Source organism: Kitasatospora sp. NPDC059795, from assembly GCF_042732175.1.
GTDB lineage: Bacteria > Actinomycetota > Actinomycetes > Streptomycetales > Streptomycetaceae > Kitasatospora.
Map to the genome: position 1 here is coordinate 113,797 of NZ_JBHWID010000002.1, position 57,214 is coordinate 171,010.

Here is a 57,214-nt window from a genome sequence, read left to right on the forward strand (position 1 = left end):
GTCGACGAGCCGGAGGTCGACGAGCCGGAGGTCGAGGACGAGCTCAGCGAGCTGCTGGAGCTGGAGCGGCTGTCGGTGCGGTAGAAACCGGAGCCCTTGAAGACCACGCCCACGGCCGAGAAGACCTTACGGAGCTTCCCCTGGCAGTCGGGGCACGTGGTCAGCGCGTCGTCGCTGAACTTCTGCACCGCCTCGAGGCCGTTGCCGCACTCGGTGCACTGGTACTGGTACGTGGGCACTTTCCGCTTCCTCCTGCACTCCCCCTGGCACTCTCACGCTATGAGTGCTAACGACGGTCCATGATGCGGCATTCCGCTGGTGGAGTCCAGCGGCTCAGCCGTGGAGACCCGCTCCGGCCGGCTCCTGCCGGACGGCGGCGGCGCCCCCGGCCACGGTACGGCCGTGGGGTGCCGGGGCGAGCAGCAGACCGCGCATCGTGACGAGCGCCACCAGGCCGAGGCCGGAGCCGATCAGCGGGACGGTGAAGCCCAGGGTGGGCCCGGAGTGGTCGATCAGCTGCCCGGCGGCGGTCGAGCCGATCGCCAGGCCGAGGCCGATCGCGCCGGTCAGCCAGGTGAACGCCTCGGTCTTGGCGCCGTCCGCGACCAGGGTCTCCACCAGCGTGTAGCCGGTGATCAGGGTGGGGGCGATGGCCAGGCCGCAGAACAGGCCGGCGACGGCCAGCGCGACCAGGTTCGGCATCGCCCACAGCGTGGAGCAGCCGAGCACCAGCAGCGCGTAGCAGCCGAGCATCCGCTGCCGGGCCGAGCTGCGCCAGGGGATCAGGCCGTAGAGCACGCCGGCGACCATCGACCCGGCCGCGAACAGGCCGTAGACCGCGCCGCTGAGGCCGGGGGTGCCGGCGTCCTCGGCGAAGGCGGTGATGGAGACCTGGAGTGCGCCGAAGACGGTGCCGAGGCCGAGGAACCCGCCGGCCAGCAGTCGCACGCCGGGGGAGGCCAGCGCCGAGGCTCGGCGGTGGCCGGGTTCGGCGGGGCCGCTGGGGGAGGGGGCGGTGGAGCGGCGGGCGGCGAAGGCCAGGCCGCCGAGCACGGTGAGGGTGGCCTCGACGATCAGGCCGGTGGCCGGGCTGACGGCGGTGGCGACGCCGGTGGCCAGCACCGGGCCGATGACGAAGGTGAACTCGTCGGTGACGGACTCGAAGGCGAAGGCGGTGTTGAGCAGCGCGGGCTGCTCGTTCAGCCGGTGCACCCAGCGGGCCCGGACCATCGCGCCGACCTGCGGCACGGACGCGCCGGCCGGGGCGGCGGCGAGGAACAGCGTCCACTCGGGGGCGCCGCCGTGGGCGAGCGCGATCAGCACACCCACCGCGGCGGCGTGCACCAGGACGGCGGGGACCAGCACCGCGGCCTGTCCGTGGCGGTCGGCGAGCCGGCCGGTCTGCGGGCCGACCAGGGCCTGCGCGACGGCGGCGGTGGCGGCGACCGCGCCGGCCAGGCCGTAGGAGCCGGTGGCGTCCCGCACCAGCAGCACGATGCCGAGGCCGAGCATGGCGTACGGCAGGCGGGCGACCAGGGCGGGAAGCAGGAACGTCCAGGCGCGGGGGGTGCGCAGCAGGGCCCCGTAGCCGGTGGGGGCGGTGGTGTCGTCGACCGGTCGGCGAGCCGTCACGGTCGGTCCTCTCTGCTGCCTGGTAGCGCGGGACCGGGCGTGCAGATGTGGACCGGGACCGGCGCCGAGAGTCGTCCTCTCGCGCGTCGACCGGGGTTGTTACCGGGCCCGGGCGGTGCGCCTCGGGGCCCGGCCGCCGAGCGGTCGCGCCGACTCTGCATCAGGCAGATGCGGGGGAATCGGGGTTTCTGCCTTCAGCTTAGCGGTTCAGACCGCTTTCTTTCTGGGAACGGAAGGTGAAGCTTCCGCATTGTGCAGCCAGCCGGCCAGCTTGCCGCCCTGGTCGACGGCGCGCAGCCGGTGTTCGGCGGCCTCCGAGACCTCGTCGGTGGTGACGACCAGCAGTTCGTCGCCCTCGCGCAGCACCGTCATCCGGTCCGGCACGAAGCTGGAGCCCTCGCGGACCACCAGGGTGACGGCGGCGCCCTTGGGCAGGCGCAGTTCGGAGACCTCGACGCCGGACATCCGGGAGCCGGTGGCCAGCTGCACGGACAGCAGGTGGCCGTGCAGCTTCTCCAGCGGGGCGGACTCGATGCCCAGGTCCTGGCCCATGTCGCCCTCGCCGATCTTCAGCCAGCGGGCGACCATCGGCAGGGTCGGGCCCTGGAGCAGGGTGAAGACCACGACCAGGATGAACACCATGTTGAACAGCTGCTGGGCGTCGGCCGCGCCGGCCACCAGCGGGATGGTGGCGAGCACGATGGGCACCGCGCCGCGCAGGCCGGCCCAGGACAGCAGGGCCTGTTCCTGCCACGGGACCCGGAACGGCGTCATGCTGACCAGCACCGACAGCGGCCGGGCGACGAACACCAGGACGGCGCCGGCCACCAGGCCGGGGATGATCGCGGAGCCCATGGTCGCGGGGGTGACCAGCAGGCCGAGCAGCACGAACATGCCGATCTGGCCGATCCAGGCGAGTCCGTCGGCGAAGCCGCGCACTGCGGGGCCGTGCGGCAGCTTGGAGTTCCCGAGGATCACCGAGGCGAGGTACGCGGCCAGGAAGCCGGAGGCGTGCAGCAGCGCGCCGCCCGCGTAGGCGAGCACGATCAGACCCAGTACCGCGATCGGGTACAGGCCGGAGGAGGGCAGTGCGATCCGGCGCATCGCGTACGCGCCGAGCTTGCCGACCGCGAGGCCGACGGCCGCGCCGATCGCCAGCTCCATGGCGATGGTGCCGAGCAGCACGTACCAGGAGTCGAGTTCGCCGGTCGTGGCGAAGGCCACCACCAGGATCACGACGGGCGCGTCGTTGAAGCCGGACTCCGCCTCCAGCAGACCGGTCAGGCGCTTGGGCAGCGGGACCGTCCGCAGCACCGAGAACACCGCGGCGGCGTCGGTGGAGGAGACGATCGCGCCGAGCAGCAGCGCGGTGCGCCACTCCAGGCCGACCAGCCAGTGCGCGCCGGCCGCGGTGACGAACACCGAGACGGCGACGCCCACGGTGGCGAGCACGGCCGCGGCCGGCACGACCGGTTTGATCGCCTTCCAACTGGTTTTGAGCCCGCCCTCGGCGAGGATGACCACCAGGGCCGCGTAGCCGAGGACCTGGGTGAGTTCGGCGTTGTTGAAACTTATGCCGATGCCGTTCTGACCCAGCAGAACGCCGATGCCGAGGTACAGCAGCAGTGACGGCAGTCCCGTACGGGTGGAGAGCCTGACCGCGCCGACGGCGACGAGCAGGATGACGGCGGACTCGAGAAGCAGCTCGTTCAGGTGGTCAACGGTCACGCAGGGGCACCTCTGGCAGGGAAGGGGCGGCTGACGGATCGTTACTCAGTCTAACATTTTACTTGATCTTTACGCTAGTCCCCGCTTTCCTCCCGGCCCGGTAGGGTCCGAACCACGCCGCCGCAGCCCTGCCGGTGTCCCCCGTGCACGACCGCCGCTGCCGTCGCCCTAATGTGGTGACCTGTCACCGCCGCACGCTCCCTCATACAAGGACTCGGATGCCCCGCTCGAAGAAGTTCCGGCGCGCACGTCTGATCGTGATCCTGCTGGCCGTGCTGCTGGTGGCGGGTCTGGCAGGCGGCGGCTGGTGGGCGGTCGACACCGTTCGATCGTCGTACCCACAGCTCAGCGGCACCGTCAAGGTGCCCGGCATGTCCGCCCCGGTGGACGTGGTGCGCGACGACAAGGGCATCCCGCAGCTGTACGCCGACACCGACGCCGACCTGTTCCGCGCCCAGGGCTACGTCCAGGCCCAGGACCGGTTCTGGGAGATGGACGTCCGGCGGCACATCACCTCCGGGCGGCTCGCCGAGATGTTCGGCTCCAGCGCGGTGGAGAACGACAGCTTCCTGCGCACCATGGGCTGGCGCCAGGTGGCCCAGAAGGAGTGGGACACCGTCCTGTCCGAGGACACCAAGCGCAACCTCACCGCGTACACCGAGGGCGTCAACGCCTGGCTGGCCGAGCACCCCGGCGGGGCCGGCGCCTCGGTCGAGTACGCGCTGCTCGGGGCGGTCAACTCCGGCTACACGCCCGAGAAGTGGGACCCGGTCGACTCGGTGGCCTGGCTGAAGGCGATGGCCTGGAGCCTGTCCGGCAACCTGCAGGAGGAGATCGACCGCTCGCTGCTGACCCAGAACTTCAGCACCGAGCAGATCGCCCAGCTCTACCCGGACTACCCGGTCGACCGCAACGGCACCATCGTCAAGACCGGCAAGGTCAACGCCGACGGCACCTACGTCCCCGGCGAGGGCTCGATACTGCCCACCCAGCCCGGCGGCGCCGCCCCGGTGAACACCTCCCAGGCCCGGGCCGTCACCCAGCAGCTGCTCGGCGACCTGTCCGGCAAGACCGGCGCGCTGCCGCAGCTGCTCGGCCCCAACGGGCAGGGCATCGGCTCCAACTCCTGGGTGGTCTCCGGCGCCAACACCACCACCGGCAAGCCGATGCTGGCCAACGACCCGCACCTCGGCCCCGGCCTGCCGTCGATCTGGTACCAGATGGGCCTGCACTGCCGCGCCGCCTCCGCCACCTGCGGCTACGACGTGGCCGGCTACACCTTCGCCGGCATGCCCGGCGTCGTCATCGGCCACAACAAGGACATCGCCTGGGGCTTCACCAACCTCGGCGCCGACGTCACCGACCTGTACCTGGAGAAGGTCACCGGCCCCGACACCTACCTGCTCGACGGCAAGGACGTGAAGTTCAACGTCCGCAAGGAGACCATCAAGGTCGCCGGCGGCTCCGACCGCACCATCACCGTCCGCACCACGCAGGACGGCATGCCGCTGATCTCCGACCAGTCCTCCGAGCAGCAGAAGGTCGGCAGCAACGCGCCCGCCGGCAGCAACGCCGCCCCCGACCGGGCGGCCGGCTACGGCATCGCGATGCGCTGGACCGCGCTCGTCCCCGGCAAGACCATGGACGCCGTCTTCAAGCTCGACCGCGCCACCGACTTCGCCTCCTTCCGGTCCGCCGCGCAGGACTTCGCCGTCCCCGCGCAGAACCTGATCTACGCCGACACCAAGGGCAACATCGGCTACCAGGCCCCCGGCATGATCCCCGTCCGCGGCAAGGGCGACGGCCGCTACCCCGCCCCCGGCTGGGACTCCGCCTACGCCTGGAACGCGAACTACCTGCCGTTCAAGTCGCTGCCCTACGCGTACAACCCGCCCGAGGGCTACATCGTCACGGCCAACCAGGCCGTCGTCGACGACAGCGTCTACAAGCCGATGCTCACCAAGGACTGGGAGTACGGCACCCGCGCCAAGGAGATCACCGACCAGATCCAGGCCAAGCTGAAGAACGGCGGCAAGATCTCCCTCAACGACATGCAGTCCATGCAGCTGGACAACACCAGCGTGCTCGCCAAGGACCTCGTCCCGCTGCTGCTCAAGGTCAAGATCGACGACCCGTACGTGCGCGAGGCCCAGGACCTGCTCAAGGACTGGAACTACCACCAGGACGCCGACTCCGCCGCCGCCGCGTACTACAACGGCGTCTGGCGGGCCCTGCTCACGCTCTCCTTCGGCCAGAAGTTCCCCGCCGACCTGCGCGTCGAGGGCGACTGCCTGCTGGTCCGCCAGAAGCGCGACAACACGCTGCCCGACGACGCGCTCGGCGGTGCCGCGCAGGCCGTCACCGAGTGCGGCACCCGCAAGCCCTCGCTGGCCCAGCCCGACGGCGGCGACCGCTGGATGGAGGTCGTCCGCCAGCAGCTCGCCAACCCGAAGTCGACGTGGTGGGACTACATCGACTCCAACCACCAGCAGCAGCACGGCCTCGACAACCTGCTCGCCGAAGCGCTCAAGGACGCCCGCCAGGACCTCACCTCGCGCCTCGGCAAGGACATCTCCACCTGGAGCTGGGGCCGCCTCCACCAGCTGACCCTGCAGGAGCAGACCCTCGGCTCCGACGACTCGTCGATCGCCTCCCCGGCCATCCGCAAGCTGCTCAACCGGGGCCCCTACAAGCTCTCCGGCGGCAGCGCCGCGGTCGACGCCACCGGCTGGAACGCCGCGGCCGGCTACGACGTCGACTGGATCCCCTCCATGCGGATGGTCGTCGACCTCAGCAACTTCGACGCCTCCCAGTGGATCAACGTCGGCGGCGCCTCCGGCCACGCCTTCCACCCCAACTACAACGACCAGACCGACCTCTGGGCCAAGGGCGAACTGCTCCCCTGGGCCTACACCAAGGACGCCGTCACCAAGTCCGGCCAGAACACCCTGACCCTCAGCGCCGGCTGACGACCCCTGCCCCGAACCATGCCGGAGGCGGACCCCCACAACGGGAGTCCGCCTCCGGCGCTTTCCGTCGCACGAGGCTCGGAAGACGCCGGAGAACGCCGACCGCACGCCGACCGTCGCGGGGCCCCTGGGATGCGCGGAAGCATGCCGCCTGCGGCGTCCCGGGGCCGCCTCCCGGGCTTCGCGCGGCGTCGACGAGGTCCCGCCCGGGTGGCTTGCCGTCAGGAAGCGAAGCGGGTGATGCCGGCGGGGGTGACGACGGCGTGGACGGGGAGGTCGTGGGGTTCGGCGGGGACGGCGGGGAGGAGTTCGTGGGAGTAGAGGAGGGTGGCGAGCAGGGGGCGGGCGCCGGCGCGGGTGAGGCGGGCGAGGACGCGGTCGTAGGAGCCGCCGCCGCGGCCCAGGCGGGTGCCGCGGAGGTCGACGGCCAGGCCGGGGAGGAGGACGACGTCGGCGGTGCAGACGGCGTCGGGGCCGAGCGGCGCGGCGAGGGGTTCGAGCAGGCCGCGGCCGGCGGGTGCGAGCCGGGCCTCGCTCTCGTAGGGGGCCCAGTCGAGGTCGTTGTCCGGGAGCAGTACGGGCAGCAGGACGCGGGTGCCGGCGGCGGCGAGCGCGGCGAGGAGCGGGCGGGTGCCGGGTTCGCCGCCGACCGAGACGTACGCGGCGACGGTGCTGCCCGGCGGGACGAGGCCCGTCGCGTGGGCGGCGATCGCCCGGGCCGCCGAGGCCCGTTGTTCGAGGGTGAGGGCCCGTCGTTCGGCAAGCAGCCGTGACCTCAGTGCCGCCTTGTCGTTGGACAACCCATCCGCAGACATCATTCGCATCCCTTCAGCTCCGTCATTCGCAGTGACACGAGCCTGACACGTCGAGGCCGCCGCATGTCCACCCCGCTCCTGCTCCAGGCCCTGGCCGTGCTCGGCGCGGCCGCCCCGGTCGCCGTCGGCGCCACCGTGCTGCGCCGCCGCAGGGCCGGGGGCGCGGGAGGCGGCAAGGAGGCGGAACTTCTGGCGAAGATCGCGGAACTCACGGCGGAACGGGACGAGCTGCGCCGCACCGCATCCTGCGACCCGCTCACCGGGGTGTGGAACTACCGGCACCTCCAGCTCACCCTGGACCAGGAGATCGAACGGGCCCGCCGGGCCGAGGCCGCCGCCGTCGAGCCGCGTCCGCTGGGAGTGCTGATGGTCGAGCTGGTCGGCTTCGACGCACTGGTCGCCGAGCACGGCCGCCCCCGCGCCAACGGCATGCTGCGCGACCTCGCCCAGCGGCTGTCCGTGGAGATCCGCAGCTGCGACACGCTGGGCCGATACGGCGGCGAGGAGTTCCTGGTGCTGCTGCCCGACACCGCGCCCGAGGGCGTCGAACAGGTCGCCGAGCGGCTGTGCTGGTCGGTGCGCCGCCACCGACTGACGGACCGTCACCCCGGCGAGCAGGCCGACCCGGAGGCGCGCAGCGGACTGACCGCCGCGATCGGCCTGGCGGTGCTGCCCCGGGACGGCGCGCACGCCGCCGTCCTGCTGCGGGCCGCCGACCGCGCACTCGCCGTCGCCAGGGCCGCCGGCGGCGACTGCTGGCGTCCCGCACCGCCCGCTTCGCCCTCGTCGATCGGTCCGGACGCTTCACCGCTGCCCGGTAGGGTGTCTCCCGGCCCCGGCGAGGACCCCCTCACCCCGCACGCGACCACCGTCGGCCCCCGCGCGACCGGTGACAGGCCTTGAGAACCGATTCACCTGCCTCTCATCGGGCTGGATTCCCCGCCTTAGTAAGGTCGACGCATGACGAACAAGCACGCCCGCACGCCGGTCACCAAGGCAGTCGTCCCCGCTGCCGGTCTCGGCACCAGGTTCCTCCCCGCCACCAAGGCCACGCCGAAGGAGATGCTCCCGGTCGTCGACAAGCCGGCCATCCAGTACGTCGTGGAGGAAGCCTCCTCGGCCGGCCTCTCCGACATACTGATGGTGACCGGTCGCAACAAGCGTGCTCTGGAAGACCACTTCGACCGCGCCTACGAGCTGGAGGAGCTGCTCACCCGCAAGGGCGACCACGACCGGCTGCGGCGCGTCCAGGAGTCCGTGCAGCTGGCGAACATGCACTACGTCCGCCAGGGCGACCCGAAGGGCCTCGGCCACGCCGTCTCGGTCGCCGAACAGCACGTCGCGGGCCAGCCGTTCGCCGTCCTGCTCGGTGACGACCTGATCGACCCCCGGGACCCGCTGCTGGCCCGCATGATCGAGGTGCAGCAGGAACTCGGCGGCTCCGTGGTCGCGCTGATGGAGGTCGACCCCGCGCAGATCCACCTCTACGGCTGCGCCGCCGTCAAGCCCAACGGCTTCGGCGAGGACGTCTTCCAGGTGACCGACCTGGTCGAGAAGCCCGACACCGCCGACGCCCCGTCCAACTACGCGGTCATCGGCCGCTACGTGCTCGACCCGGCCGTGTTCGACGTGCTGCGCGAGACCCCGCCCGGCCGCGGCGGCGAGATCCAGCTGACCGACGCGCTGCGCGAGCTCGCCACCCGCGACGAGAGCGCCGGCGGCCCGGTCTACGGTGTGCTGTTCAAGGGCCGCCGCTACGACACCGGCGACCGCGCCGACTACCTGCGGGCGATCGTCCGCCTGGCCGCCGAGCGCGACGACCTCGGCCCCGAATTCCGTACCTGGCTGCGGCAGTTCGTCGCCGTCGAGATGCAGGGCTGACCCACCACGAAGGCGAGTGAGGCGATGACCGGGAAGCACGACCCCTGCGGAGAGGGTGCCGGCTCCCCGGCCTCGCCGCGCCTGTGGAGCGTCGACGAGCACCTCGCCGACGTGCTGTTCGCCGCGACGCCGCTGCCGCCCATCGAGCTCCAACTGCTCGACGCGCAGGGCTGCCGGCTCGCCGAGGACGTCCGGGCCGGCGCCGACCTGCCGCCGTTCGACAACAGCTCGATGGACGGCTACGCGCTGCGCACCGCCGACACCGTGCGGGCCACCGAGCAGTACCCGTCGGTGCTCGGCGTGGTCGGCGACATCGCCGCCGGCGCCGGCGACCTGCCCAAGGTCGGCCCCGGCCAGGCCGCCCGGATCATGACCGGCGCCCCCGTCCCGCCCGGCGCCGAGGCCGTCGCCCCGGTCGAGTGGACCGACGGCGGCACCGGCACCGGACAGGCCGCCGACGCGATGGGCGGCGGCGACCAGGGCGACTTCGGCGACGAGGTGCGGGTCCTGCGCCCGGTCGCCGAGGGCGCGTTCATCCGCCGCCGGGGCAGCGACGTCACCGCCGGGGACACCGTGCTGGACGCCGGCACCGTGCTCGGCCCCACCCAGATCGGCCTGCTGGCCGCGATCGGCCGGGCCACCGTCCGGGTCCGCCCCCGGCCCCGCGTGGTGGTGCTCTCCACCGGCAGCGAACTCGTCCAGCCCGGCGAACAGGTCGGCCCCGGCCGGATCCACGACTCCAACTCCTTCACCCTGACCGCCGCCGCGATCGCCGCCGGCGCCGTCGCCTACCGGGTCGGCGGCGTTCCCGACGAGGCGTCAACTCTCCGTGCCGTCCTGGAGGACCAACTCGGCCGGGCCGACCTGATCGTCACCAGCGGCGGCGTCTCGGTCGGCGCGTACGACGTGGTCAAGGAAGTGTTCGCGGACTACGCCGGCGTGGACTTCCGCCGACTGAAGATGCAGCCCGGCAAGCCGCAGGGCTACGGCCGGATCGGCGGCGACCGGGGCGTGCCGCTGCTCGCGCTGCCCGGCAACCCGGTGAGCGCGTACATCTCCTTCGAGTTGTTCGTCCGCCCCGTCATCCGCACCATGCTCGGCGCCCCCGACGTGCACCGACCCGTGGTGCGCGCCGCCACCACCGCCTCGCTGCGCTCCCCGGCCGGACGACGGCAGTACCTGCGCGGGCGGTACCGTCCGGCGGACGGCACCGTGAGCCCGGTCGGTGGCGAAGGATCGCACCTGGTCGGGGCGTTGGCGCAGGCCGACTGCCTGATCGCGGTGCCCGAGGACACCACCGCGCTGCCCGCCGGCAGCACCGTCGATGTGGTCCTTCTCACGGACTGACCCGGACGGGGCGGTACCGTAGCGCGAGATTCGCACCGTGTTACTGGAGCCCATTCGTGACCGACACACCCCCCGGCGACCGCCTCACGCACGTCGACCACACCGGCGCCGCCCGGATGGTCGACGTCTCCGAGAAGGCCGCCACCACCCGGGTCGCGGTGGCGGCCGGCCGTGTCCGGGTCGCCCCCCGGGTGGTGGAACTGCTGCGCGGCGAGGGCGTCCCCAAGGGCGACGCGCTGGCCGTCGCCCGGATCGCCGGCATCATGGGCGCCAAGCGGACGCCCGACCTGATCCCGCTCTGCCACCCCATCGCGCTCACCGGCACCAAGGTCGACCTGACGGTCACCGACACCGCCGTCGAGATCACCGCCACCGTCCGCACCGCCGACCGCACCGGCGTCGAGATGGAGGCGCTCACCGCCGTCGCCACCGCCGCGCTCACCGTCATCGACATGGTCAAGGCGGTCGACAAGGCCGCCGCCATCGAGGACGTCCGGGTGCTCAGCAAGACCGGCGGCAAGAGCGGCGACTGGGTGCGGGAGGGCGAGCAGTGAAGGCGCTCGCCGTCACCGTCTCCAACCGGGCCGCGGCCGGCGTGTACGAGGACAAGGGCGGGCCGCTGCTGGTCGCCGGGCTGCGGGAGCTGGGCTTCGCGGTGGACGGCCCCACCGTCGTCCCCGACGGCGACCCCGTCGAGGCCGTGCTGCGCGAAGCCGTCGCCGCCGGGTACGACGTGGTGCTCACCACCGGCGGCACCGGCATCTCCCCGCAGGACCTCACCCCCGAGATGACCGCCCGGGTCGTCGACCGGCAGATCCCCGGCATCCCCGAGGCGATCCGCGCGTACGGCCGCGAGAAGGTGCCCACCTCGGCGCTCTCCCGCGGCCTGGCGGGCTGCGCCGGACGCACCCTGATCGTCAACCTGCCCGGCTCCACCGGCGGCGTCCGCGACGGCCTCGCCGTGCTCGCCCCACTGCTGCCGCACGCCGTCGACCAACTGGCCGGCGGCGACCACCCGCGACCCGCAGGCGGTGCGCACTGAACGCGGGGCGGCCGGCCGAGCTGGCCGAGGGGGACGTCGTGCTGCGGCCCATCCGCCGCCGCGACCAGGCCGAATGGCAGGAGGTCAGCCGGCGCAACCGGGACTGGCTGCGCCGCTGGGAGGCCACCGTCCCGCCCGGCCCGCCCGGCCGCGCGCCGCTGCCCCGGCCCACCTTCCGGCAGATGGTCCGCTACCTGCGCGGGGAGGCCGCCGCCGGCCGGATGCTGCCCTTCGTGGTCCTCCACCAGGGCCGCCTGGTCGGCCAGTTGACCGTCGGCGGGATCACCTGGGGCTCGATGTGCTCCGCCAACGTCGGCTACTGGGTGGACGAGGCGGTGGCCGGCCGCGGCATCATGCCCACCGCCGTCGCGCTCGCCGTCGACCACTGCTTCCGCGACCTCGGGCTGCACCGGGTCGAGGTGTGCATCCGCCCCGAGAACCGGCCCAGCCGCCGGGTGGTGGAGAAACTCGGCTTCCGCTCGGAGGGAATGCGCCCCCGCTATCTGCACATCGACGGCGACTGGCGCGACCACCTGGTGTACGCGCTCACCGCCGACGAGGCCGCCGACGGGCTGTTGCGTCGCTGGCGTTCGATCAGGAGTGGGCCGACGCAGGGAAATTGAATATGTGTTCGATAAATAGATATCGATATGGCATCGGTGGGTCGCCGAGGCCGGGGCGAGCCGTCACAAATACCGGCAAAATAGTCTGAGAATCAGCTTGATCGGACGACACGCCGTCCCAAATTGCTGCAGCGCCTTACCCCGCGCCCGTACCGTGTGAAACGTGAGCAGCAGCGGCCTTATCTACGCGGTCATCGTAGGGGCCTGGGCCGCCTATCTGGTGCCGATGTGGCTCCGCAGGCAGGACGAGCTCAACGAGTCGCGTCCGACGGAACGCTTCAGTACCGCGATCCGCCTGCTGGCCGGCCGATCGGCCATGGAACGGCGCGCGGCCCGAGCCCTCGGCGAACAGACCGCCGAGCAGCAACACCCCGCCGGGGAGCCGGACGGGGGCTCTGCCGACCCCGCGGACGCTTCCGGGGCGGTGCCGGTGGCGGTGGTGCCCGAGCGTTCGACCGGGCGTTCGCCCGAGCGTTCGCCCGAGCCTGAGGCTGAGCCCGGGCCCGGGCCTGTTCCGGTGGTCGAGGCGGCGGAGACGGACCGGGGCGGGAAGCGCGACCGGGGCCGGGACGAGCAGGACGAGCGGCGCTCCGCCGAGCGGCGGGCCCGACTGCTCGCACGGAGGCGGCGGATGGTGACGCTGCTCTTCCTGGCCTTCGCGCTCGGCGCGGTCGTCGCCGCGGTGGCCGGGTTCGCGTTCCTCTGGGTGCCGGCCGTGCCCGGCGTCCTGCTCACCCTGTACATCGGGCACCTGCGGCGGCTCGAACGGCAGCGCTACGAGGTCAAGTTCGACCGGGTCCGGGCCGCGCAGGCCGCCGAGCGGCTGCGCGAACGCGAGCGGGCCCGGGTGGCCGAGCCCGCGACCGCCCCCCACGCCACCGACGTGCCGACCGAACCCGCGGCCCGGGCCAGCGCCCTCGCCGACGCCACCGAGCACGAGGAGTGGGTCGACGGCGTCCGCGCGCGCGCGGCGGCCGGGCCGGACTCCTGGGAGCCCGTCCCCGTCCCGCTGCCCACCTACGTCACCGCGCCGGTGGCCCCCCGGACCACCCGCGGCCTCGACCTCTCCGCCCCCGGGACCTGGGACTCCGGGCGACCCGCGACGCCGCTCTTCGACCAGTACGGCGAGGCGGGGCAGCAGGCGGCGCAGGAGTACCGGCCGCCCAGGGCTGCGAACGAGTAGGCCGCACCGCCGGACGTCCCTCCGCGTGCCTGCCCACCCACCCACCCCACCCGTGCACCCCGCCGCCGTCAGGAACACCTCCGGACGGCGGCGGGGTGCTCTGCGTGCGGGGCGTCGGCGGTTCTGCCCGCCCGCCGGCCGGTGCACCTGCCTGCGGCGGTGCTGGGGTGGTGGCGGTTGTTGGCTGCCCGGCTTTGGTTGCTGTGCAGGTGGGGGTTCGGACGGGGTGTCATTGGGGTGGTGCGGGGGTGGTCATGAGTGGCCCTTCAGGGGTGATAGAGTTCTTCTTGTTGGGGCTGTGGCGCAGTCCGGTAGCGCACCTCGTTCGCATCGAGGGGGTCAGGGGTTCGAATCCCCTCAGCTCCACCAACAGAAGTCCCGCCCGGGTATCCGGGCGGGACTTCTTGCGTTGTAGGGGCGATTCGGGAGGGCGGCATGGCGGGCGGGGTCGAACGGGCGGCGGCCGTGGTCGAGTTCTGGCGGGCGGTGGAGCTGTTCGGGGCTCAGGCGGTGCCGGGGGTGGACGAGCAGCAGCGGGTGTTCGAGGTGGACGGGGGCGGGCTGCTTCCGTGGGAGGACGGGCACCGGTTGCGTCGGGGCGAGCCGGCGCCGGGGTTCGTGTGGCAGCACGTGGTGTACGGCGGGCTGTTCCCGTTGGCGAAGGTGCGCGGGGTGCTGATGGAGGTGTTCGGTCGGGACCCGGAGAGTCATGACGGGCGGCTGGACAGTCGGGCCGCGCTGTTCGCGTTGACGGTGGACGACCGCGGGTCGGTGCTGGCGGATTCGCCGGTGGTGTCGACGTGCGGCTGGGCGGTGGGCCGGGCGCTGGGGCGGGACGTGAACCGGCCGGGGTGGTTGGACGGGTTCGCGGCGGACGAGGCGGAGTGGGTGGCCCGGGCCTCCCGGCTGGGGCACCGGGTGGCGGACGACCGTTCGGTGGTGGACGCGGCGGACCTGCTGGCGTTCGTCGGGGAGCTCGCCCGGGCGTGGGGGGTGGAGAGCGGTCTCGGGCCGGCCGGTCTGCGGGTGCGGAGCGTGCAGGTGCGCAAGGACCGGGCGCAGGACGCGGATCAGCAGGACTTCCTGAACAGCTTCGTCGCGGCGGACCTGGAGCGGGTCGCGAAGGCGCTCGCGGGCAGGCCGCCGGGCCGGGCGCTGGCCGAGTACCTGACGCCGGGGGCGTCGCGGGACCGGGCCGCCCGGATCGATCTGCGGGAGCACCCGGGCGTCGCGCTCGGGAGGGTCGAGCCGGGGCTGTCGCCGGCGGGGCGGTGGCCGGCGGCGGCGAAGTATCCGCTGGCGCTCAGCCAGCAGTTCGCGGTGAACACGATCCGGGCCGAACTGACGTCCGCGGGCGGGGTGTTCGCGGTGAACGGCCCGCCCGGCACCGGCAAGACCACGATGCTGCGGGACGCGATCGCGGACCGGGTGGTGGAGCGGGCGCGGGCGCTGGCCGCGTTGCGGCTGCCGTCGGACGGGTTCGTGGGCGCCCCGCTGGTGTGGAAGAGCGGCGACTACACCCGCAAGGTGGTGCCGCTGCGGCCGGAGCTGACCGGGTTCGAGATGGTGGTCGCCTCGGCCAACAACGGCGCGGTGGAGAACATCTCGAAGGAGATCCCGGCCCGGGACGCGCTGGCCGCGCAGTGGCGCGAGGACGCCGACTACTTCGCCGAGCAGGGCACCCGGCTGCTCCAGGGGACGCCGGCCTGGGGCACGATCGCCGCGCACCTGGGCAACAAGGCCAACCGGGTCGCGTTCGTCAACCGGCTCTGGCACGGCAAGTACCTGCCGAGCGACCCGACGCTGCCGCAGTCCCCGGACCTGCCGCCGGTCAGGGGATCGGGTTGGCAGGACACCGGGCAGGGCCTGTCGCACGTGCTGTCGGCGTACAAGGGCGAGTCGCAGAAGGGCGTCTGGAAGGACGCCAAGGACCGGTTCCTGCGCGCACTGGCCGCCGTGGACCGGCTGGTCGCGGAGCGGGCCGCCTGTGCCGAGGCGCTCCGGGAGGGCCCGGCCGCGCTCGCGCGGGTCGCGCGGGCCGAGCAGGAGGAGGCCGCGGCCGCCGGGCTGCGGGACCGCTGCCGGCGGGAGGCGGGCGAGGCCGACGGCGCGGCCCGCGAGGCGCAGGCGCACCTGGACCGGGTGTCGGAGCTGCGGCAGGCCCACCATGCGCGCCGTCCGGGCCTGATGGACACCCTCGTCACCGTGGGCCGGGCCGCGCGGGACTGGAACGGCCTGGACCAGCAGCACGCCGAGCGCGAGGGCCTGGCGCTCGGCGGGGCGGACGCCGCGCACGCCCGGCAGCGGGAGGCCGCGGCCGGGGCGGCGCGGGCCGAGGACGCGTACGAGCGGCTGACGGCCGGTCTGGCGGCGGCCCGGGCGGACGCGGAGGCGGCGCAGCAGGCGGCCGAGCGGGGGCGCGGGCGCTGGGGCGCGCACGTGCCCGACCCGGCCGCGGTGGACGACGAGGAGGCCCGCGAACTGTCCTCGCCGTGGGCCGACGAGGAGATCTCCGCGGCCCGCACCGAGGTCTTCCTCGCCGCGCTGGAACTCCACAAGGCGTTCCTGAAGTGCACGGCCCGGACGATGGCGGAGAACCTGCGGGCCGCGATGGACGTGGTGCGCGGCGCCGCCCCCGGCTCGGTGCCGGAGGATGCGCGGCTGGCGGCCTGGCAGAGCCTGTTCCTGGTGGTGCCGGTGCTGTCCACCACCTTCGCCTCGCTGGACCGGGTGTTCACCGGCCTCGGCGCGGAGGCACTGGGCTGGCTGTTCATCGACGAGGCGGGCCAGGCGAGTCCGCAGCTGGCCGTCGGCGGCCTGTGGCGGGCCCGCCGGGCCGTGGTGGTCGGCGACCCGCTGCAGCTGGAGCCGGTGGTGACCGTCCCGTTCACCGCGCAGCAGGCGCTGCGCCGGCAGTACGGCGTGGCCGAGGAGTGGCTGCCCGGCTGGACGTCCGTCCAGCAGGTCGCCGACCGGGCCACCCGGTACGGCACCACGCTGCCTGCCGAACTGCCCGACGGCTCCACGGAGGTGTGGGTCGGTGCGCCGCTGCGGGTGCACCGGCGGTGCGAGAACCCGATGTTCGCGGTCAGCAACGTGATCGCCTACGACGGACTGATGGTCAACGGCACCCACTACCCCGAGCCGTACGCGTACGGCCCCGGCAGTTCCTGGGTGCACGTCGGCTCCGCGCAGAACGAGGGGCACTGGGTCCCGGACGAGGGGCTGGCGCTGCGTCAGATCCTGGAGCGGCTGCGGCGGGACGGGATCGACCTGGACCGCGAGGCGTACGTCATCAGCCCGTTCCGGGCGGTGGTGGCCGGGGCCCGGCGGGCGAGTCGGGGGCTGCTGGCGGGGGACCGGGTCGGCACCGTCCACACCACCCAGGGCAAGGAGGCCAACGTGGTCGTGCTGATGCTCGGCACAGACCCGCGTTCGCCCGGCGCGCGGGAGTGGGCGGCGCAGCGGCCGAACCTGCTGAACGTGGCCGTCAGCCGCGCCAAGCGGCGGCTGTTCGTCGTCGGCAACCACGAACTCTGGACCCCGCAACGGTTCTTCACCGACCTCGGCACCCGGCTGCCCCGGCACGACTGGCCCGGTCCCGCGGCCGTTCCCCGGGAGCCCGCGGGCTGACGCGGCGTGTGCTGACGGAGGGTGGCGTGCAGGCTACCGTTGGGCGCGTCAGGTGGTGTGCGCGGAAGGCTCGGGCACGGTTCTGAGGGGTGGGCATGATCGATCCGCTGTCGGTCTCGGCGGTCGCGGGGGTGCTGGGTGCGGTCGGGTCGGCGATGGCCGGAGAGGCCGGGAAGTGGGCGTGGGAGTCGATCGGCAACCTCGCCCAGCGGGTGACCGGACGCCAACTCGCCCTGCCCGACGGGCCGGAGGAGCGCGAGGAGCTCGCCCGGCTGCTGGTCGAGGGCGGCCACCGCGACCCGGCGCAGGCCCGGGCGCTGGCCGCCTGGCTGAACGGCCTGGCGGAAGGGGAGACGAAGGCCCCGGACGAGGCGCCGCGGCTGCTGCCCGCCTCGACCCGGTACTTCACCGACCGCAAGGGGCCGCTGGCGGCGCTCGACAGGGAAGCCGGGCGGAAGGCCGACGGGCGGCCCCGGCAGGTGCTGCTGCACGGTCCGGACGGCATCGGCACCAGCGCCGTCGCGATCCACTGGGGCGGCCGGGAGGCCCACCGCTTCCCCGACGGGCAGCTGTACGCCGACCTGCGCGCCGCCGGGCCGCAGGGCGCCGCCGACCCGGCCACCGTGCTGCGCCGCTTCCTGCAGAAGCTCGGCGTGCCCGCCGACCGGATGCCCGCCACCGTCGAGGACCGCGCCGAACGCTACGCCCAACTGCTCGCCGGGCGGCGGCTGTTGGTCGTCCTCGACCACGCCCGCTCGGCCGCCCAGGTGCGGCCGCTGCTCACCGCCGCGCCCGGCGTGGTCACGGTGGTCACCGCGCGCCGTCCGCTGGCCGGGCTGGACGCGCTGAACGTCCCCGTCGGGCCGCTCGCCGACAAGGACGCCCGGCGGCTGCTCACCGACCTGGCCGGCAAGCACGCCGTCGGCGCGGCCAAGGCCGCGCTGCCCGGGGTGCTGGAGCGCTGCGCCGGCTCGCCGTTCGCGCTGCGGGCCGCCGCACCCGTGCTCGGCGACAGTGCGCCGAGGGCGGTCGCCGGGCCGTTCCCCGTCGATCCGGTGCAGGCCGCCAACGCCGACCGGTACGCCAGGCTGGCGGTCAACACCGCGTTGGTGTACCGGAGTTGTTCGCTGCGGCGGTGGCCCGCGATCGGGTCGGCCGCGGCGGCGGCCGCCAGCGGGCTGACCGAGGCGGAGGCCGTCGAGGCGCTGGCCGAACTCGCCGACGCCGGGCTGCTGGAGACCGCCCTCGACGGCCGCCACCGCTACCGGCCGGCCGTCCGGCGGCATGCCGAGGCGCTGGCGGTCCAGGAGGACGGGCTGGCGGCCTGCGCGGGGGCCGTGCGGCGCACCGTCGAGCACTACCTGCGGCTGGCCGTCGGCGCCGATCACGCGGCGCTGCCGCAGCGCTGGCACCTCGGACCGCTGTACGCGGAGATCGGGCCGGACCGCTACCCCGGGGAGGCCGAGGCGCTGGCCGTGCTCGGGGCGGAACTGCCCAACCTGGTCGAGGCGGTGGCCGCCGCCGAGGAGTTCGCCGCACCCGAGCTGGTGTGCCAGCTGGTCGAGGCGCTGTGGGCGGTGCAGCTGAAGGCCGGGCGGCACGACGAGCTGCTGCCCGCCCTGCGGGCCGGTGCGCGGGCCGCCGCCGACGCCCGGACGGCGGCCCGGATGCACGTCCAACTCGCGCTGGCGCTCACCGAGTTGCAGGAGTACGGGGAGGCCGAGCAGCAGCTCGAACTGGCCGCCGACGCCGAGCGGGCGGTCGGCCACCTGCGCGGGCAGGCCACCGCCGTGGAGACCCTCGGGCTGCTGCGGCTGCGGCAGTGGCGCTACACCGAGGCGCTGGCGTGCTTCGAGCAGGCCGCCGCACTGCTGGACGGGATCGGGGCCGACGGCGTCGGGCAGGCCGACCTGCCGCGGGCCCGGGCGCTGCTCGACCGGCACCGCGGCCGGGCGCTGCGCGGGGCGGGCCGGTTCGAGGAGGCCCGGGCGGCGATCGAGCGGGCGGTCGGGTACTTCCGCGGCACCGGCGAGGCGTACAACACCGCCCGGGCGCTGACCGACCTGGCGCAGACCCTCGTCGACCAGGGCCACGGGCCGCAGGCGCTGCCGCTGCTGGACGAGGCCGGGGTGCTGCTGGAGCGCGGCGGAGCGGTGTTCCACCTGATGCCGATCGCGGTGCTGCGCTCGCTGTGCGTCAACGAGGACGAGTGACCGCCACCCGGTGAACCGCCCCGCCGGTGCGGACCGTCAGCACCCCCGGGGCGGGCCCGGCCGCCAGCAGCGCGGAGGCCGCCGCGAGCGGGTCGACGCCCTCGAACTCGGCGGACAACTCCAGCTCGACGCCCGAACGGTGACGGGCCGTGGCGGTGGTCGGGCCGGTGACCTGGACGGCCAACGCACAGCCCGGGTGCCGGGCCAGGGCGCGCTTCGCCCAGGCCAGCGGCGGGCCGAGCCGGGGGTCGGCCGTGCCGCCGTGCCGGACGATCACGTCGGCGAGGGCCAGGGCGGACGGGTCCAGGGTGTCCTCGTGCACGACCAGCTGCCCGGCGCCGGGGCCCTCCGGCTCGTACCGGGCCCCGGCGAACCGCCGCACGTCGACCGTACCGTCCGCGCGGACGTCGGCCAGCACCCGGACCGGCGCCGTCACCTCGGACGGCTGGTGGTCGGGCAGCGGCAGCGGGTCCAACAGGGCGGGCGCGGGCGGCTCGGGCAGGCCCAGCGAACGGTAGAACAGGGCGCGGAGCAGCCCGGCCGACTCGCCCGGGCAGGACGTGGTCGACCCGGCCGGGCCGCTGGGCACCTGACCCCGGTCGAGCAGCTCCGCCAGCTGCGGGGCGAGCGCCGCGTACGGGTCCAGCCTCGGGGCCTCCCGGACGAACTCGGCGACCTGCGAGCCGTCGGCGAGCACCGAGGACCCGGCCGCCGCCAGCACCACCGGGGTGCCGAGCGCCGCCGCGTAGTAGCTCACCGAACCGAAGTCGCCGATCACGGCGTCGGCGGCGATCAGCGCCTGCCGCCAGTCCGCGACCGGATCCACCAGCGTCACCCCCGCCCGGCGCGCACCGTCCAGCCACAGCCGGACCTGGCCCGGGCCGTGGCCGTGCCACACGTTGGGGTGCAGCACCACGGCGACCCGGTACTCGTCCAACGGCAGCTCCGGCAGGCGGGACAGCAGCAGCGGCAGGACGTCGTCCGGGCCGCCGTCGCCGAACAGCGAGGTCGGGTTCCAGGTCGAGTTCAGCACCACCAGCCGCTGGCCCGAGCGGACCCCGAACGCGCGGCGGAACGCGTCCCGGCGCGGGCGGGCCGCGAGGATCCGGTCGAAGCACGGGTCACCGGCGAGCACCGCCGTGCCGAGCGCCTCCGGGCAGGCCGCGGCGAGACGGTCGAGCTGACCGGGGTGGGACAGCACCAGGGCATCGGCGACCGGGACGCCGTCGTGCAGCAGCCACTCGCGGGACATCCCGAACACCGGCGGGTCTGCGGGTCTGCGGGTCTGCGGGTCTGCGGGTCTGCGGGTCTGCGGGTCTGCGGCCAGCTTCTTATTGTAGCCAACGCCGTGCGAGAGGACCGTCAACTGGCCTTTGAGTTCATGGAGTTGGCCGCCGAAGCTGGCCGATATCGCCAACTCGGGGCTGAGCGACAGGGCCTGCTCCCAGGGGACGACCGGGACGCCCAGGGCCGCGAGGAGTTCGGCGAGGCCGGAGCGGAACGGCGAGCTGCCCGGGCAGGTGGCGAGCAGCTGCACCCGCAGGTCGTCGCGGAACAGGCCGACCACGTCGAGCAGCCGGGTCGCCGCGGTGACGTTGTGCACCACCAGCAGGACCCGCCGGCATTCGCCCCGGGTGGTCCACCGGGCGGAGTCGTCGCCGACCGGCACCCTGATCCACTCGCCGTGCAAGCCGTTCCTCCGTGATCGCTCCACCACCGCCCCGCAGCTTAGCGATCACTCGTGCGGCGGCGGTCGGGTTCCGTCAATACCCGGGCGCGGGTGCTCAGTTGCGCAGCAGCCAACCCAGACGCGGGGCGAGCAGCGGGCGCAGCAGGCGGGCGACCGGGGGAGCGGACAGCAGCAGGGCGAGGGCGGCGGCCCCGGCGGTGAGGGCGAGTTGGCCGGCGGCGGAGGTGAGGAACGCCCCGGTGTAGGCGCCCCGGTGGACCAGGGCGAGCTGGACGAACGGGTGCAGCAGGAAGGCCGACATGCCGGCCGCGCCGAGTGCGGTGAACCAGCCGCGCCGGGTCGGCGTGAGCGCGAGGAAGGCCGTGCCGAGCAGCGCCCCGGCGAGGTTGACGGCCAGCGACAGGGCCGCCCAGCGCAGGTAGCCGCTGTGCAGGCCGGCGGCGCTCGCGCTGCGGTACAGCCAGACCGCGTCCAGGCGCGGCGCCGCCCAGTACGCGGCGACGGCGGCGAGCGCGAACAGCGGGACGGCGACCGCCCGCAGGGTGCGGTTGCCGCGCAGGGCGAGCACCCGGTCGCGGTCCAGGGTGAGGCCGGCGACGAAGAACGGCAGGAACTGCAGGGTCCGGCCGATCGACAGCTGCGGGGTCAGCGGCAGCGCGCCGGCGAGCAGCGAGACCGCGACGGCGACGGTGACGGGCGCGCGCAGCTGCCGCCACAGCGGCGCGCTCAGCCGCCACAGGAACAGCGACAGCAGGAACCAGGTGACCCAGGCGGGCGTGAGCAGGTCCAGCGCGAACGGACGCCCGTCCAGCCGGGCCGTGTACCCGCCGAGCAGCGTCGTCCACAGCAGGTACGGCACCAGCACGCCGCCGATCAGCCGGTTCAGCTGCTGCGGGCGGCCGGTGAAGGACCGGGAGAACCAGCCGGAGACGAACACGAACACCGGCATGTGGAAGGCGTACACCAGCAGGTAGGCCGCGTGCACCGCGCGGTGGCCGGACTGGCGGGCGAGCGGCTCCCAGAAGTGCCCGCAGACCACCAGGACCAGGGCCAGCAGCTTGGCGTTGTCGAAGAACGCCTCGCGACCCCCGTCGGTTCGGCGTCCGTCGGCGGCGGGCGGCGGCGACGGCACGGACGAGGGTTCGGCGAGCAAGGGGGACTCCGGGGGCGGCGGGCGGCGGACCCTCAGGACTCTACGAGCCCGGTCGGCCCGGGCCGGGCACCGGGGCGTCAGCGCCCCTGCCGACGCCTCCGCCACCGCTTCCGCAGGCGCTTCCGTCAGCGCTTCAGGTAGGCGAGCACGGCCAGCACCCGGCGGTTCGCGTCCGGAGTGTTGTCGATCCGGAGCTTGCCGAAGATCGCGGCGGTGTGTTTGGCCACCGCGCTCTCGCTGATGTGGAGTTCGGCCATCACGGCGGCGTTGGAGCGGCCCTCGGCCATCAGCCGCAGCACGTCGAGTTCGCGCGGCGACAGCTCGGCGGTGGTGCCGCGGGCGGTGGAACGGGCCATCAGGCGGGCGATCACCTGGGGGTCCATCACGGTGCCGCCGGAGGCGACGGTGCGGACGGCGTCGACGAACTGCGCGGTGTGGGTGACCCGGTCCTTCAGCAGGTAGCCGACCGCGCCCTGCCCGTCGGCGAGCAGCTCCTGCGCGTACAGCTGCTCCACGTACTGGGAGAGCACCAGCACCGGCAGCGCGGGGCGTTCGCGGCGGACGGTGAGTGCGGCCTGCAGGCCCTCGTCGGTGTGGGTGGGCGGCAGGCGGATGTCGACCACCGCGATGTCCGGGCGCAACTCGCGCAGGGCGCGCAGCAGTTCGGGGCCGGTCTCGACGGCGGCGGCGACCTCGAAGCCGTGCTCGGCGAGGGTGCGGCTCAGGCCGTCGCGGAGGAGGAAGAGGTCTTCGGCGAGGACGACGCGCACGGGAGCTCCAGGGTCGCGGTGGTCGGTCCGCCCGGCGGGCTGACCAGGGCGAGGGTGCCGTCGAAGGCGGCCAGTCGGCGGCGGACCCCGGCCAGGCCGGAGCCGCGGTCCGGGTCGGCGCCGCCCCGGCCGTCGTCGGTGACGGTGGCCCGCAGCAGGTCGCCGGTGCGGCGCAGCCGGATCAGGACGGTGCGGCCGCCGGAGTGCTTGCCGGCGTTGGCGAGCAGCTCGGCGATGGCGAAGTAGGCGGCGCCCTCGACGGCGGCGGGCAGCCGGCCGGGCAGCTCCGCGTCCACCTCGACGTCCAGGAAGGCGTCCAGTGCGAGCGAGCGGACGGCGTCGGGCAGGCCGCGGTCCGCGAGCACCGGCGGCAGGATGCCGTGGACCAGGTCGCGCAGCTCCTGGAGGGCCCGCTGGGAGCCGGCCCGGACCTCGCCGAGCAGCAGGCGGGCCGCCTCCGGGTCGCTGTCGACCAGCCGCTCGGCGCGGTCGATGCTCAGGCCGAGGGCGACCAGCCGGGCCTGCGCGCCGTCGTGCAGGTCGCGTTCGATCCGGCGCAGCTCGGCGGCCTGGGTGTCCAGCGCGTCGGCCCGGCTGTCCGTCAACTGGCCGATCCGGCGCTCCAGTCGGGCCGCGTACGGGTCGCCCAGCAGTCGCCCCGTCCAGGTGCCGTAGCGGACCAGCACCGGGACGGACAGCCACAGCGCCAGCGCGAAGAAGGCCACGCCGAGTGCGGCGGCGGCGAGCGCGGTGCCGGTGGAGTCGACCGGCACGAAGGCGTACCAGTTGTCCGGGCCGAGGAGGGGCCACAGGAACGGCTGCACCAGCGCGCCGAACGCGCCGTAGCCGGCCAGCGTCGGCGGGACGGCGACCAGCAGGCCGGCGCTCCACGGGCCGAGGCCGGCCCAGGCGAGGTCGCGCCAGAACGCCGTCGAGCCGAGCACCGCCACCGCCCGGCCGTTGGCGGTCGGGGCGGTGGGCAGCGGCTCCGGGTCGTCGATCACGGTGCCCGTCCAGCGGGCGGTGCGGTCGCGTTCGAGATCGCTGCCACGGCGCAGCATCCGGGCGGTGGACGGCATCAGCAGCAGGCCCAGACCGACCGGCAGCAGCATCAGCGCGCCCAGCGCCGCGAGCCCGCGCACCGCCGTGACCAGGGTGGCCAACGACAGCACGTGGCAGCGGCCGAGGGCGACCAGCGGGCCCGCGAAGCGCTTCTGTCGATCCGTCATGTCGTCGCGAGCCTATCCGTGCGGGCCGGGCGACGGGCAGCCAGTACCCAGGGCAGCGCGACCAGCGCGCTCGCCACGCCGAACAGCACCATCGGCTCCACCGCGCCGGACTCCTCGTCCAGGAACAGCAGCATGCCCAGGTTCATCAGCGTGTGGAAGCCGCCCGCGACCAGCAGCCGGTGCGCGCCGATCCGCTCCCAGGCCAGGCCCAGCAGCACCGACATGGCGACCGTCGCCGCCAGGAAGCCCGCCGCGTACGCCGGGGCCTGGGCGAAGACCTGCACGTGCCAGGCGCCCCACAGCAGGCCGACCGCCACGGACGAGCCGAGCGCGCCGAAACGGGTCCGCAGCAGCGGCTGCAGCAGGCAGCGCCAGCCGATCTCCTCGCCGCACGCGCCCACGAACTGGGCCACCGCCACCACCCCGAACGGGGCGGCCAGCGAACCCGGGCTGCGCATCGGCACGCTGCCGTGCAGCAGCAGCGTGCCCGCCACCGCCAGCGCGGCGATCGCCAACGGGCTCAGCAGCACCGCCGCCCGCGGGCCGCGCGCCCCGCCGCCCGCCAGCAGTCCGCGCACCAGCGACGGCCGCACCAGGGCGACGGCGGCCACGCCCACCGCCGGGCCGAACTGCACCAGTTCGAGCACCTCGCCGGGCAGGCCGGTGAACGGCTGGACCACGAGCAGCAGGCCGGAGGCCACGAAGCTCACGGTGAGGAAGAGTCCGGCGGGGCCGAGCCAGCTGGGTCGTTCTTCTTGCATGGGGGAGTTCGCCTCTCGGACGGGACCGTCGTTGTCACCCATGACGATCCCGGGCCGACGGCCCCCTGCCACTGCACCCACCTGTCCGGCCGGGGTGCACCCAGATACACCCCCGCCGGGGCTTCAGGCTGCGGCCTGCTCGGGCAGCCGGGAGGCCAGCAGGGCGAGCTGGACCTGCGAGCTGACACCGGACTTGGCGCGGATCCGGCGCAGATAGGTGTCGACGGTGTGCGGGCTGAGGCCCAGCCGGCGGGCGATCGTCGCGTAACTGGCGCCCTCGCCGACCAGGCGCAGGACCTGGAGCTCGCGGCGGCTGAACTCGCTTGCGGACATGACGTGTTGGGCGGTGGCGAGGGGCACGGGGACTCCCGGGTGCGAGGTGGTTGGGGCGGGGGTCGGAGCCAGGGGCGGGTCAGGGCCGGGGGTGGATCAGGGCCGGGGCGGATCACTGCCAGGGGGAGCAGTGCGGCGTCTCGCAGGCGCCGCCCCAGGAGGTGTCGCCGTTGAGCGGGGTGGCCGGCCGGTCGGCCGACAGCAGCTGCTGCGTGGCGGAGGTGTCGGCGGAGGCGGGCGCGGTGTCGGCGGAGGCCGGCGCAACGGCGACGAACAGGGCCGCGGCGGTGACGGCGACGAGGGCGAGGGCGCGCTTCATGAAGGCCTCCGAGGGCGGTTGCGGAACGAGGGGAGCCGGCCTGTCGGGCTGATCGGCCTGCACTCAGCATGTCCGGGCGGACCACCCCGGACCACGGTTCGCCCACCTCATCAACTGCGCTGGCAGCAAAGTGAACAGGGGGCAGAACCGGACGAACCGACCGAACTCCGTCCGGACGGCCGCCGCCCCGGCCGGGCGCGGTGTCACGTGATCCCGTGACTGGCGGGCCGCGGCCGCGGCTGCCCAGGATGATCCGGCGGCGTCAGGGATCGCTCGGCGCCCGGCCCGGAAGGACGGCAAGTCGTGCAGTGGTACGAAGGGGCGGACCGGTCCGCCCCTGAACGTGACAGCCAGATCGCCGAGTTGGCGGCATTCCTGCGACCCGGCACGGACCGGACCCGCCCGGCGCTGATGTGGAGCGAACAGGACCCCGCCCCCGACGCCTCCGCCGACGAGCTCGCCGCGGCCCTCGAACGCGCACTGGCCCGCCCCGTCCTCGCCGTCCCCGACCGCCCCGCCGGGCCCTGGCAGCGCAGCCGGGTGGCGGTCCTGCTGGTGCAGCGGAGCGGCGCCGCCGAGATCCAGCTGAGCCCGCCACCGGGCTCCGCCGCCCACCGCAGCACCCTCCGCCTGCGCACCGCCCAGTGCCTGCTGGTGCCCGCCGACTGGAGCTTCCGCCTCGACCCGCGCAGCTCCGCGCGACCACTCGCCCTCCTGCTGCCCTGACCCGGCCCTCGGCGGCGGAAGGTACCCTGCGCTCGGCGTTCGAAGATCAAGGCCTCGCCGCCCTCACCGCTGCCCGAGGCTGGCAACTCGAGTGGGGCAGCAGCAAGTACGGCCCGGTCGAGCTCACCGCCCAGCAACCCTGACCGACGTGGCGTCAGTCGTCCTCGAACGGCTCCTCGCTGAACCGGAACCACGCGTGCGGCGGCTCGATGTGCAGCAGGAACTCGGCGACCGGGCCCTCCGGGGCGTGCAGGGTGTAGTTCTTCTCCAGCGCGGTGTAGAACGGGTCCCAGTCCTCCCACTCCTCGGCCCGGGCCAGCCGCCGGCTCTCCGCGAACCCGGGTTCGGCCGCCGCCCAGCCCGGGCCGGGCAGGAAGTCGCCGTACAGCCAGGGGAAGTCGGCATCGGTGATGCGGATCTCGCCGACCACGTCCTCCCCGTGCGTCAGGCGCCAGGTCTCGTCGGTGAACGCCATGCGGAACTCCTCACGCGCGGGGGACGGGCGGCGCCAAGTCTGCCGGAGGGGTCGGACATCGCCGGCCGGTGTTGAACATGCGGCCCTGTCGGGTCCCGGCCGTCACAGCTCTTTGACGATGACGCGGTCTCCGCAGAGCTTCGACCAGTCGTCACGGTCGGAGGTCAGGACAACGACGGGGCCCGGAGCGCGGAGCGCGAGTGCCGAGACGAGGGCGTCGATGGCGTACTTGTGTCCGTGCAGTTCTCCTGCGTCCCGAAGCAGTGCCACTGCGGTCAGCGAGTCCTCCTGGCTGACCGGTTCCACCCGCAGCCGGGAGAGGAGCCAGTTCAACCGGGCCACGTCCGTCTTCCCCTGCACTGCCTCGACGATGGTCAGGACGGACACCAGGACGGGAACCCCCGACTGCCGGGAGGCTTCGATGCGGGCCGCCATCCGGCGGTCATTGCGGAGGAGCAGGGAGAACGCCTGGCAATCGAGCACCAGCGAGCGGACAGGCTGGTCCTTCACGCGGCGTCCCGTCCGGTTTCCCGGAAGCTGTCTTCCCCGAACAGTTCGCGGCGGGCTTCTTCCACCTCCTGCTCCGTCAGTGCGCCGTGTTCGGCCTCGTGCGCAGCGACGATGTCGGCAAGACCGTCCATGGCGAGCTGGTGCCTGACCGCCTCGGCGATGTAGCCGGACACGCCGCGGCGTCCGGCTCGCGAGCGGAGCTCCGTCAGGAGGTCGGTGGGCAAGGAGACGGAGATGTTCTCGGTGCCTCCGGCACGAGTGGGCTTCATGCCGCCAGTGTACGACTGGGACTATTACAAGCGGGCGCGCATGCGTCAGGCGGGCGGGGTTCACTCGTATGGGTGGATTGTGGCGGGTGGGCGGCGGATGTGGGTGGTGGTGACCGAGGGTCGGAGGGCTCGTTAGGCATCGCGCCGATCTCTGTCGTCGAAAAGGGGCGGGACCCAGTGGCTCAGCCGTTCGAACTGCCGGACTTCTACGTGCCGTATCCGGCGCGCATCAACCCGCACTACGAGAAGGCGCGGGTGCATACCAAGGAGTGGGCGCGCGACTTGGGCATGCTGGAGGGGTCGGGCATCTGGGAGGAGCACGATCTCGACTCGCACGACTACGCGCTGCTCTGTTCCTACACCCACCCCGACTGCGACAGCGAGGCACTGGACCTCGTCACCGACTGGTACACCTGGGTGTTCTTCTTCGACGACCACTTCCTGGAGATCTTCAAGCGCACCCTGGACCGCGAGGGCGGCAAGGCGTACCTGGACCGGCTGCCCGCCTTCATGCCGATGGACCTCGCGGACGGCTTCCCCGAACCCACCAACCCCGTCGAGGCAGGCCTCGCCGACCTCTGGCAGCGCACCGTCCCGCACATGTCGGCGGACTGGCGGGCCCGGTTCGCCGAGTCCACCCGGCACCTGCTGAACGAGTCGCTGTGGGAGCTCTCCAACATCAACGAGGGCCGGGTCTCCAACCCGGTCGAGTACATCGAGATGCGCCGCAAGGTCGGCGGCGCGCCCTGGTCGGCCGGTCTGATCGAGTACGCCGCGAACGCCGAGGTGCCCGAGCAGGTCGCGTACTCCCGGCCGCTACGGGTGCTGCGGGACGCCTTCTCCGACGGCGTCCACCTGCGCAACGACCTGTTCTCGTACGAACGCGAGATCGGCGAGGAGGGTGAACTCTCCAACGGAGTCCTGGTGTTGGAGACCTTCCTGGGCTGCTCCACCCAGCAGGCCGCGGACGCCGTCAACGACCTGCTGACGTCCCGCCTCCAGCAGTTCGAGAACACCGCGCTCACCGAACTCCCCGGCCTGTTCGCCGAGTACGCGCTGGACCCGGAGGCGATCGCCCGCGTCCTGGCCTACGTCAAGGGCATGCAGGACTGGCAGTCCGGCGGCCACGAATGGCACCTGCGCTCCAGCCGCTACATGAACGGCGGCGGCGCCGCGGCCCCCGTCCTCGGCCCCAAGGGCCTCGGCACCTCCGCTGCCAACATCCGCCTCGCGGCGGGCATCCGAGGCCTGCGCAGCTTCACCAACATCCCGCACCGCAAGGTCGGGCCCTCGCTGATGCCCGACTTCCCGATGCCGTACGCCCTCTCGATCAACCCGCACCTGGACGGCTCCCGCGAGTACGTCGTCCGCTGGGCCCGCGAGTTCGGCCTGCTCGACCCCGAACCCGGCGTCCCCGCCTCCGACATCTGGAACGAACAGAAGCTCCGCGACTACGACTTCGCGCTCTGCGCCGCCGGCATCGACCCCGACGGCACCCCCGCCGAACTCGACCTCAGCTCCGCCTGGCTCACCTGGGGCACCTACGCCGACGACTACTACCCGCCGGTCTTCGGCCGCCCCCGCGACCTGGCCGGCGCGAAGGCCGCCAACGAGCGGCTCTACGCGCTGATGACGCTCGACGGCAGCCTCCCGTTCGAACCGCGCAACGCCCTGGAAGCCGGCCTCGCCGACCTCTGGCAGCGCACCATCGTGCCGTTCTCCGCCGGCGCCCGGACCAAGTTCCGCAAGGCCGTCGGCGACATGATCGACAGCTGGCTGTGGGAACTCGCCAACGGCGCGCAGAACCGCATCCCCGACCCCGTCGACTACATCGAGATGCGACGCGCCACCTTCGGCTCCGACCTGACGATGAGCCTGTCCCGGCTCGGTCGCGGGGATACCATCCCCGACGAGGTGTACGAGAGCGGCACCATGCGGGCGATCGAGAACTCCGCGGCGGACTACGCCTGCCTGGTCAACGACCTGCACTCGTACCAGAAGGAGATCGAGTACGAGGGCGAGGTCCACAACCTGGTCCGGGTGGTGGAGAACTTCTTCTCCTGCGACTACCCCGTCGCGGTGGACATCGTCGCCGACCTGATGGGCTCCCGGCTGAGCCAGTTCCAGCACGTGGTGAACGGTGAACTCCCGCTGCTCAAGCACGACTTCGCGATCGAGGGGGAGACGTCGGAGGCGCTCGACGGGTACGTCCACGAGCTGGAGGACTGGATGGCCGCCGTCCTGAACTGGCACCGGAAGTGCCGGCGGTACACGGAGGACGTGCTCAAGCGCCACTTCGCTTCGGAGGTCCCGGTGACGGCGGAACTGGGGATGTCGGCGGTGCGGATCCTGGCGACGCTCAGGGGGTGAACGGACCGGGGCGTGGGGAACTGCGCGACAAGCGCAGTTCCCTACGCCCCTGTTTCACGCCCTACTGCTGAGGCCCGTGATAGTGCGGCCGGTGGCCGCGGGGGTGGCGGGTGAGGGTGTAGCCGAGGACGCCGGCGAGGGCGGCGAGGATGCCGCCGGCGATGGTCCACCACCAGCGGGTGTTCCAGCCGGAGAAGAGGTCCGAGTACCAGTGGGTCTCTTCCGTCACCGGGGTCGCCGCGTAGGTGGTGCCGGCGCTGGGCGCCGGCGTCGCGGCGCCGGTCGCGGTGGAGCCGGCGTTGACCGGCGGCACCAGCGGCGCCTTGAGCGAACCGCCTTCGGGCTGGGCGTCGTTGACGCCGCCCTTGGTGGCGACGTGCACGTGGACCTGGGAGGCGAGGCCGAGGTCCTGCTGCGGGATGTCGCTGGTGGAGAGCCGGACGTAGTAGGTGCCGGCCAGCGGGTCGCCGGACCAGGGTTCGGCCCAGGCGCGGATCTGCCGGAGGGTGCAGCTCAGGGCCAGGGTGGTGGCGGTCTGTTCGGCGGTGCCGTTCTGCGGTCCGGCGGTGCAGGCCTGGCGGCGGCGCAGGCCGTCGAAGAGCTCGACGGTCCAGGTCTGCGCGCCGTGCCGGTCGGCGGCTTCCGGCAGGGTGACCTTGACCTCGACGGTCGCGGTCTGGCCCTCGGAGGCCGGGAACGCCCAGTACAGGTAGTCGCCGGTGGAGACGGGCACGTCCGCGTCCTGCCCGGCGGCCAGCGTGGTCGCCGTCAGGAAGCTGGTGCCGACCGAGTTGACCACCGGCTTCGCGCTGCCGCTCGCCGAAGCGGACGGCGAGGGCGACGGCGAGGCCGCGGTGGCGGCGGGGGCCAGCAGGAGCAGCCCGGTGAGTGCGGCGGCCGGGGCCGCGAGGGTGAAGAGCTTGCGCATCGTCAGTTCTCCCGCCAGACGGCGATCCGCCAGCGTGCCAGCCAGCCGAAGATCAGACCGGCGAGCAGGCCGGCCAGGGTGAGGACGCCGAGCAGGATCCAGCCGCGGCCGAGGCCCATCGCGGGCCCGTCGGGCGCGGGAGAGGCGGCGGCGACGTCGACGGTCAGTTCCAGCGGCAGGCCGGCGTCGGCCTGGACGTTGCTCTGGCCCGCGAAGGAGTTGCTGACGATCAGGCAGACGGTGCGGTCGGTGCTCGCCGCGCCGGTCTTGGAACTCGGCGACGGGGAGGCCGATTCGGCGCCGGGCGCGGACCAGCGGAGGCCGGTGGACGCCACGTCGGTGCGGCCGGAGCCGGCGTCGTTGCCGCGGACCAGTTCCTGGCCGCTGGTGTCGGTGGCCTGCAGCATCACCCCGTAGTCGCGGGCGACGGCCCGGTCGGGGGTGACGCTGACGGAGGCGCGCAGTTCCTGGCCGGCCTTCACCGGCACCCGGTACACCCGGTGCTCGGAGAACTTCTCGCGGTCGCTGTACACGCCGGGCGTCAGGATCGGCGCGTTGGTGCACTGCTCGGCGCCGGCCACCTTGGCGGGCGTGATGGTGTGGGTGTCCTGGGCGCGGGTGACGATCTGCTTGACGCGCTGGGTCAGCTGCTCCTGGGAGCGGACGTCGGTGAAGGTGCCGCCGGTCGCGTTGGCGATGCACAGCAGCTGCTGGCGGGTCTTGTCGTCGTGCGCCAGGCCGAGGGTGTCGATCACCAGGTGGATGCCCTGGCTGGCGAGTTCGCGGGCCACGTCGCACGGGTCGGGCGGGGCGCAGGTGTCCTCGCCGTCGGTGATCAGCACGATCCGGCGGGTGGTCGGGCCGGTGCCGAGGTCCTGGGCGGCGGCCCGCAGCGCCACGCCGATCGGCGTCCAGCCGCTCGGGCGGACGGTGGCGACGGCGGTCTTGGCCTCGACCTTGTTGGTCTTGCCGACGGGGAAGAGCTGCTGGGTGTCCTTGCAGCCTTCCTTCTGGTCGTTGCCGGGGTAGGTGGCGCCAAGGGTGCGCAGACCGAACTCGGTCTCGGCGGGCAGCGCGTCGATGACCTCGTTGATGGACTGCTGGGCCACCGAGATCCGGCTCTTGCCCTGGATGTCGGCGGTCCGCATCGACCCCGACCCGTCCAGGACGAGGTCGACCTTGGGCGCTTCGGTCGCGGCGGGCGGGGCCCCGGGCTCGTCGGCGAACGCGGGCAGCGTGCTCAGCACGGTGCCGGCGACTATCGTCAGCGCCCCGAGCAGGGCGGCCCCGCGGGCCGTCCGTCGTTTCTTGGTAAGGGTGATCACCGTCCGCATCCTAGGGACCGTCAGTTGCAATCGCCCAATGCGGGTGGTGGGCGCGACGTACCCTGAACTGGTCGGCACAGCAGGCGGGGAGAGCGCATGACGGTGCGTCTGGCGGGGGTCGGGAAACGCTACGCACGCGGCGGTCCGTGGGTGCTGAGAGAGGTGGAACTGACGCTCCGTCCGGGCGGCCTGGTGCGGATCGAGGGCGCCAACGGCAGCGGCAAGTCGACGCTGCTGAAGCTGCTCGCCGGCATCGAGCGCGCCGAACGGGGAACGGTCGAGGCGCCGGAGAGCCGGGCGTACGTCCCGGAGCGGTTCCCGCCCGCGCTGCCGTTCGACGCCCGCGACTACCTGTGCCACCTGGGCCGGATCCGCGGCCTGGCCGCCGGGGAGGCGCGCCGGCGGGCCGACCACTGGCTGGAACGGTTCGGCATCGCCGGCTTCGCGAGCACCCCGATCGGCCGCCTCTCCAAGGGGACGTGCCAGAAGGTCGCCGTGGCCCAAGCCCTGCTCGCCGAAGCCGAGTTGCTGCTGCTGGACGAGGCATGGACCGGCCTCGACCAGGCCGCCCGCGCCGAACTCGACGCCGCCGTCGCCGAACGCGCCGCGGCCGGCGGCCTGGTGGTGTTCGTCGACCACGACCCGACCCGCCTCGCGGGCCTGACCACCGGCGGACACCGGGTCGGCGACGGCGTGCTGCACGAGGTCCCGGTGCAGGCCGCCGACCCGGACGGGCCGCGCACCGTGCTGGTGGTCGAGGCCGAGACGCTCCCGGAGTGGCTGCCGGGCCGCCCCGAACGCAAACCGCTGGCCGACGGCGCCACCCGGCTCGACGTGCCGGCCGCGCACTCCGACGCCCTGCTGCGCCGCCTGCTGGCCGCGCACCCGCCGGTGCACATCAGGTCCGTCCGGGGAGAGAACGCCCGATGACGCTGCGGATGCTGACGCGCTACCACCTGGAGCTGCTGCTGCGCTCGCAGCGCTGGCTGGCACCCGGGCTGGCGTACCTGGTGCTGATGGGCCTCGGGGTGTCCGGCGGCGACGACGCGCTGTCGGCGGCGGCGTTCTCGGCGGGCCTGCTGGTGCCGGTGACGGGCTGGCTGGTGCGGTCGGCGGTGACGGCGGAGCCCGCGCAGTCCCGGGCCTGCCTGGTGGCGGCCGCGGGCTGGCGGCGGGTGCACCTGTCGGCGCTGCTGGCCGCCGCGCTGGCCGGGCTGGCGCTGGGCGCGGCGGGCCTGGCCGCGGTGCTGCTGGTGGGCAGCGGCGGTGGCGGCGCGGCCGCGGCGGGCGGCGTGCTGGCCACCCTGGTGTGCGTGCTGACGGGCGCGGCGGTCGGCGCGGTGTGCAACCGTCCGGTGGTGGCGTCCGCGCAGTACGCGGTGCCGCTGGCGCTGGGCGCGATGGTGCTGGTGCTGCTGGTGCCGGGGTCGCCGGCGAACGCGGTGGTGCGGGCGCTGGTGCTGGGCGCGCGGCACGGCGGACTGTCCGCGCCGTGGTGGACGCTGCCGGGCGCGGTGCTGCTCGCGGCCGCCGCCTGGTGGGCGGCCGTGGCGGTGGCGGTGCGCCGGGGCGAGTGAGCGGCCGGGGAACCGGACACACCGCAGCGGATCGGATTAAATATGGCGAATCCTGGCTAGGGTGCTGGTGACGTGCCCGAATGCCCTGCCGGAAGGACCCCGCTGTGAGCAACCTGTTCGCGATCGCCTACCCCGACGTCGCCACCGCGCGGAGGGTCCGGGACGAGCTGATCGGCCTGCAGAAGCAGCGCCTGATCGACCTGGAGGACATCGTGGTGGTCGAGCGCCGCGAGGACGGGAAGATCAAGCTCCACCAGGCGGTCTCCAACGCCGGCGTCGGCGCGGCCTCCGGCGCCCTGTGGGGCGGCGTCATCGGCCTGCTGTTCCTGATGCCGTTCATCGGCGCGGCGATCGGCGGCGCGACCGGCGCGGCCGTCGGCTCCTCCACCGACACCGGCGTCGACGACAACTTCATGCGGCAGGTCGGCGAGAAGCTGGCCCCGGGCAGCGCCGCCGTGTTCGCGCTGGTCCGCACCGCCACCCAGGACAAGGTGATCCCGGCCGTCGCCCAGTTCGGCGGCGAGCTGATCCAGACCTCGCTCAGCCACGAGGAGGAGGAGCACCTGCGGGAGATCGCCAAGGCGGCGAACCCCGCGTCCACGCTCTGACGTTCCCCCAGGAAGTACCGGCGGGGTGCCGGGCGGCATCGCCCGGCGCCCCGCCGTCCCTGCCCTTACGAGTCGGCGAGGACGACTGGTGGCCACTGACTCCGCGACCTGGGCGCCCGGCGGGCGGCGGCCCCGGCGGTGGACCGAACTGGTGCTGGTGGTGGCCGCGGTGGGGCTGGCGGTGTTCGGCTACGTCGAGGTCGGCGTCAACATCGACGGCAAGGCCCCGCCGGACGCCGCCCAGTACGGCGCCGCGTTAGGGGTGCTGGCCCTGCTCGCGCACGGCGCGGTCCGCTGGCGGGCGAAGTGGGCGGACCCGCTGCTGCTGCCGATCGCGCTGCTGCTGAACGGCATCGGACTGGTCGTCATCTACCGGCTCGACCGCAACACCCCGCAGCACGAGGCCGCCCCCACCCAACTGCTCTGGTCCACCCTCGGCGTGGGCCTGTTCATCGCGGTGCTGCTCCTGCTGCGCGACCACCGCCGGCTCCAGCGCTACGCGTACATCGGCGCGTTCGTCGCCCTCGTCCTGCTGGTGCTGCCGGTGTTCTTCCCGCCGGTGTACGGCTCGCGGATCTGGATCACGCTCGGCCCGCTGTCCTTCCAGCCCGGCGAGTTCGCGAAGATCCTGCTGGCGATCTTCTTCGCCGCGTACCTGGCCGCGCACCGCGACGCGCTCGCCCTGACCGGACGCCGGGTGCTGTGGTTCCAACTGCCGCTCGGCCGGGTGCTCGGGCCGGTGCTGCTGATCTGGGCGGCATTCGTCGGCGTGCTGGTCCTGGAGACCGACCTCGGCACCTCGCTGCTGTTCTTCGGCCTGTTCGTGGTGATGCTGTACGTGGCCACCGCCCGCACCGGATGGATCGTCATCGGCCTGCTGCTGTCGGCCGTCGCCGCGGTCGGGGTGGGCTGGCTGTCGCCGCACGTGCACAGCCGGGTCACCGACTGGCTGCACCCGCTGGCGTCGATCGAGGCCGGGCAGGGCGCCAACCAGATCGCCCAGTCGCTGTTCGCGTTCGCCTGGGGCGGCGAGCTCGGCACCGGCCTCGGCCTCGGGCACTCCGCGCTGATCGGCTTCGCCACCAAGTCCGACTTCATCCTCGCCACCGTCGGCGAGGAACTCGGCCTGACCGGCCTGCTCGCGGTGTTCCTGCTGTACGCGGTGCTGGTCTCCCGGGGCTTCCGCACCGGCATCGCGCTGCGCGACCCGTTCGGGCGGCTGCTCGCCATCGGCCTGGCCGCGCTGGTCGCGATCCAGGTGTTCGTGGTGGCCGGCGGCGTCCTCGACCTGATCCCGCTGACCGGCATGACGCTGCCGTTCATCGCGCAGGGCGGGTCCTCGGTGGTCACCAACTGGATCATCGTGGCGCTGCTGGTGCGGATGAGCGACCTCGCCCGCCGCCCCGACCCCGGGGAGCCGGCATGAGGTTCACCCGCCCCGAGGGCACCAACGGCGGGCCGGAAGGCCTGCCCGGCATCTCCACCACCGGACGCCGCGCCGCCACCTTCTGCATGCTGCTGATCATCGTGCTGGCCGTCCAGGGCACCCGCGTCCAGGTCTTCCAGAAGAAGGAGTTGGACAACAACAGCGCCAACCAGCGCGCCACCGTCCAGCGTTACGCGCAGCCCCGCGGCAACCTGATCGCCGGACAGCCCGTCACCGGCTCCGTCGCCACCGGCGGCCGCCTCGCCTACCGACGCACCTACACCGACGGCCCGCTGTACGCCGCCGTCACCGGCTACTCCTCGCAGATCTACGGCAACACCCAACTCGAAGGCGTCTACGACCCGTTGCTCACCGGCACCGACCCGCGGCTGGCCGGCTGGGCGGTCTGGGACGCCATCACCCGCCACCAGCAGCCCGGCGGCGACGTGGTCACCACCATCGACCCGGCCGTGCAGCGCGCCGCCATGCAGGGCCTCGGCAACCAGAAGGGCGCCGTCGCCGCGATCGAACCCGCCACCGGCCGGATCCTCGCCCTCGCCTCCACCCCCAGCTACGACCCCGGCAGCATCGCCGGCACCACCGACCAGGCCGCCTGGGAGAAGCTCCAGGCCGACCCCGACCAGCCGATGCTCAACCGCGCGCTGCGCCAGATCTACCCGCCCGGCTCCACCTTCAAGGTGGTCACCGCCGCGGCCGCCCTCGCCAACGGCACCGTCACCGACATCCAGGCCCCCACCGGCGCGCCCTACCCGTACGTGCTGCCCGGCACCACCACCACGCTCAACAACGACACCGCCGCCTGCAACCAGGAAGGGCTGTCGCTGGACGACGCGATGACGATGTCCTGCAACAGCGTGATGGGCTGGCTCGGCGTGCAGACCGGCCTCGACCGGATGGTCGCGATGGCGAAGAACTTCGGCTTCGACGACGCCAAGCTCGACATCCCGGTGCGCGCGGCCCGCTCCAACTTCGACACGAGCATGAACGCCTCGCAGCTGGCGCTGTCCTCGATCGGCCAGTACAACACCGCCGCCACCCCGCTGGTGATGGCCATGGTCGCCGCCGGGGCCGCCGCCAACGGCCAGGTGATGTATCCACAGCTTGTGGACAGGCTCACCAAGGCCGACGGCACCCAGGTCCAGCTGATGCGACCCACCCTGTACCGGCAGGCCTTCGGGCCCGGCGTCGCCGCCCAGGTGCGCCGGCTGATGGTCGACGTGGTCGACAACGGCACCGGCGCCAACGCGCAGATCCCCGGCGCCGAGGTCGGCGGCAAGACCGGCACCGCCGAGCACGGCGTCGACAACACCGGCACCCCGTACGCCTGGTTCATCGCCTGGGCCCGTCCGGCCGGCTCCACCGACGTCCCGCCGGTCGCGGTCGCCGTGGTGATCGCCGACAGTCGGGCCAGCGACGTCACCGGCGGCGGGCTGGCCGCACCCATCGCCAAGTCCGTCATGCAGACCGTGCTGAATCGGTGATATTCGCGATCAAATCCTCATAATTATGCATACCGGTGTATTTGATACAGTCCCTCCCTGATCCCCACCAGAAGGACACCGATGAGCACCACCCGCCTGCTGCGGCGCAAGCCCGTGGACACCCTGATCGCCGAAGCGGGCGGAACCGGAGCCGGCCACCTGCGCCGATCCATCGGCCTGTGGCAGCTCTCCGCGATCGGCATCGGCGCCACCGTCGGCACCGGCATCTTCTTCGTCCTCACCACCTCCGTCCCGGTCGCCGGGCCCGCCGTGGTGATGTCCTTCGTGATCGCCGCCGTCACCGCGGGTCTCACCGCGCTCTGCTACGCCGAACTGGCCTCGGCGATCCCGGTGGCCGGCTCCTCGTACTCGTACGCGTACGCCACCATGGGCGAGGTCGTCGCGTTCGGCGTCGGCGTCTGCCTGCTGATGGAGTACGGCGTCTCCGCCTCCGCGATCGCCGTCACCTGGGGCCAGTACCTCAACCAGTTCGCCGACCTGGCGTTCGGCCTGCACCTGCCCGCGGCGCTCACCGCGCCGCCCGGCGAGGGCGGCGTCCTCAACCTGCCCGCGGTCGTGCTGGTCGCCCTGGTCACCGTGCTGCTGATCCGCGGCATCGGCGAATCCGCCAAGGTCAACGCCGTGATGGTGGCCATCAAGCTGGCCATCCTGGTGCTGTTCGTGGCCATCGCCCTGACCGGCTTCCAGGCCGGCAACTTCACCCCGTTCGCCCCCAAGGGCTGGGAAGGCGTCCAGGTCGCCGCCTCCACGATCTTCTTCTCCTTCATCGGCCTGGACGCCGTCTCCACCGCCGGCGAGGAGGTCCGCGAACCGCGACGGACGCTGCCGCTGGCCATCCTGATCTCGCTCACCGTGGTCACCGTGCTGTACATCGCCGTCGCCGTCGCCGCGATCGGCGCCCAGCCCTGGGAGAAGTTCGAGGGCCAGGAGGCCGGCCTCGCGCAGATCCTGCAGGACGTCACCGGACAGTCCTGGCCCGCGCTGGTGTTCGCCGGCGGCGCGATCGTCTCGATCTTCTCCATCACCCTCGTGGTGATCTACGGCCAGACCCGGATCCTGTTCGCGATGGGCCGCGACGGCCTGCTGCCGCGACCCTTCACCCGGGTCTCGCCGCGCACCGGCACCCCCGTGTGGAACACCGTCGTGGTCGGCGTCGCCGTCGCCCTGCTGGCCGCCGTCTTCCCGCTGCGGCTGCTCGCCGACATGACCTCGATGGGCACCCTCGTGGCGTTCACGGCCGTGTCCCTCGGCATCATCGTGCTCCGCCGCACCCGCCCCGACCTCCCCCGCGGCTTCAAGGTCCCGTTCTACCCGGTCACCCCGCTGCTCAGCGCCGGCTTCTGCGTCTACCTGGTCACCAAGCTGCACCGCGACACCTTCATCGCCTTCGCGATCGCGCTGGCGCTGGCCGCCGTCCTGTACTTCACCTACAGCGTCAAGCACTCCCGCCTGGCCACCGGGCGGAACGAGGAGGAGCAGGCCGGCCGAAGCTGACGCTCCAGGGGCTGTCGGGTACCGGAGGGTGACGGTCGGTGGACCGGCCGGTGTCGAAGATCGGACAGATGCGGGGGAATCGGCTCGTCGTTCGCGACAGAGCGTGGCTTTCGCCCTAGCCTTCGGGCCATGGCGAGCACCCGGTGGGTCCGGCGGCTGTTCGGGCATCCCGTGGGGCAGGCCGGCGGGTGGCTGGTGGCTGCCGGGTGGGCGGGGGCGTTTCCGCTGGTGTCGCAGCTGGCGAATCAGGTCGCCTGGGGGTGGTTCGCGGCGCCCGGGTACCTGCTGGCCGCGGTGCTCGCGCTGACGCTGCCGCGCGGGGCTGGGGCGCGGGCGGCCGCCGCGGCGGCGGGGCTGGGGGCGGTGGTGCTGCCGCTCGGGGCGCTGGCGCTGACCGGGCGGCACCAGTCCGAGGTGACGGTGGTGGAACGGTCGGCGGCGCTGCTGCTGCACACCGGCAGCCCGTACCTGCCGCATCCGTCGCACGTCGTCGACTACAACCCGTACCTGCCGGCGATGTCGCTGTTCGGCCTGCCCCGGCTGCTGCTCGGCGGGGCCGGCCCGGCGGTGCGGGTGCTGGGGGATGCGCGGGTGTGGTTCGCGGTGGCGTTCCTGGCCTGCCTGCTGGCCGGGTGGCGGCTGCTGCGCCCCGGCCGGGCACTCGCGGCGGTGCTGCCGCTGGCGGTGCTCACCGCGTCGCCGCTGATCGCGCTGGCGCTGGTGGTCGGCGGCGTCGACCTGCCGCTGATCGGGGTGTGCTGCCTGGGGATGGCGCTCGCCGAACGCGGCCGCCCGCTGCGCACCGGCCTGGTGCTGGCGCTGGCCTGCACGTTGAAGTGGACGGCCTGGCCGGCGCTGCCGGTCGCGTTGCTGCTGCTGCACCGCCGCCACGGCCTCCGCCCGGCGCTGCGGGCCGCCGTTCCGGCGCTGGCCGTCGGCGGGGCGGTGGTCGCCCCGTTCGTGCTGCTGCACCCGCGGGAGCTGTACGAGCAGGTGGTGCGGTTCCCGCTCGGCCTGACGGCGATCCGCACGCCGGCCGGCAGTCCGCTGCCGGGCAAGGTGCTGGCGGGGCTGGGCCCGTTCGGCCACACCCTGTCGCTGACCCTGCTGTGCGTCGGCGCGCTGGCCGTCGCGGTGTGGCTGCCGCTGCACCCGCCGGCCACCGCGGTGGCCGCCTGCGACCTGCTGGCGGCGGGCCTGACGGTGGCGTTCGCGCTGGCCCCGGCGGGCCGGTTCGGCTACCTGGCGCTGCCCGTCGTGCTGGTGCTGTGGCCGCGGCTGGCGGCCGCGCCCGGACGACTGGTTCCGGTGCCCCGGCGCAGGCCTGCGCAACGCCGGGTCCCGGCAGTGCCTAAGGTGTCCCGGGACACCGTTCGAACACGGGAGTGATCTTGGGCGCCACCGGACGACGCCGCTTCCTGGGCCTGGCCGCCGGAGCGGCCGCCTCGCTCACCGCCTGCGGCCCGGGCCGCACCGCCACCGGCGGCGCCGCACCCACCGGCGGCGGCACGGCCGTCGCGCCGAGCCCCGAACCGTCCGGCACCGCCGCGGAGAACGCCAGACCGGGCAACGCCGACTGGGCGATCACCCACGCCGGCCCCGCCGACGCGATCGAGGGCTGGGCGGACCGGGTCAGCGTGCTGCCCGGCGAGCAGGTCGGCCTGCACGTCTCCACCACCGCGCCCGGTTTCACCGTCACCGCCTACCGGATGGGCTGGTACGGCGGCGCACGTGCCCGGCAGGTGTGGAAGTCGGACCGGCTGCCCGGCGCCAAGCAGCAGCCGTTCACCGTCGAGCCCGCCACCCGGACGGTGATCACCTCCTGGCCGCGCAGCACCGCCGTCGACACCACCGGCTGGCCCGAGGGCTGCTACCTGCTGCGGCTGGACGCGGAGGGCGGGGCCGGGCAGCGCTACGTGCCGCTCACCGTGCGTTCGCGCAGCACCGTCGGCACCACCGCGGTGGTCAACTCCGTCGCCACCTGGCAGGCCTACAACGAGTGGGGCGGCTACAACCTGTACAACGGACCGTCCGGCGGGCTGCCCACCCGCTCGTACCAGGTCAGCTTCGACCGGCCCTACCAGTACGACGACGGCGCGGGCCTGTTCCTGGTCTACGAGGCCCCGCTGATCGCGCTCGCCGAGAAGCTCGGCATCCCGCTCTCGTACACCACCTGCATCGACGTCGCCGCCGACCCGAACCTGCTGCGCGGCGCCAAGGCGGCGCTCTCGCTCGGCCACGACGAGTACTGGTCGCCCGAGCAGCGCGCGCACTTCACCGCGGCCCGCGACGACGGCACCCACCTGGCCGTCCTGGGCGCCAACTGCTGTTTCCGGCGGGTGCGTTACGAGCCGTCGCCGACCGGACCGGACCGCACCGTGGTGTGCTGGAAGGGCGCCTGGAAGGACGACCCCGGCTACCGGGCGGGGCACCCGGCGACCACCGACTTCCGCTCCCCGCCCGGCGCGGACCCGGAGTCCTCGCTGCTCGGCGTGATCTACGACGGCTACCCGGTGGACGCCCCGTACGTGGTCACCGCCCCCGACCACTGGCTGTTCGCGGGCACCGGCGCCAAGGCCGGCGACAGCTTCCCGCACCTGGTCGGCGTCGAGTACGACCGGGTGAACACGTCCTTCCCGACGCCGCAGGGCATCGAGGTGCTGTCGCACTCCCCGGTGGTCTGCGACGGCCGGGCCTCGTTCGCCGACACCGCGCTCTACACGGCGGGCAGCGGCGCGCTGGTCTTCGCCACCGGCACCATGCGGTGGGTGGAGTCGCTGGAGGCGACCGGGCAGGGCGGCATCCACGGCATCGACGGCCGGGCCGGCGCGTTCACCCGGCAGGTCACCGAGAACCTGCTGCGGCGCTTCGCGCAGTAGCCCCCGCCGCCGGACGGCGGGCGGGGGCCACTGCCCGCCGTCACTTGTGGTTGCCGACTCCCAGCACCTTGGACGAGGCCGGTCCGGCCGCCGCCGAGCCGTGCCCGGCGCCCTGGAACTCGGCGGCGACCGCGAGGTCGCCCGAGTAGGCGAGGAACCAGGAGTTCGCGTCGGTGGTGCTGTCGACCTCGGCGGTGCCGGTCTTCGCGCCGGACCCGGACGGCAGGGCCGGCTTCACGCTCGCGGCGGTGCCGGACTTGACGGTCTGCGTCATCAGCGACCGCAGCGAGGTGAGCACGTCGCCGGAGAGCGTCCGGGAGGCCTTCACCTGGTCCATGCCGGGCACCAGGATCGGCTGCCGGAACACCCCGGACTGCACGGTCGCGGCGATCGACGCCATGCCCAGCGGGTTGGCGCGGATCTTGCCCTGGCCGATGAACTCGCTGGCCGCGCCCGCCATGTTGGTCTCGACCGGGATCTCGGTGTCGAAGTTCGACAGGCCGGTCTTCCAGACCAGGCCGATGCCGAACACGTCCTTGGCGAGCGAGGGCAGGCTGCTCGGCTTGAGGACGTCCTTGCCCTTCTCGATGAAGGAGGTGTTGCAGGAGTTGATGAACGCGTCGGTGAGCGTGTACTCGGGGTGCGCGCCCTTGAAGTCGTTGCTGATGGACTTGCCGGTGACCATGGTGGTCTCCGGGCAGGCCATGGTGGTGCTCGGCGTGACCCCGGCCTCCAGCAGCGCGGCGGCGGTCAGCACCTTCATGGTGGAGCCGGGCGCGGTCGCCCCGGAGAACGCCCGGTTCTGGCCGGTCGTGGGGGAGAAGGCGTAGGCCAGGATGCCGCCGGTGCTGGGCTCGATCGCCACCAGCGAGCCCGGCTTCCCCTGCGCGGCGACCGCGGACTCGGCGGCCGCCTGGAGGTCCGCGTCCAGGGTCAGCTTCAGGTTGGGGACGGCCTTCGGCTCCTTCAGCGTGAACAGCTTCTCGGAGGCGCCGTTGCCGGACGCCGGGGAGATCACCACGGCGGTGCCGGCGTCCTCCGGGTTGCCGCCCTGCGGGGCGGCGGCCTTCAGCTGGGCGAGGAACGGGCCCAGCGAGGGGTAGTTGCTCAGCGGCTTGCCCTTGCGGTCGGTGACGGCGGCGGGCGCGGCGAACACCGGCTTGATGCCGATGGTCTCGGTGCCGTCCAGCTTCGGGTGGATCACGGTCGGCGCCCAGTGCACGGCGGCGGTGCCGTCGCTCATCTTCACCACCCCGAGCACGCCGTCGTAGTTCCACGGGCTGCCGGTGTCGGCGAACTCCATCGACGCCTTGAAGCTCTCCAGCACCCCGGTCGGCGCCGGGGAGGCGGTCGAGGAGGCCGACGCCGTCGCGTCGCCGACGCCGGCGGCGGAGGACTTGGAGGCGGACGGGCTGGGGCTGGGCGCGGTGGTGGGGCCGCCGACCGTGAGGTGCACCGCGCTGGGCTTCACACTGCTCTGGAAGGCCTGAAGCGCGGCCTGCGCCTTGTCCGGGTCGTCGGTGAGCTTGGCCGCGCCGAACAGGTCGCCCTTGGCCCAGGCGTCCAGGAACGCCTTGGCGCCGGACGCGGCGAGCTCGGGGCCGGGAGGCTCGGCGACCACGGTGCGGGGCTTGGCGGACTCCTTGCCGGCGGAGTCGCCGGAGATCACGGCGTAGGCCCCGTAGCCGCCGCCGAGGAGCAGCAGAGCGGCGACCGAGGCGATGCCGATCTTCGCGCCGTTGTTCACGTGGAGCCCCCCAGGATGTGTCGTGGCCGTCGGAATTCAGCGGCCACGACACCATAAGCAGACACCATCCGTGCACTCACGACACGCCGTCGGTTTGTGACACATCCGGTACACGCTCCCCGGTGTGGCTCAGAGCCAGGTGCTGAGCCATATCCGGCCGTTCCAGTCCGACAGCGGGATCGTCTGCCCGGTGTAGAGCGGATAGAAGTACAGGAAGTTCCACATGATCGCCGTGACCAGCAGACCGGCGGCCGTGGCGCCCGCCAGCCGGCGGTCCGGCGAGGCCTCCGCGGGCCCCAGCATCGCGCCGATCATCATCGTCACCGCCAGCACCAGGAACGGCACGAAGCACACCGCGTAGAACAGGAAGATCGTCCGCTCCTGGTACATGAACCAGGGCAGGTAGCCGGCCGCCACGCCGCTCAGCAGCGCCCCGGCCCGCCAGTCGCGGCGCATCAGCCAGCGGTACAGGCAGTACAGCAGCGCGGCGATGCCCGCCCACCACAGCAGCGGGGTGCCGATCGCCAGCACCTCGCGGGCGCAGTCGGCGGCGGTGCAGCCGTCCTGGCCGTTCTTCGGCGACTCGTAGAAGAACGAGACCGGGCGGCCCAGCACCAGCCAGCTCCACGGGTTGGACTGGTAGCTGTGCGGGCTGTGCAGGTTGGTGTGGAATTCCCACATCGTGTAGTGGTAGTGCCACAGGCTGCGCAGCCAGTCCGGGCCGAAGCCGCCCGGGTGCTGGACCGCCCAGTCGCGGAAGTAGCCGCCCTTGCCGGGCTGCGTCGAGGACATCAGCCAGCCCGTCCAGCTGACCAGGTAGGTGGCCAGCGCGGTGATGCCGATGCTCAGACCGGACGAGACGAAGTCCCAGCAGTGCCGCAGCAGGCGCCCGCCCTCGTCGACCGGCTGCCCGGCCGCAGTGCGCATCCGGCCGGCCAGGCGGCGGGCCGAGGTGTCCCAGAACGCCGTGAGCAGCACGAACGCGGCGATCGCCGGGGCACCGCTCCACTTGGTGCCCATCATCAGACCGAGGCTGACGCCCGCCGCCAGCCGGTAGGGCCGCCAGCCGAGCTGCCACCAGCCGGTCGGCAGCCCCGCCTCCAGCCGCTGCGCGATCAGCGCCCGGGTGCGGTCCCGGTCGATCAGCAGCAGGCCGAACGCGGCGAGGAACCAGAACATCACGATCAGGTCGAGGATCGCGGTGCGGCTGAGCACGAAGTGCAGGCCGTCGACCGACATCAGCAGCCCGGCCACGCAGCCCAGCAGGGTCGAGCGGAACAGCCGCCGCCCGATCCGGGCCAGCATCAGCACCGACAGGGTGCCGAGCACGGCCATCATGAACCGCCAGCCGAACGGGTTCATGCCGTAGATCTGCTCGCCCAGCCCGATGATCCACTTACCCACCGGCGGGTGCACGATGTACGCCGGGTCGGTGCGGAACGGGACGCTCGGGTTCGCGCCGGTGATCAGGGCGTTGGCGTCGTCCGACCAGTTGGTCTCGTAGCCGACCTGCCAGAGCGCGTACGCGTCCTTGGCGTAGTACGTCTCGTCGAAGATCAGCGAGTGCGGCCCGCCGAGGCCGACGAAGCGCAGCACGCCCGCGAACGCCGCGACCGCGATCGGGCCGAGCCAGCCCGACCAGCGGCACAGCCAGGACCAGAGCGCGTCCGGCAGCCGGATGCCCAGCCTGACCAGCACCGGGGACGGCGGGACCAGCTCCGGGGTGACGCCCGGGCCGTCCGGCATCGGCGGCACCAACTGCTCGACCGCCGGCCGGCGGAACGGCGCGCGGTAGCCCACGCCGACCAGCGCCCGGGCCCACCGGGAGGCCGTTTCGGGCTCGGCGCGCGGCCCCGGAACGGCGGCCGGATCGGCCGATTCCAGCACCGTCACGCCGCCCCGCCCGGGGTGGTCCATACCACTGTCCATGTCGCCGCTCACGGGCCACATCGTAGGGGCAATGGCTGAAGTCACAAGGGGCCCCCACGAGGCCCGCGCCGCACCGTACCGGGTCCCGTCCCGGTGAGGACCCCCGCCGGTAGGGGAGGATGGTCCCGTGACTGGTGTTCTCGTACTGGCAGGTACCCCCATCGGCGACGTCGAGGACGCGCCGCCCCGACTGCGCGCCGAACTCGCGGAGGCGGACGTCATCGCGGCCGAGGACACCCGGCGGCTGCGCCGGCTCACCCAGGCGCTCGGCGTGACGCCGACCGGCCGGGTGGTGTCCTACTTCGAGGGCAACGAGGTCGGCCGCACCCCCGAACTCGTCACCGCGCTCCAGGGCGGCGCCCGGGTGCTGCTGGTCACCGACGCCGGCATGCCCTCGGTCTCCGACCCCGGCTACCGGCTGGTGGACGCGGCCGTCGCCGCCGGGATCAAGGTGACCGCCGTTCCCGGCCCGTCCGCCGTGCTCACCGCGCTGGCGCTGTCCGCGCTGCCCGTCGACCGCTTCACCTTCGAGGGCTTCCTGCCCCGCAAGGCCGGCGACCGCTCCCGGCAGCTCGCCCAGATCGCCGCCGAACCCCGCACCATGGTCTTCTTCGAGGCCCCGCACCGGATCGCCGAGACCCTCGCCGCGATGGCCGAGGCCTTCGGCGCCGACCGGTCCGCCGCGGTCTGCCGCGAACTCACCAAGACCTACGAGGAGGTCAAGCGCGGCCCGCTCGCCGAACTCGCCGCCTGGGCCGCCGACGGCGTCAGGGGCGAGATCACCGTCGTGGTGGCCGGCGCCCCGCCCGCCGCCCCCGAGGAGGTCGGCCCCGCCGAACTCGCCCGCCGGGTCGCCGCCCGCGAGGAGGCCGGCGAACGCCGCAAGGAGGCGATCGCCGCGGTCGCCACCGAGCTCGGCCTGCGCAAGTCCGTCGTCTTCGACGCCGTGGTGGCCGCCAAGCACGCGGGCTGAGCGCGTCGGCCGGTCGACGCGCTCGACCGGCCGAGCGTGCTGTTCGATCGGCCGTGTGCCCGTGGCCGGAAACGGTCGTACGTTGGAATGAGCACCCCAGCGGAGGGCCAATTCGGAACCAAGACTTGGCAAGCCGGGCATCGGACGGACCCTCCCGGGCATTCCCTGGGATGGAAAGACCCGCGCCGGGCCCGCCAGGTCGGGCGACGGGCTCCGAGCGAAGCGAGGTGGCGCATGAGCGACACGATCGACAGCCCCCTGGACGGCGGAGCACCCAGCGGTCTCGGGCTGACCACCCGGCCGCGCATCCCCGTGGAGACGGTCCGCGAGGCCTACTCCTTCGTCTGCCTCAACTGCGGCTACGGCTGGGAGCAGGCGTACGACATCGAGCACCACACCGGCCGCGACGGACACACCGTGGTCGAGTACAAGGCGAACGGGGTCAAGGTGCCGTCCCCGCTGCGCGAACTGGTCTGCCCCGGCTGCGGCGGCGAACGGGTCCGCATCATGCGGGCCGGTCGGGTCGCCGCCCTCGCCGCCGGCGCCGCCCCCGGCTACGCGCCCACCGCCGAACCCGAGGGCCCGCAGCGGCGGCGCAAGCCGCGCGGCCGGCACTGGTGGAACCGGCTGTTCCGGCGCCACCGCACCGACTGACACCCACCACTCCGATGCCCGCCGGCCCCGGACCGCCACCCGCGATCCGGGGTCGCGGCACGTCCGGGGCCGCGGCACGTCCGGGGACGTAGGATTCGCCGCGACCTTCCCCGTTCTCCCGAAGAGAAGACTGCGCTCCGATGGCCGCCAAGAAGAACGACGACCGCTCCACCCCGCCGCCGCTCCCCGAGCCGCTCGCGGTACCCGTCGCCGACTCGCACACCCACCTCGACATGCAGTCCGGCACCCCCGCCGAAGGGCTGGCCCGCGCCGCGTCCGTCGGCGTCACCACGGTCGTCCAGGTCGGCTGCGACGTGCCCGGCTCGCAGTGGGCCGCCGACCTCGCCGCCGAGTACGAGCAGGTGCACGCCGCGGTCGCGCTGCACCCCAACGAGGCCCCGCGGATCTTCCTCGGAGACCCCGACGGCTGGTCCGGCCAGCGCCGTTCGCCCGGTGGCCAGGCCGCCCTGGACGAGGCCCTCGCCGAGATCGACCGCCTCGCCGCCCTCCCGCACGTCCTCGCCGTCGGCGAGACCGGCCTCGACTACTTCCGCACCGGCCCCGAGGGCGTCGACCTGCAGAAGGAGTCCTTCCGACGGCACATCGAGATCGCCAAGCGCCACGGCAAGGCCCTGGTCATCCACGACCGCGACGCCCACGAGGACGTCATCGCCGTCCTGCTCGAAGAGGGCGCCCCCGAACGGACGATCTTCCACTGCTACTCCGGCGACGCCGCCATGGCCAGGACCTGCGCCGAACACGGCTGGTACCTCTCCTTCGCCGGCCCCGTCACCTACAAGGCCAACCACCCCCTCCGCGAAGCCCTCACCGCCACCCCCCTCGACCGCATCCTGATCGAGACCGACGCCCCCTTCCTCACCCCCCACCCCTACCGCGGCCGCCCCAACGCCCCCTACCTGATCCCGGTGACCCTGCGCGCGATGGCGGCCCATCTGGCCATGGGCGAGGACGAGTTGGCGACGGCGATCGCGGCCAACACGGCACGGGCGTTCGGGTACTGACCGCATCCTGGTGCGGGGTCTGCTCGTTAGCATGGAGGCAGTGAGGAGGCTGTGATGAGCGCCGAACCGATCGACTTGATGTACCCGCCGGCGAATGGCTGGACGTACAGCGAGCTCAGCGTGATCGACCTGCCGTTCAAGTGGGAACTGGTGGACGGAGCGATCGTGGTCCGGGGCCAGACGAAGTGGTGGCACGACCGGGTGCGGAACGAGCTGTACTCGGCGCTTCGAGCGGCTCGGGTCGATCCCTACGTTGCAGACGCCGAGCGCTGTGTGCTGTTCGACGAGTACACCGTTCTCCTGCCCGATGTCGTTGTGTTCGACCGGACGGACCTGAACGTTTTCGAGTTGGAGTGCACTCCACCCGAGTCGGTGGTTCTGGCCGTTGAGGTGGTGTCACCCGGCTCACGTGTGGCAGACCGTTTCAGCAAGCCCGGTATGTACGCCGAGCAGCGAATCCCGTCCTACTGGCGGGTCGAGCGCGGCGACAACGACCTCCCCGTCGTGCACGAGTTCCGGCGTGACGAGCCGCAGGGTGTCTATCTTCCGGTCGCCGTACACGAGGGACTGCTCCATACCGACCTGCCGTTCCCCGTTGAGATCGATCTCAAGCAGTTGGTGGAGTTCTGACCCGTATCCTTGGCGGGTGAGCACCACCGAACCCACCTCCGACGGCCACCTGCTGGGCGCTGCCGACATCCGTGCGCTGGCCGAGGCGTTCGGCGTGAAGCCGACCAAACAGCGCGGGCAGAACTTCGTCATCGACGGGAACACCGTGCGGCGGATCGTGCGGGCGGCGGAGGTGACGGAGCAGGACGCGGTGGTCGAGGTCGGGCCGGGGCTCGGGTCGTTGACGCTGGCGCTGCTGGAGGTCGCGCGGCACGTCACGGCCGTGGAGATCGATCCGCTGCTGGCACGGCACCTGCCGGACACCGTCAAGGGCCGGATGCCCGGCAAGGTCGACAACTTCGACCTGGTGCTGAGCGACGCCATGGACGTCACCGAGCTGCCCGGCCCCGAGCCGACCGCGCTGGTGGCGAACCTGCCGTACAACGTCGCCGTCCCGGTGCTGCTGCACATGCTGGAGACGTTCCCCAGCATCGAGCGCACCCTGGTGATGGTGCAGAGCGAGGTCGCCGACCGGCTCGCCGCCAAGCCCGGCAACAAGGTCTACGGCGTGCCGTCCGTGAAGGCCAACTGGTACGCGGACGTGAAGCGGGCCGGTGCGATCGGGCGGAACGTGTTCTGGCCCGCGCCGAACGTCGACTCCGGCCTGGTCTCGCTGATCCGCCGCGACCCGCCGTCCACCACCGCCACCCGGCGCGAGGTGTTCGCCGTCGTGGACGCCGCGTTCGCGCAGCGCCGCAAGACCCTGCGGGCCGCGCTCGCGTCCTGGGCCGGCTCGCCGGCCGCCGCCGAGGAGGCGCTGCGCGGCGCGGGCATCGACCACACGCTGCGCGGCGAGATGCTGACGGTGGAGCAGTTCGCGGCGATCGCCGAGCACAAGCCGAAGACTCCGGAGCAGTGATGGTCACCGTCCGCGTACCCGCCAAGGTCAATGTGCAGCTCGGCGTCGGCGGGGTCCGTCCCGACGGCTACCACGACCTGGCGAACGTGTTCTTCGCCGTCGCCCTCGGCGACGAGGTCACCGCCACCCCCGGCGACGGCGTCACCCTGACCTGCACCGGCCCCGACGCGGACGCCGTCCCGCTCGACGACACCAACCTGGCCGCCCGGGCCGCCCGCCTGCTCGCCGCCCACCACGGCCTGCCCGAGCCCGGCGTCCACCTGCACATCAACAAGGCCATCCCGGTCGCCGGCGGAATGGCCGGCGGCAGTGCGGACGGCGCGGCCGCGCTGCTCGCCTGCGACACCCTGTGGGGCCTGGGCACCCCGCTGCCGACCCTGCTGGACCTCGCCGCCGAACTCGGCTCCGACGTCCCGTTCGCCCTGCTCGGCGGCGTCGCCCTGGGCCGCGGGCGCGGCGAGATCCTGGAGGCGCTGCCCGTCTCCGGCACCTTCCACTGGGTGTTCGCGGTCGCCGACGGGGGGCTGTCCACCCCGGCGGTCTACCGGGAGTGCGACCGGCTGCGCGAAGAGTCCGGTCTCGGGTCGTCCGCTGCGGACGTACCGGACCCCGACGCCGACCCCGAGCTGCTCGCCGCCCTCGCCGACGGCGACCCCGTCGCGCTGGCCGCCGCCCTCAGTAACGACCTGCAGGCCGCCGCCGTCTCGCTCCGCCCGTCCCTCGCCGACACCCTGCACGTGGGCACCGAGGCCGGCGCGCTCGCCGCCCTGGTCTCCGGCTCCGGCCCGACCTGCGCCTTCCTGGCCAAGGACGCCGACGCCGCCGCCCACATCGCCACCGCCCTCCGCACCTCCGGCACCTGCCGCGCCGCCCACCCCACCCACGGCCCGGTGCCCGGTGCGCAGGTGGTTCAGACCTCTGCTTGACCTGGAGCGCGCTCCGGGTTTCAGACTCCTCTCCGTGGCCCGCAGTGGGCGGGCTGCGGAGACGAGGGGAACCCGGATGCGCAAGCGCACCATTGGAACCGACCCGCGCACCCGTCGCGAGGTGAGTGTGCTCAGCCTCGGCGCGATGCTGTTCGGCACGCTCACCGACGAGGCGACGTCCTTCGCGGTGCTGGACCGGTACGTCGAGGCGGGCGGCACGTTCATCGACACCTCCAACAACTACGCGTACTGGCAGGACGGCAGCCAGGGCGGCATCAGCGAAGAGGTGCTGGGCCGGTGGCGGGCCAGCCGGGGGATCACCGACGAGGTGGTGATCGCCACCAAGCTCGGGGCGCGGCCGAAGGCCCCCGGCACGGGGTTCATCGAGAACGGCGAGGGGCTGTCCGCCGAGGTGATCCGGGCGTCCTCCGAGGCCAGTAGGAAGCGCCTCGGGGTGGAGAAGCTCGACCTGTTGTACGCGCACGTCGAGGACACGAAGGTGCCGCTCGCCGAGACCGTGCAGGCCTTCGGCGAGCTCGTCGAGGAGGGGACGGTCGGGCTGCTCGGCGTCTCCAACCACTGGTCCTGGCGGGTCGAGCGGGCCCGCAACCTTGCTGCGCAGGCCGGACTGCCCGGGTACGAGGTGCTCCAGTACGGCCACACCTACCTGCGGCGGCGCGGCGACTGGCCCGGGCTGCTCAACCGGGACGGCGACCAGGCCGCCGTCCAGGGCGACCTGATCACGTACCTCAAGGAGAGCCCCGAACTCACCCTGGTCGCCTACTCCCCGCTGCTCGGCGGCGGTTACGTCCGCGACGACAAGCCGCTCGGCCCGTCCTTCGACCACGCGGGGACGCCGGCCCGGCTCGCGGCGCTCGACGCGGTGGCCCGCGAGACCGGGGCGACGCGCAACCAGGTGGTGCTGGCGTGGCTGCTCGGCGGCGAGCTGCCGGTGATTCCGCTGGTGGGGGCTTCGTCGGTGGCGCAGCTGGAGGAGAGCCTGGGGGCGCTGGACCTGGAGCTGACGGTGGAGCAGCGGGCTCGTTTGGACAGTGCCAGGTAGCGGATGCGAGCTGTGCGACAAGCGCCGATCGGTCCGTAGGGTCGCGTCCACGTGCAAGTGATTGTCGTGCGTCGCGATCTTGCGGTCTGGTGTGTTCCCCTTCGCGCAGTTCCCCGCGCCCCTGCTCGTGCGCTTCCTGATTTCGCACCGCCACTAGGCTGGGGGTGTTCTTCCCCCTTTCCCCAGGAGCGCAGCTTCGTGGCCGTCAATCTCGCCACCATCGAGTCCGTCAGCAAGGTGTACGGCACCAGGGCCCTGCTGGACGGGGTGAGCCTTGGCGTCAGCGAGGGCGACCGGATCGGGGTGGTGGGGCGGAACGGCGACGGAAAGACGACGTTGATCCGGATCCTCGCGAAGCTGGAGGAGCCGGACAGCGGGCGGATCACCCACTCCGGCGGGCTGCAGATGGCGGTGTTGACGCAGCACGACTCGCTGGACCCGAAGGCGACCATCCGGCACGAGGTGATCGCGGACCGGGCGGACCACGAGTGGCTGGGCGACGCGCGGATCCGGGACATCGTCCAGGGGCTGTTCGGCGGGCTGGACCTGCCGGGGTTCGCGGACGGGCTGGACACCGTGATCGGTCCGCTGTCGGGTGGTGAGCGTCGGCGGATCGCGCTGGCGAAGCTGCTGCTGGGCGAGCCGGACCTGATCGTGCTGGACGAGCCGACCAACCACCTGGACGTGGAGGGCATCGCCTGGCTGGCGAAGCACTTGCAGAACCGGCGGTCGGCGCTGGTGTGCGTCACCCACGACCGGTGGTTCCTGGACCAGGTGTGCACCCGGATGTGGGACGTCCAGCGCGGTGAGGTGCGGGAGTACGAGGGCGGCTACTCGGACTACGTGTTCGCGCGCGCCGAGCGCTCGCGGATCGAGGCGACGGAGGAGCAGAAGCGCCAGAACCTGGCCCGCAAGGAGCTGGCGTGGCTGCGTCGCGGCGCCCCGGCGCGGACGTCCAAGCCGCGGTACCGGATCGAGGCGGCGAACGCGCTGATCGCGGACGTGCCGGAGCCGCGCGACAAGTCCGAGCTGATGAAGTTCGCCAACGCGCGGCTGGGCCGGACGGTCTTCGACCTGGAGGACGTGACCGTCAAGGCGGGCGAGAAGCTGCTGCTGGAGCGGGTGACCTGGCAGCTCGGGCCGGGTGACCGGATCGGTCTGCTGGGGGTGAACGGCGCGGGCAAGACCTCGCTGCTGCGGGCCATGCAGGCCGCGTACGCGACCGAGGGGGACGTGCAGCCGGCCGGCGGCGTGATCAAGGTCGGCAAGACGGTGCGGCTGGCGTACCTCTCGCAGGAGGTCGCGGAGCTGGACCCGACCACCCGGGTGCTGCAGGCGGTCGAGCAGGTGCGCGGCCGGGTGGACCTCGGCAAGGGCCGGGAGATGAGCGCCGGGCAGCTGTGCGAGCAGTTCGGCTTCGGCAAGGACAAGCAGTGGACGCCGGTCGGCGACCTGTCCGGCGGCGAGCGCCGCCGGCTGCAGCTGCTGCGGCTGCTGATGGACGAGCCGAACGTGCTGTTCCTCGACGAGCCGACCAACGACCTGGACATCGAGACCCTGAACCAGCTGGAGGACGTGCTCGACGGCTGGCCCGGCTCGATGGTCGTCATCAGCCACGACCGGTTCTTCATCGAGCGGACCACCGACACCGCGTACGCGCTGCTCGGCGACCGCCGGATGCGGATGCTGCCGAACGGCGTCGACGAGTACCTGGAGCGCCGCACCGCGATGGCGGAGGCCGCCGCCGCGGCCGCGGCCGCGCAGGTCCCGGCCGCCGCGGAGACGGCGTCCGGCCTGTCGGCCGGCGACGTGCGGGCGGCGAAGAAGGAGATGCAGAAGCTGGAGCGGCAGATCGCCAAGCTGGACCAGCAGGAGTCCAAGCTGCACGTCCAACTGGCCGAGCACGCCGCCGACTTCTCCAAGGTCGCCGAGCTGGACGCGCAGCTGCGCAAGGTCCGCGAGGACAAGGAGGAGCTGGAGATGGGCTGGCTGGAGCTGGCCGAGCAGGTCTGAGGTTCAGTCGAGCAGGACGTCCAGTTCGTCGGCGGCGCGGGCCAGGGCGCTGCGGGTCGGGTCGTGCGGTCCGGTCGGGCGGGCGGCCCGGCCGGACGGCGGGTGGTGGGCGCGGGCGGCTTCGGTGAGGCGGTCGAGGGAGCGCAGCACGCGTTCGATCACCTCCGGCTCGGGTTCCCGTCCGCCGTAACGGAGTTGGGCGGCGTAGGCGGCGACCGCGCCGGAGAGGCGTTCGAGGGCGGCGGTGGCGGGCAGCCACTGTTCGGCGAGGCGGCCGGCGGGCGGGGGTTCGGCGAGGCCGAGTTCGACCTGGCGGCGGGCGTCGGCGAGGGCCCGGTAGGCGGTGCGGCGCAGCCAGACCTCGGCGACCGGCTCGACCCGGGCGACGGCGGCCAGGTACTCGCGGACGGTGGCGGCGGCCGAGACGATGCCGGGTTCGATCCGGTGCGGGGTGCGTTCGGGCCACAGCAGGTAGCCGAAGACCAGGACGATGGCGCTGGCCAGCGTGGTGTCCAGGATCCGCGGCCAGAACTCGGCGGCGCCGCTCTCCCCGCCGAGCTGCACCAGGATCAGCGCCACCGGCGTCATCACCGCGGTGTTCAGCCCGTAGTGCGCGGCCGTCGAGTACGGCAGCAGCGCCACGCACAGCGACACCACGACGCTCAGCGTCCACTCGTTCGTGGTCAGGCCCAGCAGGGCGGCCGTCGCCGCGATGCCGAGCAGGGTGCCGAGCACCCGGCTGACGGCGCGCTGGAACACCGAGCCGAGATCCGGCTTCAGGACGAACGCCACCGTCAGCGGGACCCAGTAACTGCGGCTCAGCGTCAGCGCGTTGACGGCCGTCTCGGCAACCGCCACGCACAGGGCGACCCGCAGGCCGTAGCGGACCGAGCCGGCCGACAGCAGCCGGGCGCGCAGCCGCCACGGGTCGGGCGGGGGCGGAGCGGCGGTGTCCAGCGGGGCCCAGCGGCCCGCGACGGTGTCGGCGGCGGCCCGCAGCGCGGTGTCGAACGCCGTCCGGGACGGGGTGTCCGGCCGCCAGTCCGGGTAGTCGGGCTCGGGGCCGCCGGTGATCTGCCGGGCCAGCGCCGCCGGGAACCCGACCAGCTCGGGCGGCACCGGACGCCAGGCCCAGAGCAGTCCGGCGGCGGCCTCGGTGGCGCCGAGCGCGGCCTCGTACGAGCGGCGCAGCCAGCGCAGGCGTTCGGACTCGTGGCGGCCCGGGCGGGCCGGCGGCAGCAGGTCCTGCATCAGGTTGAGGCGGGCGGTCAGCACCCGTCGGGCCGCTGCCCCGTCCGGGGTGCCGAGTGCGGCCAGCATGTCGCCGAGCGCGCGGTAGACCCCCGCGAGGGCGACGGTGCGCGGGTCGGTGCGGACGTCGGTGCGGTAGCGCAGGCCCAGCAGCAGCACCAGGGCCGCGCCGCACGGCATCATCGCGGGCGCCGCCCACCACGGGTGCGGCAGCGCCATGCCGCCGCCCAGCGAGGCCGACACCAGCAGCAGCATCCCGGCCGCCGAGCCGCGCGGGCCGGTCGCGGACAGTGCGCCACCGACGAAGCCGATCACGGTCAGCGCGACGCCGACCAGCACGCCGCCCGCGCCGAGGTGCTGGAGCGCGGCCCCGACCAGCATGCCGGTGGTGGAGGCGGTCAGCGCCAGGGCGATCCGCGGGGCGCGCAGCCGCAGCGGCTCCACCCGGTCGTTCATGGTGGCGTGCATCGCGCCCAGCGCCGCGAACACCCCGAGGTCCAGCCGTCCGCCCAGCAGGCCCGCCAGCAGCGGCACCGCCATCCCGACCGCTGCCCGGACCGTCTGCCGCCACGGCACCGGCGGCCGGGCCGGCCGCAGGGCCAACGCCCACCAGGCGGAACGGGGGGCGCGGGACGCACCACTGCGGCCGGGGGCTGACACGGGATCACGCGCCTTTGCTGCACGAGAGGTTCGCGGCTGCTGGGCGACATTGCACGGCAGATCGGGTCTTCTCGGGCAGTTTAGCCCTCTGGCCAGCGCAGAGCCGATTTCCCATGGGGTCCGCGGACCATGTAATGTCTTCCTCGTCGCAAAGGGGACCGCAAGGAACCCGGAGCAACAAGCCCCTATAGCTCAGTCGGTAGAGCGTCTCCATGGTAAGGAGAAGGTCTGCGGTTCGATTCCGCATGGGGGCTCAGCAGACGAAGGCCCCGCCACCTGGCGGGGCCTTCGGCGTTTTCGCCAACTCTTCGCCAAACAGGGGGACGACCCGGTACGTCCCCTGGCGGCCCGCGCACGGATGCGCTGTGATGGTGCGTCTGTCGGCCGGACCGGGGAGTGGCGGATGAGCGTACGACTCGTGGTCGCGGACGATCACCGGCTGATGGCCGAGGCCCTGGGCACGGCCCTGCAACAGCGCGGCCACCGGGTGCTGGGGGTGGGTTCGCCGTGCGGTTCGGTGCTGGACCTGGTGGCCGGGCGCCGTCCCGAGGTCTGCCTGCTGGGGACGGCGGCGGGCCCGGACGACCCGTTCGAGGCGTTACGCCGCTTACGCCGGGAGCGGCCGGAGATCTCCGTGGTGGTGCTGGGCCCGCTGGGTGCGCCCGGGCGGGTCGCGGCCGCGTTCGCGGCCGGCGCGGCGGGCTATGTGCGCAGCGACGAGCGGATCGAGGTGGTGGACCGGGCGATCGCCCGGGTCCGGGCGGGGGAGGCCGCGGTCGCGGTGGAGGTGCTGCGGGCGGCGTTCGAGCACCTGCTGTGGCCGGTCGTGGAGCCCGACGACGAGGCGGTGCGGCTGCTGCGGCTGTTGACCCGCCGCGAGGTGCAGGTGCTGGCCCGGATCGCGGAGGGCGAGGACACCGCGGCGATCGCGGCCGCGATGCGGATCGCCCCGTCCACGGCGCGCACGCACGTCCAGCGGGTGCTGAGCAAACTCGGCGCGCGCTCCCGCCTGGAGGCCGCCGCACTGGCCGCCCGCACCGGGATGCTCGATCAACTCGCGTGAAACGTACGGGCGTTCAGCGGGCGGCGTAGGCGGAGGGCGGGACGCCGACGGTCCGGGTGAACGCGCGGGTCAGGTGGGCGTGGTCGCTGTAGCCGAGGTCGGCGGCGAGCCGGGACCAGTCCGGGGCGTCCGGGCGTTCGGCGGCCTCCAGGGCCTCGTGGATCCGGTAGCGCAGGATCACCCACTTCGGCGGGACGCCGACCCGGGCGGAGAACAGGCGTTGCAGGGCGCGCACCGTGCGGCCGCTGTGGGCGGCGAGGTCGTCGACCCGGGTGATCGTCCGGTCGTGGCGGACCAGTTCGGCCAGCCGCAGGGCGGTGTCGGTGTCCGGGTGCGGGTGGGGGCCGTGGGCCAGCAGCAGGGCGTCGAGGGCCGCGACCCGGGTGTCGTCGTCCCCGGCGGGCAGCTCCGCGTCCGGCCAGAGGTCGGTGAGCGGAACCCGGCGGCCGGTCCAGACGGAGACCGGCAGATCGGGGTCGAACGCGGCGAAGCCGCCCGGCCGGAACTGCGTGCCGACCACCCAGCCCCGCCCGGTCAGCTCCTGCCGGAACACGGCGGTGCCGATGCCGCTCAGTTCGGCGCCGCCCGGCTGGAACACCGCGTTCACGGACGGATGCGGCAGCACGGAGGTGGTGTACGGCCGGGGCAGGTCCCAGTCGATCAGCCAGTAGTGCTCCAGGTACGGCCGCAGCGCGGCAGCCGGCTCGCGACGCCGGAACCGCAGCCGGGAGAGCAGCCCGTCCGGGTCGAGGATCCCCCGGGTGTCACGACGTGGAGCGGCCATCCGGACAGGCTAGGGCCTGTCCGGCCGATCTCGCCGGGCGCGCGCCGCCGGATCATCCCGGCTGGAAGCACCGCCGAAACATCCAAGTACACCCAGTACGAGGACGTTCCGGCGGCACTCCCAGCCGGGCGCGAAATGGGGGCGCCTCCCGGCCCGCAAGGGCCGGGGGA

General features: G+C 73.4%; 49 protein-coding genes and 2 tRNA genes (1 of these 51 cut by a window edge). 31 read left to right on the forward strand and 20 right to left on the reverse strand.

Annotated features, from left to right (window positions below):
- The 3 genes from ACFV4P_RS04475 to ACFV4P_RS04485 all read right to left on the reverse strand — a co-directional run.
- A protein-coding gene (locus tag ACFV4P_RS04475) for an FmdB family zinc ribbon protein (RefSeq protein WP_380467311.1) crosses the window boundary here: on the reverse strand, positions 1 to 239 show its 5' portion. It extends 67 nt beyond the left edge of the window; 239 of the gene's 306 nt are visible here — the first part of the coding sequence; its start codon is at positions 237 to 239; its stop codon lies off the left edge, out of view.
- A gap of 94 nt (positions 240 to 333) precedes the next feature.
- Positions 334 to 1,632 carry an MFS transporter gene (locus ACFV4P_RS04480; RefSeq protein ID WP_380467313.1) on the reverse strand — a complete coding sequence of 433 codons (1,299 nt, stop codon included), beginning with the start codon at positions 1,630 to 1,632 and terminating at the stop codon, positions 334 to 336.
- Positions 1,633 to 1,839: 207 nt separating this feature from the next.
- The gene (locus ACFV4P_RS04485) at positions 1,840 to 3,360 is read right to left on the reverse strand and encodes a potassium/proton antiporter (RefSeq protein WP_380467315.1); all 1,521 of its coding nucleotides are present in this window, start codon (positions 3,358 to 3,360) and stop codon (positions 1,840 to 1,842) included.
- 218 nt (positions 3,361 to 3,578) lie between these two features.
- Between ACFV4P_RS04485 and ACFV4P_RS04490 the strand changes: the two genes are divergently transcribed.
- On the forward strand, positions 3,579 to 6,329 hold the full coding sequence (locus ACFV4P_RS04490; RefSeq protein WP_380467317.1) for a penicillin acylase family protein: 2,751 nt from the start codon (positions 3,579 to 3,581) through the stop codon (positions 6,327 to 6,329).
- 221 nt (positions 6,330 to 6,550) lie between these two features.
- On the opposite strand, the gene ACFV4P_RS04495 is transcribed toward ACFV4P_RS04490, so the two are convergent.
- Positions 6,551 to 7,144: a 5-formyltetrahydrofolate cyclo-ligase gene (locus ACFV4P_RS04495; RefSeq protein ID WP_380468148.1), complete on the reverse strand. Its 594-nt coding sequence runs from the start codon at positions 7,142 to 7,144 to the stop codon at positions 6,551 to 6,553.
- A 63-nt stretch (positions 7,145 to 7,207) separates the two neighbouring features.
- Between ACFV4P_RS04495 and ACFV4P_RS04500 the strand changes: the two genes are divergently transcribed.
- The 10 genes from ACFV4P_RS04500 (at position 7,208) to ACFV4P_RS04545 (ending at position 19,066) form a co-directional block, all read left to right on the forward strand.
- Positions 7,208 to 8,047, forward strand: a complete 840-nt coding sequence (locus tag ACFV4P_RS04500; protein ID WP_380467319.1) for a GGDEF domain-containing protein — start codon at positions 7,208 to 7,210, stop codon at positions 8,045 to 8,047.
- Between the two features lie 57 nt (positions 8,048 to 8,104).
- Positions 8,105 to 9,025: a UTP--glucose-1-phosphate uridylyltransferase GalU gene (galU, locus tag ACFV4P_RS04505; protein WP_380467321.1), complete on the forward strand. Its 921-nt coding sequence runs from the start codon at positions 8,105 to 8,107 to the stop codon at positions 9,023 to 9,025.
- A gap of 24 nt (positions 9,026 to 9,049) precedes the next feature.
- Entirely contained in the window at positions 9,050 to 10,372 is a 1,323-nt protein-coding gene (gene glp, locus ACFV4P_RS04510; RefSeq protein ID WP_380467323.1) for a gephyrin-like molybdotransferase Glp, read from the forward strand.
- Between the two features lie 116 nt (positions 10,373 to 10,488).
- The gene (moaC, locus tag ACFV4P_RS04515) at positions 10,489 to 10,926 is read left to right on the forward strand and encodes a cyclic pyranopterin monophosphate synthase MoaC (RefSeq protein WP_241844409.1); all 438 of its coding nucleotides are present in this window, start codon (positions 10,489 to 10,491) and stop codon (positions 10,924 to 10,926) included.
- On the forward strand, positions 10,923 to 11,414 hold the full coding sequence (locus ACFV4P_RS04520; protein ID WP_073811345.1) for a molybdenum cofactor biosynthesis protein B: 492 nt from the start codon (positions 10,923 to 10,925) through the stop codon (positions 11,412 to 11,414). The genes moaC and ACFV4P_RS04520 overlap by 4 nt, the downstream gene beginning before the upstream one ends.
- Positions 11,411 to 12,037, forward strand: a complete 627-nt coding sequence (locus tag ACFV4P_RS04525; protein ID WP_380468151.1) for a GNAT family N-acetyltransferase — start codon at positions 11,411 to 11,413, stop codon at positions 12,035 to 12,037. Before ACFV4P_RS04520 ends, ACFV4P_RS04525 begins: the two co-directional genes overlap by 4 nt.
- Positions 12,038 to 12,200: 163 nt before the next feature.
- Positions 12,201 to 13,220: a gephyrin-like molybdotransferase receptor GlpR gene (gene glpR / locus ACFV4P_RS04530; protein WP_380467326.1), complete on the forward strand. Its 1,020-nt coding sequence runs from the start codon at positions 12,201 to 12,203 to the stop codon at positions 13,218 to 13,220.
- Between the two features lie 292 nt (positions 13,221 to 13,512).
- Positions 13,513 to 13,589: transfer RNA gene (locus tag ACFV4P_RS04535), tRNA-Ala, on the forward strand.
- Between the two features lie 66 nt (positions 13,590 to 13,655).
- A complete protein-coding gene (locus ACFV4P_RS04540) occupies positions 13,656 to 16,853 on the forward strand; it encodes a DEAD/DEAH box helicase (protein ID WP_380467328.1) in 3,198 nt (1,065 codons plus the stop codon).
- A 95-nt stretch (positions 16,854 to 16,948) separates the two neighbouring features.
- Positions 16,949 to 19,066, forward strand: a complete 2,118-nt coding sequence (locus ACFV4P_RS04545; protein WP_380467330.1) for a tetratricopeptide repeat protein — start codon at positions 16,949 to 16,951, stop codon at positions 19,064 to 19,066.
- Here the strand turns inward: ACFV4P_RS04545 and ACFV4P_RS04550 are convergent.
- From ACFV4P_RS04550 to ACFV4P_RS04580, 7 genes are all read right to left on the reverse strand, one after another.
- Positions 19,050 to 20,756: a hypothetical protein gene (locus tag ACFV4P_RS04550; protein WP_380467332.1), complete on the reverse strand. Its 1,707-nt coding sequence runs from the start codon at positions 20,754 to 20,756 to the stop codon at positions 19,050 to 19,052. The two genes, ACFV4P_RS04545 and ACFV4P_RS04550, sit on opposite strands and share 17 nt — an antisense overlap.
- A gap of 94 nt (positions 20,757 to 20,850) precedes the next feature.
- The gene (locus tag ACFV4P_RS04555; protein WP_380467334.1) at positions 20,851 to 21,909 is read right to left on the reverse strand and encodes an acyltransferase family protein; all 1,059 of its coding nucleotides are present in this window, start codon (positions 21,907 to 21,909) and stop codon (positions 20,851 to 20,853) included.
- A gap of 125 nt (positions 21,910 to 22,034) precedes the next feature.
- Positions 22,035 to 22,679, reverse strand: coding sequence for a response regulator transcription factor (locus ACFV4P_RS04560; RefSeq protein ID WP_073811333.1), 645 nt, complete (start codon positions 22,677 to 22,679; stop codon positions 22,035 to 22,037).
- On the reverse strand, positions 22,631 to 23,908 hold the full coding sequence (locus tag ACFV4P_RS04565; protein ID WP_380467336.1) for a histidine kinase: 1,278 nt from the start codon (positions 23,906 to 23,908) through the stop codon (positions 22,631 to 22,633). Before ACFV4P_RS04565 ends, ACFV4P_RS04560 begins: the two co-directional genes overlap by 49 nt.
- Positions 23,905 to 24,669, reverse strand: a complete 765-nt coding sequence (locus tag ACFV4P_RS04570) for a CPBP family intramembrane glutamic endopeptidase (RefSeq protein ID WP_380467338.1) — start codon at positions 24,667 to 24,669, stop codon at positions 23,905 to 23,907. The genes ACFV4P_RS04565 and ACFV4P_RS04570 overlap by 4 nt, the downstream gene beginning before the upstream one ends.
- A 123-nt stretch (positions 24,670 to 24,792) precedes the next feature.
- Entirely contained in the window at positions 24,793 to 25,029 is a 237-nt protein-coding gene (locus ACFV4P_RS04575; RefSeq protein WP_380467340.1) for a response regulator transcription factor, read from the reverse strand.
- An 85-nt stretch (positions 25,030 to 25,114) separates the two neighbouring features.
- Entirely contained in the window at positions 25,115 to 25,321 is a 207-nt protein-coding gene (locus tag ACFV4P_RS04580; RefSeq protein ID WP_380467342.1) for a hypothetical protein, read from the reverse strand.
- 303 nt (positions 25,322 to 25,624) lie between these two features.
- On the opposite strand from ACFV4P_RS04580, the gene ACFV4P_RS04585 reads away from it, so the two are divergent.
- Complete coding sequence (locus ACFV4P_RS04585; RefSeq protein WP_380467344.1) at positions 25,625 to 26,047, forward strand: hypothetical protein; 423 nt, start codon at positions 25,625 to 25,627, stop codon at positions 26,045 to 26,047.
- Positions 26,048 to 26,201: 154 nt separating this feature from the next.
- On the opposite strand, the gene ACFV4P_RS04590 is transcribed toward ACFV4P_RS04585, so the two are convergent.
- The 3 genes from ACFV4P_RS04590 to ACFV4P_RS04600 all read right to left on the reverse strand — a co-directional run bounded on the left by ACFV4P_RS04590 (position 26,202) and on the right by ACFV4P_RS04600 (position 27,301).
- Positions 26,202 to 26,522, reverse strand: coding sequence for a hypothetical protein (locus tag ACFV4P_RS04590; protein ID WP_380467346.1), 321 nt, complete (start codon positions 26,520 to 26,522; stop codon positions 26,202 to 26,204).
- Between the two features lie 102 nt (positions 26,523 to 26,624).
- Positions 26,625 to 27,032 (reverse strand): PIN domain-containing protein, encoded by a 408-nt coding sequence (locus ACFV4P_RS04595; RefSeq protein WP_380467348.1) that lies wholly within the window; start codon positions 27,030 to 27,032, stop codon positions 26,625 to 26,627.
- Positions 27,029 to 27,301: a hypothetical protein gene (locus ACFV4P_RS04600; RefSeq protein ID WP_073811322.1), complete on the reverse strand. Its 273-nt coding sequence runs from the start codon at positions 27,299 to 27,301 to the stop codon at positions 27,029 to 27,031. The genes ACFV4P_RS04595 and ACFV4P_RS04600 overlap by 4 nt, the downstream gene beginning before the upstream one ends.
- A 177-nt stretch (positions 27,302 to 27,478) precedes the next feature.
- On the opposite strand from ACFV4P_RS04600, the gene ACFV4P_RS04605 reads away from it, so the two are divergent.
- Entirely contained in the window at positions 27,479 to 29,671 is a 2,193-nt protein-coding gene (locus tag ACFV4P_RS04605) for a germacradienol/geosmin synthase (RefSeq protein ID WP_380467350.1), read from the forward strand.
- Between the two features lie 61 nt (positions 29,672 to 29,732).
- Here the strand turns inward: ACFV4P_RS04605 and ACFV4P_RS04610 are convergent, their stop codons facing one another.
- Positions 29,733 to 30,599 carry a peptidase gene (locus ACFV4P_RS04610; RefSeq protein ID WP_073811318.1) on the reverse strand — a complete coding sequence of 289 codons (867 nt, stop codon included), beginning with the start codon at positions 30,597 to 30,599 and terminating at the stop codon, positions 29,733 to 29,735.
- Between the two features lie 2 nt (positions 30,600 to 30,601).
- Complete coding sequence (locus tag ACFV4P_RS04615) at positions 30,602 to 31,933, reverse strand: VWA domain-containing protein (RefSeq protein ID WP_380467352.1); 1,332 nt, start codon at positions 31,931 to 31,933, stop codon at positions 30,602 to 30,604.
- An 87-nt stretch (positions 31,934 to 32,020) separates the two neighbouring features.
- Between ACFV4P_RS04615 and ACFV4P_RS04620 the strand changes: the two genes are divergently transcribed.
- From ACFV4P_RS04620 to ACFV4P_RS04655, 8 genes are all read left to right on the forward strand, one after another.
- Entirely contained in the window at positions 32,021 to 32,854 is an 834-nt protein-coding gene (locus ACFV4P_RS04620; RefSeq protein ID WP_380467354.1) for an ATP-binding cassette domain-containing protein, read from the forward strand.
- Positions 32,851 to 33,501, forward strand: coding sequence for an ABC transporter (locus ACFV4P_RS04625; RefSeq protein WP_380467356.1), 651 nt, complete (start codon positions 32,851 to 32,853; stop codon positions 33,499 to 33,501). The genes ACFV4P_RS04620 and ACFV4P_RS04625 overlap by 4 nt, the downstream gene beginning before the upstream one ends.
- 104 nt (positions 33,502 to 33,605) lie before the next feature.
- Complete coding sequence (locus ACFV4P_RS04630; RefSeq protein WP_380467358.1) at positions 33,606 to 34,109, forward strand: DUF1269 domain-containing protein; 504 nt, start codon at positions 33,606 to 33,608, stop codon at positions 34,107 to 34,109.
- Between the two features lie 88 nt (positions 34,110 to 34,197).
- Positions 34,198 to 35,535, forward strand: coding sequence for an FtsW/RodA/SpoVE family cell cycle protein (locus ACFV4P_RS04635; protein ID WP_380467360.1), 1,338 nt, complete (start codon positions 34,198 to 34,200; stop codon positions 35,533 to 35,535).
- An 86-nt stretch (positions 35,536 to 35,621) separates the two neighbouring features.
- A complete protein-coding gene (locus ACFV4P_RS04640; protein WP_380468153.1) occupies positions 35,622 to 37,037 on the forward strand; it encodes a penicillin-binding transpeptidase domain-containing protein in 1,416 nt (471 codons plus the stop codon).
- 81 nt (positions 37,038 to 37,118) lie between these two features.
- Positions 37,119 to 38,552 (forward strand): amino acid permease, encoded by a 1,434-nt coding sequence (locus tag ACFV4P_RS04645; RefSeq protein WP_380467362.1) that lies wholly within the window; start codon positions 37,119 to 37,121, stop codon positions 38,550 to 38,552.
- 129 nt (positions 38,553 to 38,681) lie between these two features.
- Positions 38,682 to 39,941, forward strand: coding sequence for a glycosyltransferase 87 family protein (locus tag ACFV4P_RS04650; RefSeq protein ID WP_380467364.1), 1,260 nt, complete (start codon positions 38,682 to 38,684; stop codon positions 39,939 to 39,941).
- A gap of 2 nt (positions 39,942 to 39,943) precedes the next feature.
- Complete coding sequence (locus ACFV4P_RS04655; RefSeq protein ID WP_380467366.1) at positions 39,944 to 41,431, forward strand: N,N-dimethylformamidase beta subunit family domain-containing protein; 1,488 nt, start codon at positions 39,944 to 39,946, stop codon at positions 41,429 to 41,431.
- Between the two features lie 40 nt (positions 41,432 to 41,471).
- Here ACFV4P_RS04655 and ACFV4P_RS04660 read toward each other — a convergent pair whose 3' ends face one another.
- Together ACFV4P_RS04660 and ACFV4P_RS04665 are read right to left on the reverse strand one after the other, a co-directional pair.
- Complete coding sequence (locus tag ACFV4P_RS04660; protein ID WP_380467368.1) at positions 41,472 to 43,178, reverse strand: penicillin-binding transpeptidase domain-containing protein; 1,707 nt, start codon at positions 43,176 to 43,178, stop codon at positions 41,472 to 41,474.
- A gap of 129 nt (positions 43,179 to 43,307) precedes the next feature.
- A complete protein-coding gene (locus ACFV4P_RS04665; protein ID WP_380467370.1) occupies positions 43,308 to 45,128 on the reverse strand; it encodes a dolichyl-phosphate-mannose--protein mannosyltransferase in 1,821 nt (606 codons plus the stop codon).
- A gap of 106 nt (positions 45,129 to 45,234) precedes the next feature.
- Between ACFV4P_RS04665 and rsmI the strand changes: the two genes are divergently transcribed.
- From rsmI to ACFV4P_RS04705, 8 genes are all read left to right on the forward strand, one after another.
- Positions 45,235 to 46,080, forward strand: coding sequence for a 16S rRNA (cytidine(1402)-2'-O)-methyltransferase (gene rsmI, locus ACFV4P_RS04670; protein ID WP_073811302.1), 846 nt, complete (start codon positions 45,235 to 45,237; stop codon positions 46,078 to 46,080).
- Positions 46,081 to 46,314: 234 nt separating this feature from the next.
- Complete coding sequence (locus ACFV4P_RS04675) at positions 46,315 to 46,734, forward strand: hypothetical protein (protein ID WP_380467372.1); 420 nt, start codon at positions 46,315 to 46,317, stop codon at positions 46,732 to 46,734.
- Between the two features lie 140 nt (positions 46,735 to 46,874).
- Positions 46,875 to 47,756: a TatD family hydrolase gene (locus ACFV4P_RS04680; RefSeq protein ID WP_380467374.1), complete on the forward strand. Its 882-nt coding sequence runs from the start codon at positions 46,875 to 46,877 to the stop codon at positions 47,754 to 47,756.
- A 54-nt stretch (positions 47,757 to 47,810) separates the two neighbouring features.
- Entirely contained in the window at positions 47,811 to 48,386 is a 576-nt protein-coding gene (locus tag ACFV4P_RS04685) for a Uma2 family endonuclease (RefSeq protein WP_380467376.1), read from the forward strand.
- 16 nt (positions 48,387 to 48,402) lie between these two features.
- The gene (gene rsmA, locus ACFV4P_RS04690) at positions 48,403 to 49,284 is read left to right on the forward strand and encodes a 16S rRNA (adenine(1518)-N(6)/adenine(1519)-N(6))-dimethyltransferase RsmA (RefSeq protein ID WP_380467378.1); all 882 of its coding nucleotides are present in this window, start codon (positions 48,403 to 48,405) and stop codon (positions 49,282 to 49,284) included.
- A complete protein-coding gene (locus ACFV4P_RS04695) occupies positions 49,284 to 50,210 on the forward strand; it encodes a 4-(cytidine 5'-diphospho)-2-C-methyl-D-erythritol kinase (RefSeq protein ID WP_380467380.1) in 927 nt (308 codons plus the stop codon). The genes rsmA and ACFV4P_RS04695 overlap by 1 nt, the downstream gene beginning before the upstream one ends.
- 76 nt (positions 50,211 to 50,286) lie before the next feature.
- A complete protein-coding gene (locus tag ACFV4P_RS04700; RefSeq protein WP_380467382.1) occupies positions 50,287 to 51,273 on the forward strand; it encodes an aldo/keto reductase in 987 nt (328 codons plus the stop codon).
- Positions 51,274 to 51,471: 198 nt separating this feature from the next.
- Complete coding sequence (locus ACFV4P_RS04705; protein WP_380467384.1) at positions 51,472 to 53,286, forward strand: ABC-F family ATP-binding cassette domain-containing protein; 1,815 nt, start codon at positions 51,472 to 51,474, stop codon at positions 53,284 to 53,286.
- 3 nt (positions 53,287 to 53,289) lie between these two features.
- Here the strand turns inward: ACFV4P_RS04705 and ACFV4P_RS04710 are convergent, their stop codons facing one another.
- Positions 53,290 to 55,197, reverse strand: a complete 1,908-nt coding sequence (locus ACFV4P_RS04710; protein WP_380467386.1) for an FUSC family protein — start codon at positions 55,195 to 55,197, stop codon at positions 53,290 to 53,292.
- Positions 55,198 to 55,378: 181 nt separating this feature from the next.
- Here ACFV4P_RS04710 and ACFV4P_RS04715 point away from each other — a divergent pair.
- Positions 55,379 to 55,451, forward strand: a tRNA-Thr gene (locus ACFV4P_RS04715).
- Positions 55,452 to 55,600: 149 nt separating this feature from the next.
- Positions 55,601 to 56,260, forward strand: coding sequence for a LuxR C-terminal-related transcriptional regulator (locus tag ACFV4P_RS04720; protein WP_380467388.1), 660 nt, complete (start codon positions 55,601 to 55,603; stop codon positions 56,258 to 56,260).
- 13 nt (positions 56,261 to 56,273) lie between these two features.
- Here ACFV4P_RS04720 and ACFV4P_RS04725 read toward each other — a convergent pair whose 3' ends face one another.
- Positions 56,274 to 57,044 carry a DUF6597 domain-containing transcriptional factor gene (locus ACFV4P_RS04725; protein WP_380467390.1) on the reverse strand — a complete coding sequence of 257 codons (771 nt, stop codon included), beginning with the start codon at positions 57,042 to 57,044 and terminating at the stop codon, positions 56,274 to 56,276.
- Positions 57,045 to 57,214 lie beyond the last annotated feature (170 nt).

What these genes read in the sequence shown, in the direction of transcription:
- ACFV4P_RS04600 (WP_073811322.1), bottom strand. Translation starts at nt 27,301, where the DNA reads ATGAAGCCCACTCGTGCCGGAGGCACCGAGAACATCTCCGTCTCCTTG.
- moaC (WP_241844409.1), top strand. Translation starts at nt 10,489, where the DNA reads ATGGTCGACGTCTCCGAGAAGGCCGCCACCACCCGGGTCGCGGTGGCG.
- ACFV4P_RS04490 (WP_380467317.1), top strand. Translation starts at nt 3,579, where the DNA reads ATGCCCCGCTCGAAGAAGTTCCGGCGCGCACGTCTGATCGTGATCCTG.
- ACFV4P_RS04545 (WP_380467330.1), top strand. Translation starts at nt 16,949, where the DNA reads ATGATCGATCCGCTGTCGGTCTCGGCGGTCGCGGGGGTGCTGGGTGCG.
- ACFV4P_RS04565 (WP_380467336.1), bottom strand. Translation starts at nt 23,908, where the DNA reads ATGACGGATCGACAGAAGCGCTTCGCGGGCCCGCTGGTCGCCCTCGGC.
- ACFV4P_RS04725 (WP_380467390.1), bottom strand. Translation starts at nt 57,044, where the DNA reads ATGGCCGCTCCACGTCGTGACACCCGGGGGATCCTCGACCCGGACGGG.
- ACFV4P_RS04540 (WP_380467328.1), top strand. Translation starts at nt 13,656, where the DNA reads ATGGCGGGCGGGGTCGAACGGGCGGCGGCCGTGGTCGAGTTCTGGCGG.
- ACFV4P_RS04500 (WP_380467319.1), top strand. Translation starts at nt 7,208, where the DNA reads ATGTCCACCCCGCTCCTGCTCCAGGCCCTGGCCGTGCTCGGCGCGGCC.
- ACFV4P_RS04620 (WP_380467354.1), top strand. Translation starts at nt 32,021, where the DNA reads ATGACGGTGCGTCTGGCGGGGGTCGGGAAACGCTACGCACGCGGCGGT.
- ACFV4P_RS04720 (WP_380467388.1), top strand. Translation starts at nt 55,601, where the DNA reads ATGAGCGTACGACTCGTGGTCGCGGACGATCACCGGCTGATGGCCGAG.
- ACFV4P_RS04645 (WP_380467362.1), top strand. Translation starts at nt 37,119, where the DNA reads ATGAGCACCACCCGCCTGCTGCGGCGCAAGCCCGTGGACACCCTGATC.
- galU (WP_380467321.1), top strand. Translation starts at nt 8,105, where the DNA reads ATGACGAACAAGCACGCCCGCACGCCGGTCACCAAGGCAGTCGTCCCC.
- glp (WP_380467323.1), top strand. Translation starts at nt 9,050, where the DNA reads ATGACCGGGAAGCACGACCCCTGCGGAGAGGGTGCCGGCTCCCCGGCC.
- ACFV4P_RS04665 (WP_380467370.1), bottom strand. Translation starts at nt 45,128, where the DNA reads ATGTGGCCCGTGAGCGGCGACATGGACAGTGGTATGGACCACCCCGGG.
- ACFV4P_RS04675 (WP_380467372.1), top strand. Translation starts at nt 46,315, where the DNA reads ATGAGCGACACGATCGACAGCCCCCTGGACGGCGGAGCACCCAGCGGT.
- ACFV4P_RS04495 (WP_380468148.1), bottom strand. Translation starts at nt 7,144, where the DNA reads ATGTCTGCGGATGGGTTGTCCAACGACAAGGCGGCACTGAGGTCACGG.
- ACFV4P_RS04700 (WP_380467382.1), top strand. Translation starts at nt 50,287, where the DNA reads ATGCGCAAGCGCACCATTGGAACCGACCCGCGCACCCGTCGCGAGGTG.
- ACFV4P_RS04580 (WP_380467342.1), bottom strand. Translation starts at nt 25,321, where the DNA reads ATGAAGCGCGCCCTCGCCCTCGTCGCCGTCACCGCCGCGGCCCTGTTC.
- ACFV4P_RS04590 (WP_380467346.1), bottom strand. Translation starts at nt 26,522, where the DNA reads ATGGCGTTCACCGACGAGACCTGGCGCCTGACGCACGGGGAGGACGTG.
- ACFV4P_RS04570 (WP_380467338.1), bottom strand. Translation starts at nt 24,669, where the DNA reads ATGCAAGAAGAACGACCCAGCTGGCTCGGCCCCGCCGGACTCTTCCTC.
- ACFV4P_RS04680 (WP_380467374.1), top strand. Translation starts at nt 46,875, where the DNA reads ATGGCCGCCAAGAAGAACGACGACCGCTCCACCCCGCCGCCGCTCCCC.
- ACFV4P_RS04685 (WP_380467376.1), top strand. Translation starts at nt 47,811, where the DNA reads ATGAGCGCCGAACCGATCGACTTGATGTACCCGCCGGCGAATGGCTGG.
- ACFV4P_RS04650 (WP_380467364.1), top strand. Translation starts at nt 38,682, where the DNA reads ATGGCGAGCACCCGGTGGGTCCGGCGGCTGTTCGGGCATCCCGTGGGG.
- ACFV4P_RS04695 (WP_380467380.1), top strand. Translation starts at nt 49,284, where the DNA reads ATGGTCACCGTCCGCGTACCCGCCAAGGTCAATGTGCAGCTCGGCGTC.
- ACFV4P_RS04615 (WP_380467352.1), bottom strand. Translation starts at nt 31,933, where the DNA reads ATGCGGACGGTGATCACCCTTACCAAGAAACGACGGACGGCCCGCGGG.
- ACFV4P_RS04610 (WP_073811318.1), bottom strand. Translation starts at nt 30,599, where the DNA reads ATGCGCAAGCTCTTCACCCTCGCGGCCCCGGCCGCCGCACTCACCGGG.
- ACFV4P_RS04625 (WP_380467356.1), top strand. Translation starts at nt 32,851, where the DNA reads ATGACGCTGCGGATGCTGACGCGCTACCACCTGGAGCTGCTGCTGCGC.
- ACFV4P_RS04640 (WP_380468153.1), top strand. Translation starts at nt 35,622, where the DNA reads ATGCTGCTGATCATCGTGCTGGCCGTCCAGGGCACCCGCGTCCAGGTC.